Origin of the sequence: Gilvibacter sp. (genome assembly GCF_965601605.1) — a bacterium.
Classification (GTDB): Bacteria; Bacteroidota; Bacteroidia; order Flavobacteriales; family Flavobacteriaceae; genus Gilvibacter.
Genome location: NZ_CBFCWJ010000043.1, coordinates 57,672 through 99,171, shown reverse-complemented (window position 1 = coordinate 99,171; position 41,500 = coordinate 57,672). Strand labels below are relative to the sequence as shown.

44 protein-coding genes (1 of these 44 running past the window's edge) are annotated in these 41,500 nt (G+C 42.6%); 14 read left to right on the top strand and 30 right to left on the bottom strand.

The annotated features are described in order from the left end of the window. From ACSLP7_RS12845 to ACSLP7_RS12750, 20 genes are all read right to left on the bottom strand, one after another. On the bottom strand, nt 1-815 hold an 815-nt coding region (locus tag ACSLP7_RS12845; RefSeq protein ID WP_435579669.1), incomplete at its 3' end, for a glycosyltransferase. Between the two features lie 12 nt (nt 816-827). Further along, nucleotides 828-1,535: a class I SAM-dependent methyltransferase gene (locus ACSLP7_RS12840; protein ID WP_435579668.1), complete on the bottom strand. Its 708-nt coding sequence runs from the start codon at nt 1,533-1,535 to the stop codon at nt 828-830. A 12-nt stretch (nt 1,536-1,547) separates the two neighbouring features. Further along, nucleotides 1,548-2,438 (bottom strand): hypothetical protein, encoded by an 891-nt coding sequence (locus ACSLP7_RS12835; protein WP_435579667.1) that lies wholly within the window; start codon nt 2,436-2,438, stop codon nt 1,548-1,550. A gap of 19 nt (nt 2,439-2,457) precedes the next feature. Then, nucleotides 2,458-3,396, bottom strand: a complete 939-nt coding sequence (locus ACSLP7_RS12830; protein WP_435579666.1) for a glycosyltransferase family 2 protein — start codon at nt 3,394-3,396, stop codon at nt 2,458-2,460. Nucleotides 3,397-3,402: 6 nt separating this feature from the next. Continuing rightward, on the bottom strand, nt 3,403-4,206 hold the full coding sequence (locus ACSLP7_RS12825) for a sulfotransferase (protein WP_435579665.1): 804 nt from the start codon (nt 4,204-4,206) through the stop codon (nt 3,403-3,405). Next, nucleotides 4,203-4,886, bottom strand: coding sequence for a class I SAM-dependent methyltransferase (locus tag ACSLP7_RS12820; RefSeq protein WP_435579664.1), 684 nt, complete (start codon nt 4,884-4,886; stop codon nt 4,203-4,205). The genes ACSLP7_RS12825 and ACSLP7_RS12820 overlap by 4 nt, the downstream gene beginning before the upstream one ends. Beyond that, on the bottom strand, nt 4,883-5,836 hold the full coding sequence (locus ACSLP7_RS12815) for a hypothetical protein (RefSeq protein ID WP_435579663.1): 954 nt from the start codon (nt 5,834-5,836) through the stop codon (nt 4,883-4,885). Before ACSLP7_RS12815 ends, ACSLP7_RS12820 begins: the two co-directional genes overlap by 4 nt. A gap of 13 nt (nt 5,837-5,849) precedes the next feature. Continuing rightward, nucleotides 5,850-6,560 carry a WbqC family protein gene (locus ACSLP7_RS12810; protein WP_435579662.1) on the bottom strand — a complete coding sequence of 237 codons (711 nt, stop codon included), beginning with the start codon at nt 6,558-6,560 and terminating at the stop codon, nt 5,850-5,852. Continuing rightward, nucleotides 6,557-7,624, bottom strand: a complete 1,068-nt coding sequence (locus tag ACSLP7_RS12805; protein ID WP_435579661.1) for a DegT/DnrJ/EryC1/StrS family aminotransferase — start codon at nt 7,622-7,624, stop codon at nt 6,557-6,559. Before ACSLP7_RS12805 ends, ACSLP7_RS12810 begins: the two co-directional genes overlap by 4 nt. 44 nt (nt 7,625-7,668) lie before the next feature. Continuing rightward, on the bottom strand, nt 7,669-8,538 hold the full coding sequence (locus ACSLP7_RS12800; protein ID WP_435579660.1) for a hypothetical protein: 870 nt from the start codon (nt 8,536-8,538) through the stop codon (nt 7,669-7,671). Nucleotides 8,539-8,582: 44 nt separating this feature from the next. Continuing rightward, the gene (locus ACSLP7_RS12795; RefSeq protein WP_435579659.1) at nt 8,583-10,016 is read right to left on the bottom strand and encodes an MBOAT family O-acyltransferase; all 1,434 of its coding nucleotides are present in this window, start codon (nt 10,014-10,016) and stop codon (nt 8,583-8,585) included. A 15-nt stretch (nt 10,017-10,031) separates the two neighbouring features. After that, entirely contained in the window at nt 10,032-10,691 is a 660-nt protein-coding gene (locus ACSLP7_RS12790; RefSeq protein WP_435579658.1) for a sulfotransferase, read from the bottom strand. After that, entirely contained in the window at nt 10,675-11,880 is a 1,206-nt protein-coding gene (locus tag ACSLP7_RS12785) for an ABC transporter ATP-binding protein (RefSeq protein ID WP_435579657.1), read from the bottom strand. The genes ACSLP7_RS12790 and ACSLP7_RS12785 overlap by 17 nt, the downstream gene beginning before the upstream one ends. Before the next feature lie 2 nt (nt 11,881-11,882). Next, on the bottom strand, nt 11,883-12,731 hold the full coding sequence (locus ACSLP7_RS12780; protein ID WP_435579656.1) for an ABC transporter permease: 849 nt from the start codon (nt 12,729-12,731) through the stop codon (nt 11,883-11,885). A gap of 89 nt (nt 12,732-12,820) precedes the next feature. Then, the gene (locus ACSLP7_RS12775; RefSeq protein ID WP_435579655.1) at nt 12,821-13,690 is read right to left on the bottom strand and encodes a beta-1,6-N-acetylglucosaminyltransferase; all 870 of its coding nucleotides are present in this window, start codon (nt 13,688-13,690) and stop codon (nt 12,821-12,823) included. After that, nucleotides 13,690-14,457, bottom strand: coding sequence for a sulfotransferase family 2 domain-containing protein (locus tag ACSLP7_RS12770; protein ID WP_435579654.1), 768 nt, complete (start codon nt 14,455-14,457; stop codon nt 13,690-13,692). The genes ACSLP7_RS12775 and ACSLP7_RS12770 overlap by 1 nt, the downstream gene beginning before the upstream one ends. A 55-nt stretch (nt 14,458-14,512) precedes the next feature. Then, nucleotides 14,513-15,487: an SDR family oxidoreductase gene (locus ACSLP7_RS12765; RefSeq protein ID WP_435579653.1), complete on the bottom strand. Its 975-nt coding sequence runs from the start codon at nt 15,485-15,487 to the stop codon at nt 14,513-14,515. A 9-nt stretch (nt 15,488-15,496) separates the two neighbouring features. Continuing rightward, a complete protein-coding gene (locus ACSLP7_RS12760; protein ID WP_435579652.1) occupies nt 15,497-16,783 on the bottom strand; it encodes a nucleotide sugar dehydrogenase in 1,287 nt (428 codons plus the stop codon). Between the two features lie 20 nt (nt 16,784-16,803). Beyond that, a complete protein-coding gene (locus tag ACSLP7_RS12755) occupies nt 16,804-19,272 on the bottom strand; it encodes a polysaccharide biosynthesis tyrosine autokinase (RefSeq protein ID WP_435579651.1) in 2,469 nt (822 codons plus the stop codon). 1 nt (nt 19,273) lies between these two features. Then, nucleotides 19,274-20,071 carry a polysaccharide biosynthesis/export family protein gene (locus ACSLP7_RS12750; protein WP_291186795.1) on the bottom strand — a complete coding sequence of 266 codons (798 nt, stop codon included), beginning with the start codon at nt 20,069-20,071 and terminating at the stop codon, nt 19,274-19,276. Nucleotides 20,072-20,236: 165 nt separating this feature from the next. On the opposite strand from ACSLP7_RS12750, the gene ACSLP7_RS12745 reads away from it, so the two are divergent. The 7 genes from ACSLP7_RS12745 (at nt 20,237) to ACSLP7_RS12715 (ending at nt 28,971) form a co-directional block, all read left to right on the top strand. After that, entirely contained in the window at nt 20,237-22,096 is a 1,860-nt protein-coding gene (locus ACSLP7_RS12745; protein WP_435579650.1) for an ABC-F family ATP-binding cassette domain-containing protein, read from the top strand. Between the two features lies 1 nt (nt 22,097). Continuing rightward, complete coding sequence (locus ACSLP7_RS12740; protein ID WP_435579649.1) at nt 22,098-22,865, top strand: O-methyltransferase; 768 nt, start codon at nt 22,098-22,100, stop codon at nt 22,863-22,865. Nucleotides 22,866-22,937: 72 nt separating this feature from the next. Continuing rightward, nucleotides 22,938-23,624 carry an ABC transporter ATP-binding protein gene (locus ACSLP7_RS12735; protein ID WP_272833537.1) on the top strand — a complete coding sequence of 229 codons (687 nt, stop codon included), beginning with the start codon at nt 22,938-22,940 and terminating at the stop codon, nt 23,622-23,624. Nucleotides 23,625-23,782: 158 nt separating this feature from the next. Next, nucleotides 23,783-24,355 carry a cob(I)yrinic acid a,c-diamide adenosyltransferase gene (locus tag ACSLP7_RS12730; protein WP_435579648.1) on the top strand — a complete coding sequence of 191 codons (573 nt, stop codon included), beginning with the start codon at nt 23,783-23,785 and terminating at the stop codon, nt 24,353-24,355. A gap of 179 nt (nt 24,356-24,534) precedes the next feature. Then, a complete protein-coding gene (locus ACSLP7_RS12725) occupies nt 24,535-24,756 on the top strand; it encodes a DUF2795 domain-containing protein (RefSeq protein WP_008272287.1) in 222 nt (73 codons plus the stop codon). A 170-nt stretch (nt 24,757-24,926) separates the two neighbouring features. After that, nucleotides 24,927-28,283: a preprotein translocase subunit SecA gene (gene secA, locus ACSLP7_RS12720; protein ID WP_435579647.1), complete on the top strand. Its 3,357-nt coding sequence runs from the start codon at nt 24,927-24,929 to the stop codon at nt 28,281-28,283. 124 nt (nt 28,284-28,407) lie between these two features. Further along, entirely contained in the window at nt 28,408-28,971 is a 564-nt protein-coding gene (locus ACSLP7_RS12715; protein ID WP_435579646.1) for a DUF4377 domain-containing protein, read from the top strand. Here the strand turns inward: ACSLP7_RS12715 and ACSLP7_RS12710 are convergent. Continuing rightward, a complete protein-coding gene (locus ACSLP7_RS12710; RefSeq protein ID WP_435579645.1) occupies nt 28,968-29,357 on the bottom strand; it encodes a hypothetical protein in 390 nt (129 codons plus the stop codon). The genes ACSLP7_RS12715 and ACSLP7_RS12710 overlap by 4 nt on opposite strands. Then, complete coding sequence (locus ACSLP7_RS12705; RefSeq protein WP_435579644.1) at nt 29,344-29,928, bottom strand: RNA polymerase sigma factor; 585 nt, start codon at nt 29,926-29,928, stop codon at nt 29,344-29,346. Before ACSLP7_RS12705 ends, ACSLP7_RS12710 begins: the two co-directional genes overlap by 14 nt. A 162-nt stretch (nt 29,929-30,090) precedes the next feature. Here ACSLP7_RS12705 and ACSLP7_RS12700 point away from each other — a divergent pair, with 162 nt between their 5' ends. Continuing rightward, complete coding sequence (locus ACSLP7_RS12700) at nt 30,091-30,441, top strand: DUF6249 domain-containing protein (protein WP_435579643.1); 351 nt, start codon at nt 30,091-30,093, stop codon at nt 30,439-30,441. Between the two features lie 166 nt (nt 30,442-30,607). Next, nucleotides 30,608-31,153: a hypothetical protein gene (locus tag ACSLP7_RS12695; protein ID WP_435579642.1), complete on the top strand. Its 546-nt coding sequence runs from the start codon at nt 30,608-30,610 to the stop codon at nt 31,151-31,153. A 31-nt stretch (nt 31,154-31,184) separates the two neighbouring features. Here ACSLP7_RS12695 and ACSLP7_RS12690 read toward each other — a convergent pair whose 3' ends face one another. Genes ACSLP7_RS12690 through ACSLP7_RS12680 form a run of 3 tightly spaced genes read right to left on the bottom strand, consistent with a single transcriptional unit; the run spans nt 31,185 to nt 33,784 of the window. Beyond that, nucleotides 31,185-32,690, bottom strand: a complete 1,506-nt coding sequence (locus ACSLP7_RS12690) for a hypothetical protein (protein WP_435579641.1) — start codon at nt 32,688-32,690, stop codon at nt 31,185-31,187. Continuing rightward, nucleotides 32,668-33,258, bottom strand: a complete 591-nt coding sequence (locus ACSLP7_RS12685; RefSeq protein ID WP_291187756.1) for a hypothetical protein — start codon at nt 33,256-33,258, stop codon at nt 32,668-32,670. Before ACSLP7_RS12685 ends, ACSLP7_RS12690 begins: the two co-directional genes overlap by 23 nt. Then, a complete protein-coding gene (locus tag ACSLP7_RS12680; protein WP_291187753.1) occupies nt 33,242-33,784 on the bottom strand; it encodes an RNA polymerase sigma factor in 543 nt (180 codons plus the stop codon). The genes ACSLP7_RS12685 and ACSLP7_RS12680 overlap by 17 nt, the downstream gene beginning before the upstream one ends. 151 nt (nt 33,785-33,935) lie before the next feature. Between ACSLP7_RS12680 and ACSLP7_RS12675 the strand changes: the two genes are divergently transcribed. Both ACSLP7_RS12675 and meaB read left to right on the top strand, forming a co-directional pair. Then, on the top strand, nt 33,936-34,508 hold the full coding sequence (locus tag ACSLP7_RS12675) for a DUF2911 domain-containing protein (RefSeq protein ID WP_435579640.1): 573 nt from the start codon (nt 33,936-33,938) through the stop codon (nt 34,506-34,508). A gap of 5 nt (nt 34,509-34,513) precedes the next feature. Continuing rightward, nucleotides 34,514-35,596, top strand: a complete 1,083-nt coding sequence (gene meaB / locus ACSLP7_RS12670; protein ID WP_435579639.1) for a methylmalonyl Co-A mutase-associated GTPase MeaB — start codon at nt 34,514-34,516, stop codon at nt 35,594-35,596. A gap of 14 nt (nt 35,597-35,610) precedes the next feature. Here meaB and ACSLP7_RS12665 read toward each other — a convergent pair whose 3' ends face one another. Both ACSLP7_RS12665 and ACSLP7_RS12660 read right to left on the bottom strand, forming a co-directional pair. After that, nucleotides 35,611-36,282, bottom strand: coding sequence for a sulfotransferase family 2 domain-containing protein (locus ACSLP7_RS12665; RefSeq protein ID WP_435579638.1), 672 nt, complete (start codon nt 36,280-36,282; stop codon nt 35,611-35,613). Further along, nucleotides 36,272-37,219 carry an NAD-dependent epimerase/dehydratase family protein gene (locus ACSLP7_RS12660; protein WP_435579637.1) on the bottom strand — a complete coding sequence of 316 codons (948 nt, stop codon included), beginning with the start codon at nt 37,217-37,219 and terminating at the stop codon, nt 36,272-36,274. The genes ACSLP7_RS12665 and ACSLP7_RS12660 overlap by 11 nt, the downstream gene beginning before the upstream one ends. 89 nt (nt 37,220-37,308) lie before the next feature. Between ACSLP7_RS12660 and ACSLP7_RS12655 the strand changes: the two genes are divergently transcribed. Genes ACSLP7_RS12655 through ACSLP7_RS12645 form a run of 3 tightly spaced genes read left to right on the top strand, consistent with a single transcriptional unit; the run spans nt 37,309 to nt 40,266 of the window. Further along, a complete protein-coding gene (locus ACSLP7_RS12655; RefSeq protein WP_435579636.1) occupies nt 37,309-38,022 on the top strand; it encodes a glycosyltransferase family 2 protein in 714 nt (237 codons plus the stop codon). Next, nucleotides 38,019-38,648 (top strand): lipid-A-disaccharide synthase N-terminal domain-containing protein, encoded by a 630-nt coding sequence (locus ACSLP7_RS12650; protein ID WP_435579635.1) that lies wholly within the window; start codon nt 38,019-38,021, stop codon nt 38,646-38,648. The genes ACSLP7_RS12655 and ACSLP7_RS12650 overlap by 4 nt, the downstream gene beginning before the upstream one ends. Then, nucleotides 38,635-40,266, top strand: a complete 1,632-nt coding sequence (locus ACSLP7_RS12645) for an ArnT family glycosyltransferase (RefSeq protein WP_435579634.1) — start codon at nt 38,635-38,637, stop codon at nt 40,264-40,266. Before ACSLP7_RS12650 ends, ACSLP7_RS12645 begins: the two co-directional genes overlap by 14 nt. Here the strand turns inward: ACSLP7_RS12645 and ACSLP7_RS12640 are convergent. The 3 genes in view from ACSLP7_RS12640 to ACSLP7_RS12630 are tightly spaced (at most 25 nt apart) and all read right to left on the bottom strand, a layout consistent with a single transcriptional unit that may run on beyond the window. Next, entirely contained in the window at nt 40,253-40,825 is a 573-nt protein-coding gene (locus ACSLP7_RS12640; RefSeq protein WP_435579633.1) for a phosphatase PAP2 family protein, read from the bottom strand. The two genes, ACSLP7_RS12645 and ACSLP7_RS12640, sit on opposite strands and share 14 nt — an antisense overlap. Next, complete coding sequence (locus ACSLP7_RS12635) at nt 40,818-41,051, bottom strand: hypothetical protein (protein WP_272833555.1); 234 nt, start codon at nt 41,049-41,051, stop codon at nt 40,818-40,820. Before ACSLP7_RS12635 ends, ACSLP7_RS12640 begins: the two co-directional genes overlap by 8 nt. Before the next feature lie 25 nt (nt 41,052-41,076). Next, nucleotides 41,077-41,500 carry the 3' portion of an MATE family efflux transporter gene (locus ACSLP7_RS12630; RefSeq protein ID WP_435579632.1) on the bottom strand. Its footprint extends 980 nt past the window's final position, so 424 of the gene's 1,404 nt are visible here — the last part of the coding sequence; the start codon falls outside the window, past its right edge — the gene reads right to left on this strand; its stop codon occupies nt 41,077-41,079.

The window sequence follows — 41,500 nt, the reverse complement described above, 5'->3', positions numbered from 1 at the left end:
CCACTATCTGTGGTGATTGAATGCTGCACATAAGCGCGGGCATTAGTAAGTTCTTCCTTGAGTTGATCTGCGGTGGCTATACCCATAAAGCGTACCCGCGATTGCAAACCTAATTGCACGGCAGTATTTCTACAGGCTTCAAATAGCACTCCGTCTCCGGCATAGATCAGTTCTGCTTCTGGAAAGTCGTTGGCGATTTTTGAAAAGGCCAAAAGGGTGTAATAAGGCGCCTTCTTATTGGTGAAACGACCAACACTTAATAAGTTTTGTTGCTTGAAATTCGGGCTAACCTCATCAGCAAACTCCGGCCTGGGACCATAAACGTTGTAGACCAATTTCTCTCTGGGACATCCCAATTGATGCAAATGGTTCTCCATAAAACGAGAAACTGCAATTACTCGACCTGCAGCGGCAAACATCTTCGTATAATTCTGAGTGTTGTTCAAGATGTGATGCTCCGTGGCATCGTGCCCGTGAAAATGAGCAGCAAAAGGAATATTGGCACCCTTCAATACCGGCAATAGCCAATGCGCGTGATGCCCGTACTCTACCAAAGCCACATCGATTTTATTTGATAATAAAGAATCGATAAGATTTTGCTGTTGCATTTGCGTCACAGAGCCACCGCTAAGCTTCAATTTGAGTTTCTGAGCTACTGTGAGTTGATTGAATTTTTTATTGCCTTGCTCTAAGGTGATTCCAGCCCAAGTATTGCCGTAATAGTAAAAAATGTTCCCTGCCAGATGATTCTTATGCGCCTGAATGAAGGTCTCAGAATACGGGTTCTTATTGGGTGTGAATATGGCGATGTTCATAAAATGCAGAGACTATTTGACTAAAATACCATAAAAACCGGTGCTCATGGTGCTTTCTTTCCATTGGGTAGGCGCCACATCGCGTTTGAGTAACCATTTCATGCAAAACAGACCTACGCGTGTTAAGATGCGCTTTTTCCAGGAATCTCTTAAATGGCGCTTTAACCAAAGACCAATCATACTACCGAGTGCAGCATTGTATCCACCCAAGGACTTGATCTCAATTTCTGAAAAGCCTGTTTGGTCGAACATCCGTTCTAAGGTAAACGGAGTATACCGGTAAGCATCATGAGGTACTTCGTGTAGGGGCCACAAAAAAGGCACGGTAAAGAAGAACACGCCTCCAGGCTTTAATACACGGTAAACCTCGGCCAGATACTCCATAGGTTCTGGACAGTGCTCAAGAACCTCCGTAGCTATAACCGTATCATAACTGTTGTTTTCTATGGGCATCGTTTTGCCGTCCCAAAGCAGATCGGGCTTAATTTCAGAATCGTACTGCAGCGAGGTCTCTATGTCTAAACCGGTATAAGACTGTATTTCAGAATTCTCGCGTAGAAACTCCCGATAAGGCATCTTTCCGCAACCAGCATCTAGTAAATCTCCTTTGAAGCTGGGGCAAGCCGATTTAATGGCTTTGAAAATGCTCGTTCGCACCCAATACCTATCGAGGGTATTTTTATTAAGCGGTATGTCGATAAACTGATTATCCATCATCATTGAAATAATCGTTTAAATATAGAACCTTTGGGTTCCGCAGGAGCTGATGGCACAGGGGGTTTCATAAGCAAACTTAAAGTCAGCTTTATGCGCAACTAAATTCGCTCTATAGGTTGCTAAAAGTGGCTGAAGCAAGGTATCATCGCCTTTTGCAATTCGCTTTATTGTCCCGTTTGTAAAGTGAATAAATACTACGGGATAGGTGTTATTAATCAAAACCTTTCCGTCTTTTTCTGTACGAACACATTCAACAGTATTCCAATTGGAGACATTACAACCTCTGTGGTTTATTTGCTGGACATCCTCTGAGAAATAGATCGGCATCAGATTTAAAAATACTTGGTCTACATAGAATCCGCCCTCCTTGCTCATCTTGTAAGAGCAGGCTCTTAACCACCAATCTAAAACGTGAATGGCCTTGGAATTACACCCAAAAAATCCAGCGTTGTAAATTCCCCCAACAAACAGCAAGTCAAAATTTACTGGATCTATTTCTGGATTACTGGAACGCCAATGCGGCGTGAGTATAACATTCTTTTGATCCAGATGATCAAACAAAAAGCCAGGGTCTTGATAGAAGTATAAATCTGGATCTAAAAAAAGTGCCTTGTCACATTCTTTCTCCTCAAAGAGGTATTTGAGCAGTAAAGGTTTTAATGCCCAGCGCAGATTGCTTGCTTTGTCAACCTCGTATTTTTCAATGAGTTTGTAGTCTTCTGGGTATTTCTCTTTTATAGTATTGAGGGTGTGCACCTCAATACTTTTATATACCAAAGGAGTTTCAAAATCATCCACTACCAAAACGTGAAAACCTGCATCAGTTTCAAACTGCTCTAAGGAATCATAGAGTGCCTGGATATAGAAGAAATAGTTTGAGGTGATTATGGAGCAATACGTGTTCATAAATTATGCTTGATATCCGCTAGCGATCTTTTATTTTCTTTTTTGTCAAGTTAATAATATGCTTGAACTCCACAATATTACTGGTCAGTTTCAATTGCCAAAGCGAAATAAGTTCCTTTAAACTGAGTTTGGTTAGTTTACTGATGTAGCTATTTGCAGTCTCAACGATCAGGCCGCGATATGCTCCACGATAGTGTTTATCAATATGCTTGAGCAATAATATTCTATTGATGAGAATTGAATTGTGTCTGTGCGTTCTGGAGACCCCTTTTTCATGCCTCCTGTAAATACACATAATCTCATTCAAGAATTTGATCTTGAGATTACCGGTAATTAAAGCGTAAAGCGCCATATCTCCACTTTGAACCTCTTTAAACCACGTGGGTAAGCTCGGCAACAATTCCCTTCTGAAAACCACCGAAGCCGTGGCCATAAAAGATCCTTTTATGACGTCACTAATATCGTAGACGTCTTTTTCTGGCGACATTGCATTCCACGGAAAATCGCTATTTAAGACAATTTCATTATACTTTTTCTGCTGCGCCCATTCGATCTTTGCTTCGTGAAAGCAAATGGCATAATCTGGATTGGCTTCAAGAAAATCCACCTGTTTTTGGAGTTTGAGGGGATCCGTCCAATAGTCGTCACCTTCACATAAGGCCATGTATTTGCCTTTGCATTGCTTGAGGTTTTCAATAAAATTATAACGCCCCGTGGGGTTGCCGTTTATGTAAATGACATCTTCACGAGATCTTAAGAACAAACGAATTTTATCCGGATACTGTTGGGCATACTTCTGGCAAATCGCCCTTGTGTTGTCGGTACTATCATCTTCGCCCAAAATAATCTCATAATTGAAATCTACTTTTTGCATTAAAATACCTTCCAGACATTGCTCGATGTATTTTTCGTGATTGTAGGTAACAACTCCTACGGATATGGTGATCTCTCTACTCATAGAACATCATTGTAGAAATTGTTCCAAACGAGTTGCCTTGAGATCTTCATAAATCTCCTCAACGATTACACTTGGCAACTCAGACTTCCACTTATCCTTATTAACTCCGCCGGTATATACCGAGTAATAATTATCCCCGCGTCCAGCGGTAGATTCCGTCACGAACTTCGCGGTTTGCTCTGAATAATCAAGATCTAAGCGTTCAAACAACCCTTTAAATTTTTCTTCAGGAGCATTCAACAACTCTTCATAACTAAGAATACTGACCCGCTCAGGGAATTGTTGTTTTAAGTCTAAATAGAGATTAGCAACCTCCTTCCATTTATAATAGCCAAAGTAATCTTCCGGGCCCTTGTTCTTACAGGCTGCAAAACGCCATTCCTCCATAATATCAGACCCTTCCGGGAATTCGCTTTTATTCTTCGTCCATGACAACAGCACGGCGCAAGGGTTTCTTATAATTCCAACCAAATGCACGTCTTGCCTTTTCCGTAGCAAAGGAGGAATGACAGATTGAAACTTGTTTTCTTTAAATGACAAAATATTAGGATTATCCTTCTTGAAATCTGGATAGATCCCTTTGGCAACTTTATCCTTTTGGCCTAAAAATTCGGTGTCCGCCTGAAACAAATCTTTAAAAAAGGTACCGAACTCCTCAGGACTGGAATCCTCATTCACACTTCCTCTAAACTCATAGGAAAACAGCGGTTGAAATTGATAGCGAACCTTAGGGTGGCTATTAATTACTTGACCAATCCAACTGGTTCCGCTTCTTGCTACACCGGCGACTAAGATAACTTTGGAGATCATTTTGTCAGTTTTAAATCGAATCGATAATTAGCATTTAATAGACCTTCCGCTTGTGATAAAATCTCCGCATTTGAAAACTCAAAATGCTTTGCTGCGTTGAGCAACCATTCATCTTTAAACCAAGTTCCAACGACATCAGTCCCACTTAATAAGTTTTGAAAGTATACCGCTCGGCGTTCGGCGTTATTATAAAAGTCAAATTGTTTATCTAAATCCGGGATATCACCAATAAACACAGTGCCATTGGGCTTTAGCCAACGAAACAACTGCTCAAAAAGCAAAAAAGACTCTGCCAAGGTCAAATACTGAATACCCGCATAAATTAAAACGTGATCAAAAGAATCGGAGGCATAATCTAGATTTCTTACATCGGCTATCTCTGGTTCAATTCTGTCATATTCTTTTAGCCCTTCTAACAATCCTTCAGAAACATCAACAGCACGAACATAAGCGCCTTTATCGGCTAAATGTTTACTGATCAAACCGTTTCCGCAGCACAGATCCAAAACCTTATCACCCGGACGAATCTCAAAATGCCTGTCAATTTCCTTTAAAGTGAATTGCCATTGCTCCTCTGAGATTGGTTTTTTATTCAGCGTCCGCAGCACCTGAGAATGTTTGTCCATTCCTTGAGCATTTTCACCGTGCTTTTTCCAATACTTTATCCAGTATTCATTCATAGTAAGGTTCTTATAAGGGCTGCCATCTGGCGCATTTGATCTGGGGTATATCTATGATCTATAGGTAGTGGTAATAGATCTGAAGTTAATTTTTCCGCCACCGGATAAGACGCAATATCATCTCGTTCCAATACGTCGGGCCAAAGAGTTGGAATAAAGAGTTTCTCGCGGTGGAACGTCGCCTTCTCCACATGCTTTTCTAGTAATAAGGGATAACAAAAAGTAGAAATGCTGTCTGGCTCCCACGCTAGGGTATTCACGGCAGATAGTTCTCTTTCCAAAACCTCAAAATTCTCTTGACGCCTCTGAATTACTTGCTTGTAATCAACGAGTTTAAGCAGCATTTCAGAAACTTTTGAAATCCTCAATAGATCACTGCTCAGTGAAGCTTCATACTGTTGGAACAAGGCAAAGGATCTGTCCTGATTGCCCAATAATCTATGCAAGCTGTGTTCTAGTGAAGCTTCTGTAAATCGCTCCACATGGTTTAAGTCTGAGCTACTGCTGCCATAGAGAAAGGCTCCGTCCGGAACCCCAAAATACTTTCGGGCCGATGTAAAGGAATACCCTTCAACCTCCTGAAAAAAATAATCGTGGGTATTGTCTAAGATCAATTGAGCTCCATAAGTTGCTTTGAGCTGCTGTACATACTTTCTTTTTAGGCCAAAAAAGTTGATGTAAATCAAATATTCACCTTCCTGAACGGCGATATCCTCGTCGAGTTCTAAGCGTTCATTTATTTTGTAAAACTCAAAGTCAACCTTACATTCAAGTATCGGTTGAAAAAGTGCCTCACAGCTGTAATAAGGCAAATAGAGTTTCTTAGGTTGCGTTTCTTTGATAATTAAATTCAAGCAAGCCCGACCCGTAGAAAGGGCCACGGCATCATTGTGATATAAGGAATCCCCTTTCGGTAATTCTAATTCAAAAAATCCTCCAATTGGTTTCAAAATATCATCAGTATTAGTCGAGCAAGTTGATTTGCTCCATCATTTTATTGATCTCAGCAGGCGAATTAAACATCATGACATCTAAAACCGAAAGATACGGAACAAAAGGATTACCCAACTGCTCGTAATTGCTGGCTTTAAATTCTAAAAACTTCAGTTCAATGCCTTCATTTTGGTATTTCTCCCTGCTAAAAAACTCCATGCCGCCTGTAGGATTGTAATAGCTATTCGCGCCCAAAGCCTTACAGATGTTCAATGCCCATTCATCGGGTGCATTAACTTCAGCAACCTCTAATTCCATTTGAGAGAAGACCTGTATGGGTGTATCAATCTCTAAATAGCCGCAAATGACCTCTAACGATCTCTTATTAAGGGCGACAATACTCTGCGTTTCCAGGACAAAGATCTTCTCTAAAAGTTCGGTAACCATCTTAAAATAGGGAGCTCTTTTTTTATAGGGCCCTAATTGACTTAGTATAGTCTGCTGCCAATTCTGTTCCTCATTAATGACAACATCTTTTATTGCAGTTTCTCTGGAGTGCTTTTGCAAGGGAACTTTTATGTAAAGCTTTTCCCCGTTTTGCTTGAGGATTTGATTGCGCTCAATCCAGCCGTGACGTATAAATTGAGGGGTATCGAATAAAATAAAGGCATCTACCTGTTGGATCAAAGCGAAGTACCCAAGGTAAGGTAAAAAATAGGGTTGCATTATTCCAAGTCTCATTGGACACCGTTTATAATCGCGCAAATTTCCATTACTTCTGTTTCTAGAAGATCGTGATACAAAGGAAGACATAAAACACACTTTGCTATTTGCTCAGTGACAGGGCATGCACTGTATTCGATGTATGGAAGTGTGTTCAGACTCGGATAAAAATACCTTCTTGGAAATACTGATGCTGCATTCAACAGCTCGATGGTTTCTTTTAATTTTTCTTCTGATGGAAAAACAACTGGAAAATAAGAGTAGTTCCAATCAGTATCCTCTCGCAATTGCAACAGCTTTACGCCTTTGAGGTTATTTCTATATACCTCATCAATTCTCTGTCTTTTTTCGAGTATCTCACTCATATACGGCAGGACCGCGAGACCCATGGCTGCTTGTAATTCGCTCATTTTGCCGTTAATTCCAATACCCTGAAAGCTCTCTTTGGTTTTATGGCCGAAGTTGTGCAGGTAAACCGCCTTTTCAAATAAGTCCTTGTCATTGCAAAAGAAGGCACCTCCTTCTCCGGTGTGAAACAACTTGGTCGCATGAAAGCTGGAAGTACTTATATCTCCGTAGTTAAAGAGCGACTCCCCTTTATACTTTACACCAAAGCAATGTGCAGCATCATAAATTACTTTGAGGTTGTGTTTTTTTGCCATAGCGGCTATGGCTTCTACATTGCAAGGATTACCGTAAACATGGGTCGCTAAAATTGCCGAGGTATTTTCAGTAATTGCCGCTTCAATAAGATGCTCATCAATGGTAAGATACTCCGGATGAATATCTACAAAAACCGGTTTACAACCTTCCCAAAAAATACTCGATGTAGTAGCGACATAGCTAAAAGGCGTGGTAATGATCTCCCCGCTTAAATCCAAGGCTCTTATGGCTATCTGCATCGGAATAGTTCCATTGTTCATACAAATAAGATGCGCTACCCCGAGATATTGATGGAGTCGAGACTCCAATTCTTTGACCAATTCCCCACGGTTGGTGATCCAGTTATTCTCCCAAGCGCGACTTAAGATGGCCTGATATTCTGATTGCGGTGGTAGGAAGGTCTTGGTAACGTTGATCATAGTCAAAGCGAAGGTATTGATTTGGGAGGGCTTAAACAACTATTCTAAATACCATTAATTTCTTCTAAAATGGAATTCAATCGTTCTGTGAATTTTTGAGCTCCAGCGGCGTTCAAGTGGTCGCCATCTAAAAAATGTTTGTCCTGATAATCCTCAGAATCAAAGGATACAAATGCTTTGACATTGGAATAACGCTTTTGGACAGAATCTATATAATTCAGAAAGTCACGGGTTTGGTTTGGATCGAGGTGTTCTCTATATGCTTTATGCGTCGGAGGGCTAATGAGGACCACTTGAATATCTTGCGTTGCACAATACTCGAATAGATCCGTCAATTTTTCGAGCAATTCACTCCTGTATTCGGGATTTTCACCCGTATGACGTTTAGCAGCGGCTGGCCCTCGTTTTAAAAGATTACGATTTTCATTTAACGGCCCTGCTCCGAGTGCATTGCATTTAATCATATTCTGATCTAATCCATAGTAATTCCACCAAAGCTGTTTGTTGGTTTCAAACGAGTTGCTAAGGACTTCAGAATAATCAGCTAAAGTGTAAGTGAATGGAAGCTTGTAATAGAGATTATAATTCTTAAGTCTCCAGGACTCAGCAGCAGTCTTAAGGTTTTTAGCAAATGCTGGATAGGTGATGCCAAGGATGACGGTGTTGACGGATTTAAGATCGTCTTTATAATGATCAAACAAGGCTAAATCCAGGTCGAGCGTTTGGGAAACATAGGCAAGACTAAAGCTGTTTGGACCCAAATAGGTTGGATCCACGGCGCGATAAATGTGACTATTACCGAGCACCAAGGTCTCAATATTCGCGGAGTTTGTTTTAAGATAATCAGCTTTATATTTATAATCATTGGGAATATTTCGCAAAGAGAACTCAACACCGACAAAGAGTACTGCCAATGGTATTGTGAAAATAATACAACGCTTAACGAACCTCTTCATCCCTAGAATTGAAAATAAATAAACTGTTGATCCTTAATTCCAAAAACATATAACGAAATAATCACCACATAGTAAAAACACCAGCGAACAGGCCTTGAAAAAGGTCTTTCTATGCGTTCAATAGCATAAAGACCATGACGGCCAACCCATTCTACAACAATAAACAAAAGCAGCAATATGAGCAGATACCACGCATTAAATTCTGGAAAACTAAAGAGCGAGTAACTAAAAATTCCTTTCAGATAGGAAATAGCATCTCCAATAGAATCTGATCTAAAGAACACCCATGCCAAACAAGTCAATGAAAATGTAAATAGTATTTGTAACAGTGTTTTTATAAAACTTAGTTGATTTGAGCCTTGAACCTCATCGAGGTGCTGACGGTTCTTATCTAAAATAAAAAGTGGTATAAAATAGAGCGCATTGAGCAGTCCCCAGGCAATAAAGGTCCAATTTGCACCGTGCCAGAATCCACTCACCAGAAAAACTATGATGATATTGAGTATAGCTCTGGATTTCTTTACGCGGCTGCCACCCAACGGGATATAGACATAATCGCGAAACCAAGTAGAGAGCGATATGTGCCATCGCCTCCAAAATTCAGCGATATCCCTTGAAAAATATGGAAAAGCAAAGTTTTGCTTAAGCTTGAATCCAAAGAGGCGCGCTGTTCCTATAGCAATGTCACTGTAGCCAGAAAAATCACCGTAGATCTGAAATGCGAATAAAACAGCGCCTACGACTAAAGTACTGCCCGATGCATCGGAATAATTGTCAAAGATGCTGTTCACCACCAAGGCACAATTATCAGCAATCACTACCTTTTTAAATAATCCCCATAGGATTTGTCTGAGACCATCCTTTGCTTGAGCATAAGAAAATTTATGCCCGACATTGAATTGGGGAAGCAGATTTGCGGCGCGTTCTATGGGACCTGCGACTAGCTGTGGAAAAAAACAAACAAAAGCCGCAAACGACACTAAATTATTTGTCGGCTGGATCTTTTCTCGATACACATCAATGGTGTAACTCATGGTTTGAAAGGTATAGAAGCTAATGCCAACAGGAAGCACGAGATTCAGACTATCAATGCTTATTTCAAGGCCTAAAAAGTGGAAGGCTTCAGTAAAACTCTTCGCGAAGAAATCGTAGTACTTAAACAGTGCTAGAATCCCAACATTGATTATAATACTCGCCCAGAATAAGAGTTTTCGGCTTGAGCGTTTTACACGTGACAGGTTGTTTCCAATGGAAAAATCTACAAGGGTACTGACCAAAATAAGACTCAAAAAACGCCAATCCCACCATGCGTAAAAGATATAACTAGCAAGGACAATAACCCCATTACGCCAGTGTAATTTAGACGACGGAACTAGCCAATAAATAGCAAAGACAAGGGGTAAAAAAAGAGCAAAATCAATAGAATTGAACAGCATAACCCTTTCACTTACTTAGGATTTATTGGAATGGACGTCAAAATTATCTGGGACAGACACTCCAATGAACTTACCCAACTTGCTCCATTTCTCCGAATCATACAACGAACAAGTAAATAAACTGTCAGGTGCAAACTCTTTAAAGAATTGCTCTACCTCAAAATTTCTAGTGGTGTACAGATCTTCGTAATGTGCCTTTTTCCCTTCTAGACTCAAAAGATTATCGATGACATTTTTGTTGTACAAACTCAGATCGTCATCTCCAATGGTGTTGTAAAATTCAAACTCTCGTCGGTATACCTTTGAATGACGCAAGGTATTTCCAGGAGTTTTTCCATTAGAATGACTCTCCATGGATTGATACCAATCAGCAGCTGGACGGGTAAAAAGAATGAACTTTGAATTCGGGAAACGGTGAAAAAGGACTTTGTAAAACTCGGGTAGCCACCAAGGGTCGTCTTCAAAAACCTGATTATTCTTGAATTTTGGATCGTTGAAAATAGCTTCAAAGTCACCATTGTACCACTTATGGCTCCAAGACTGTCCAAAAGAACAGTGCCAATCAGCCACATTATAACCCAAATGTTTAAAAAAATCACCCACAGAGGTAGTTCCTGTGCGTTGACTGGAAATACAGAAGATCTTCTCGGACTTTTTTCTATTCAGAAATTTCATAGTCAATGGATGTATCCAACAAAAATGGTTGCCAAATGTCTAACTCATGGGTTATTTGAAACTTTAAAAAGTCGTTTACACGCAATAAGGTTCCTTTACCCAACTCCTCACTAAATGCCAGGTTTATCGAATACAAGCCCTTAGACAATTGCAATTTCTCATGCTTGATTGAGATCTTCACTGTTTTTCCGCTTGAGCTTGTCTTTTGAGCATCTGCATCATGTAGAAAAGCCACAGGTCTTTGTTCCTTATCAAAAATGATTAGGGATATCGCAGGTATATAATCGATATTGAGCAGCTCGACTTCTACTTCAATCAACAGATCATCTCCCCAAGTTAGTGTGGGATTGCCCTGCTCATTTTTATCAGACTTCACCGCCCCGCTGCGTATTGCAATGCTGCCGTCATTGAAGATCTCGCTTTGCTCATTGGATTCAAACCTGCCGTAATATTTGTCAATAGTTGCAGAGACACCAACTTCCTGTTCCGCCACGCCTCGTTCTAATAAAATAACTCTGTTGCAGATTCTAGAAACCATGGGCATGGAGTGAGACACAAAGATAATTGCGGTATTGGGTATAATGACGTCTATGGTTTTCAAACATTTGAGTACAAATCCAAGGTCACCTACGGCCAACACCTCATCAATCAACAAGATATCCGGCTCCATTTGCGCCGCCACGGCAAAGCCCAGGCGTACCTTCATCCCAGAACTGTAGTGCTGAACAGGCATATCAATAAACTCTTCCAGTTCTGCGAAAGCAATGATAGCCTCTAATTTTTTGTCAATCTCTTTTTTGGTAAACCCTAAAACAGCTCCGTTGTTGTAGATGTTTTCACGGCCAGTGAGTATGGGGTTAAATCCCGCGCCAAGTTCAATTAAGGCTCCTACTCTACCTTTCATGGTTATGCTCCCGATATCAGGACGAATCAAACCATTGAGCATTTTTAATAAGGTCGATTTACCCGCTCCATTATGTCCAATAAGGCCTAAGCATTCTCCTCGACGCAATTCAAAACTCACATCTTGAACCGCCCAAAACTCTTTAGGCCTGAGTTGTTCTGATTTGCTGTTGCCAAAAACATTAGTAAACAAATCGCTCAAACCGTATTTAAGACCTGTTTTTAGATCTTTACTGAACTTTTTGCTGGCGCCTTCAACTTTAACTAGTACTTCCTTCTCTTCCATACTTATGAGCTACTGCGTTCAACAATGATTGGAATTGAGATTCGGTAAAACACCAAGCCAATTAGTAAAATCGGGATGCAACAAAGCAAGACCAGAAAATAATAGCCTAAATGATCGCTAGGGGTTCCCACTAAAACCGATCGAGCCAAAAGAATCATTGGACTAAATGGATTCCACTCCATAATGGTTTTCATGATCCCATCAGCAGGAACCATATATACTACGGGTGTCAAGTACATCATAAACCTTAAGCCAGTCATGATGAGTTTAGAAATATCGTTATACAAAAGCCCAATTGGAGTCAGAAGCAATCCGAGGGTAAACCCAAAGAAGACAGCACCTAACATAACCAAGGGAAACAACCAAGCGGAGTGTTGATAATCCACGCCAAAGATCAATAACAAAATGATCAATAACAGGATCTTAGGAATCGCATTAAAGAGCAATTTATAAATCCCGGAAAGCAATAAAGCTTCCTTGGGAAAGTTGATCTTAGAAATTATACTCTTGGCAGAACTGGTACTCATTTGTGGAGCATTTATAGCTCCTGTGATTATAGACCAGATCAAAGTACCACTAAAAGCATAGACTGGATAAGGTATTCCTGTGTCTGTAAGTTGAACGGTTCCTGTGGACTGCAAAAACACCCAAACTAAAGCTGTAGTTAAGGGCGTAATAAAGGCCCAAAGGATTCCCAAATAGGACTGTCTGTATTGCGCTTTGATATCGCGAATGGCGATTTGTCTGGCCAAAAATCCAGAACTGAAAATATCAGAGATACTGGCCTTGAGTACTTTGAGAAAGCTCGTGTTTCCTTGATTGGTATAAACGGTTACCCGTTGTTGGCTCATGCTGGGTAGGTAATTTTGGGTTGTTCGCTTTTCAGGCTCAAAATAGTTCTTTTTTAGCGGGATTCCTTATTATTCTCCCGTCTTCTCTCTTATTTGATGCTTTCTACAATCCGCTCGATCAAGCTTGCGGAATGATTCCAGTCCATTTTTCGGGCAAAAAAGGCATCACTTTGCTCAATTTGAGGCCAATCTTCTATATCTAAGATTCCTGGTTTACTGCCGTGTTTTTCTTCCCAGAGTATGTAACGTTTGTTGTCGGTATCAAAACTTTCTTTCAGATCGGAATTCATCAAAATAGTCTGAAAATAAAACTCTTCGCTGCAAAAACTGTATTTCATCCGTTTGAGCAAGGCAGGCTTTTCAAGGGTATAGTCAACCACTTCTTTTACTGCGGATCGGTGCAGACTCCAGTAAGTTGATCCGCCGTGAAGTGGCGGAAGATCTTTAGAATAGCTTCGCTTAAAACCCAATCGCTTTTGAATGGACAAGAACTTCTGAATCCAATGCATATGCTTTTTGGCATTAAGGGAATCATATAAGTTATACAACAAGATCCGATCCCAACCTCCGTTGTTCCAACAAGCAGCAGGCATGGTGAAGTTTTCTAAATAGCTTTTACCGACTAAAATGGTGAAATGGGCAACAAATTCATCCGCAGATTTGATGGGTAAATCCTGACCTGTGATTAAATGAAAGTAGCTCAGAGATTGGTCTTTTATAGCCTCTTCACACAAAAGCAATATGGCTTTCAAGTGATTTACACCGCCCCAATTGACTTTGTACTTCTGACTGATAAACACCAAATTGTCCAGCCCTTGTAGCTTTTTGAGAATCTCTGGACTGACGGTCGTCTTTTTATCAATATGAACATACAGCGAAAACCTATCGTCAAAGCAAGACGAGATGGTCTCCAATTGCTGGAGGTCCTTAAAGGCGGTTATGAGAATTCCGTGTCGCATCAGCCCGTTATTCTTCGTTTAAATTTGCCCCATCGATGCGCCAAATACGGATACTTCAATCTAAAATGGAGTTTGCCGTTCTTGCTGAGGATCAACTGCAGATCATTTAAAAAATTAAACGTACTCGGTCTTTTATCTTCAAAACCATAGGCTAAAGTCTCGAAGTCTTTTTTATAAGTAAGATCGACCAGTTTCTTCCGTTTGGCCGTATAGAACCAGGAATAATGCGACAACTTCTTTTTGTTCACATTGGCCGAGGACTTAAAGAAACCTTTCGGCAAGTTTAAAGCCTCACAAAGCGTTGCAAATCCTTCTTTAGCGGATTCCAATCGAATCACTTGATCGTAGGCAACCGGTGCTCCTGCTAAAAGAAAATATTCCGATTGTGGCCGCAAATGCTCGCCCATATAATCGACAGTGCGTTTGGTTAATCGATCTGTAAAAGCACCTCTTGCATGGATAAAGTCTTGAAATGTTCCCCATACGTCACCGTTGAGCATGACCCAAGCGTAATCAGAGTAAGACCGCGAATAGGGGTTGCGCACTACAATGAACTTATAATAACTGTCCCATTGCTGCTGAGTAACCAAGCCAGAAGCCAAAAGCTCATCAGGAGTCGCATGTTGTAAATGGATCCCTAAAGATTCATTCCAACCATAGCCCATTTCAGCATCACCACTAGTATTTACTCCAAAAGCTTCTTCTACGGTAGTGCCCGCACATTTGGAGATATGAATGAAAATACACTGATGCTCGTGGGATACCATCCTCTTAGTTGCGTTTTAAATGCTCTTTGGCCTAATCAGCCGGCCCGAGCAAGGCTTAATGCGCTTTAAAATATTCCCAAGTTACGCCCAATCCTTGCTTTACAGAATACTGTGGATCATAACCGAGCAGCCTTTTCGCTTTTCCGATGTCAGCTAAAGAGTCCTTCACATCTCCTCTACGCGTCTCCCCGAAGGTTGGCTGGATATCAGTTGCAGATAGGTCGGCCAAATATTCCCACAGTTCAAGAATACTAATGCGTTGTCCAAAAGCAATGTTGTAGACTTCATTAACGGCCTCTTCACTGGCAAACATGCCACGAATATTGGCCTCAACTGCATTCTGCACAAAGGTGAAATCACGTGTTTGGCTTCCGTCTCCATGAACGGTAGGCGGCTCGTTGTTCTTCACCGCATTCATAAACAGCGGAATCACTGCTGCATAGGCGCCATTAGGGCTTTGTTTTGGCCCAAAGACGTTAAAATAACGCAGTCCGATAGTTTGAGTGCCATAGGTTTTATAAAAAACATCTGCATAAAGCTCATTGACGTATTTGGTCACCGCATAAGGTGATAAAGGCTTGCCAATGCGATCTTCTACTTTAGGTAATGATTTACTGTCTCCATAGGTGGAACTGCTCGCAGCGTACACCATCCGCTTTACAGTATCCGATTCATTCTGGGCCACCAACATATTTAGAAAGCCGGAAACATTTACAGAATTACTCGTGATGGGATCATTGATAGAACGCGGTACGGAACCCAAAGCTGCTTGATGAGAAACATAATCCATCCCTTCCATGGCATCTTTACAGGTCTGCAGATCGCGAATATCTCCTTCAATAAACTCAAAATTCGGAGCCGATAAAAAGGGCGTAATGTTTTCTTTGTAGCCGTTGGATAGATTGTCCAAAACACGCACTTGCCCGGCACCGTGATCCAATAAGTACTGCACCAGATTACTGCCAATAAAGCCAGCACCTCCAGTGATCAAAAATTTTAAGTCTGCTAAAGATTGGTTGTGATAGGTCATAAGTGTTGGCTATAGTCGTCCGTCAATTTGAGATTCGGGTAGAAAAGATTTTACGTCAAAAACCACTGAAGTATCCGCCTTAAGCGCGTCCAGATCAATTCCTTGAAACGCATCATGAGCAACGGCCAACACAATGCAGTTATAATCTGTGCCTAGATCATCAGCCTTGTTGATCACAGAGAGTCCATATTCCGCAGATACTTGTTCTTGTTTTGCCCAAGGATCGTAAATATCGACCTGTAAATGATAGTCGCTCAAGGCTTCGATCAGATCTACAACACGTGTGTTTCTGGTATCTGGACAATTCTCCTTAAAAGTAATTCCAAGCACTAGGGCCTTACCGCCCTTTATGGTCGCATCTTTAGCGATCATTAGCTTGATGACCTCTTGTGCCACATACTCTCCCATACTATCATTCATGCGTCTTCCCGCCAAAATGATCTCGGGGTTGTAACCGGAATCTATCGCCTTTTGAGCTAAATAATAAGGGTCCACACCTATACAATGTCCACCTACTAAACCTGGAGTGAACTTTAAAAAGTTCCATTTAGTACCTGCTGCTTCTAATACCGCTTGGGTATCAATATCTAATACTCTAAAGATCTTCGACAACTCGTTGACAAAGGCAATGTTGATGTCTCTTTGGGAATTTTCAATAACCTTTGCAGCTTCGGCTACTTTAATGCTCGGAGCCAAATGGGTTCCCGCTGTAATGACTGAGGCGTAAACAGCATCAATGAGCTCCGCGGATTCTGGAGTAGATCCGGAGGTCACTTTTAGAATTTTGGTGACCGTGTGCTTTTTATCCCCTGGATTGATGCGTTCTGGAGAATAGCCTGCGTAAAAATCTTGATTGAACTTCAGACCAGAATGCTTTTCCAATATGGGTACGCAAACCTCTTCTGTAACTCCTGGATATACCGTCGATTCATAAACTACTATATCTCCTTTTTTAAGCAATGGCCCTAGGGTTTCACTGGCTTTGATCAAAGGAGTTAGTTCCGGCTGATTGAATTCATCAATGGGCGTTGGAACGGTTACGATATAAAAATCAACATCGGCCAGATCTGAAGGAGTATCTGTCAAAACCAGACGCCCTTGGTCATTTCCTTCTAAAGCTGAATTTAACAGCTGATCAGCAACTTCTAAGGTGCTGTCATGACCTTGATTAAGACTCGCAATTCGATCTGAATTTATGTCAAATCCAACCACTTTGTACTGACTGGCAAAAGCAACAGCCAAAGGCAAGCCTACATAACCTAATCCAACAATTCCTATTTTCTCGGGTTTCTGCATATTACAAAGGCAAAAGCGCCTTATTTTTTTCTACTGAATATTTGGGTAATTCGCTTCCATAGCGATCGGCGTTCTGGTCCTTCATGATAGCCATTGCCATAGGCACCATAACCATATCCATAGCCGTAACCATAGCCATAACCATAGCCGTAACCGTAGCCGTAACCTCGGCGCTGTTTGAAGTAGTTCAACACAAAACTGATGTTGGATACCTCTCCGTTTTTATACTTCTCATTAATAAAGGACAGCATGCCTTTTTGTGTATAATTTTGACGAACCACGTAAATGTTTGCGTCGGAATACTTGACCAACTGAATCGCATCGGTAACCAGGCCTAGTGGTGGCGAGTCCAAAATTATATAATCGTACTCCTGTTTTAATCGCTCCATAAGCTCATCCATCTGCTCGTTCATAAGCAATTCGGATGGATTTGGAGGAACCGGACCTGAGGTGATTACCTGCAGGTTTGGAATCGAAGTATTCTGAACGATCTCCTCCAGACTAGCGTCTTTGATCAAATAATTGACAACTCCAATATCGTTTTGAATATCAAAATCACCAAAGATCTTAGGCTTACGCAAGTCCAAACCAAGAAGAATCGTCTTTTTATTACTCAGTGCAAACACAGAAGCGATATTAATGGAGCAGAACGTCTTTCCTTCTCCACTAATGGAACTCGTGATTAAAACGGTCTTGGCTCCACTTACTCCTTGTTTCTTGTACATGAATTGCAAGCTGGATCGCACCGCTCTAAAACTTTCTGCAATTGCAGACTTTGGGCGCTCCAACACTGCGAGATTTCCACTCACAGAGCTCTTTCCGATAACCCCTAAAACAGGTATGGCCGAAAGTCGTTTTATATCTTGCCCATGCTGGATCTTATTGTTCAGCAAGAAGCGGACAAATACAAACAGGAACGGCACAAAGAAACCGAGAATCCCCGCCAAGACATAGTTCAAACTCGTGTTTGGACCTATTTGTCCTCCACCTGTGTCCTTGGCTGCATCAATCATCAAGACATCACTGATGTTCGCCGCTTTGACCAAATTGGCTTCGCTGCGCTTCGCCAAAAACAGATTGTATGTTCCTAGGGTGAGGTTATATTTCCGCTCAATTTTGAGTAATTCCTGTTGCTCTTTAGGCAATTTTCGGATCGCAGATTCATTCTGAACGATCTTACTTCTGATGTCATCAACATCGCGATTCACGCGGTCTTTACTGCTCTCAATATTTTCCAGCAATACAGTCTTCACCGCATCGATATCTCGGTCTAACTCAAGAAAGGCCGGTGCGCCTTCTTGCATGGAGTACTGGTAACGGCTTCGTTTTTCAGCCAAAGAGATAATTCGAGCTACACCACTGCTGATTGCACCTTCTTCTATCCCAACGACAGACGGCGCAGGAACATCGATATAATTAGTCCGCGTAAGTAAATAATCTTCTAAGCGTTTGAAATACTTGAGCTGTTGCTCTAGTTTTTCAATTTCCAGATCATAGGCCCTTAGCTTTCGAGAAATTTCTGAACCTTCCTCGTTTAAGTTATAGATCCCTTTGGATTCTTTAAAGGTGTTGAGCTCGCTCTCCACAAAATTTAGAGAGTCTGATTGTTGATCCAGGCTTTCGTTTATAAAATCGATGGTCTTGGTGGCGAACAGATTTTTTCGGTCCAACAAATTATCCTCAAGAATTTGGGCAGAGGTATTTAAATAATCTACCAAACGCGCTTTGTTGTTTCCGTTCAAACGCATGACCAATACGGAAGACCCGTCAGATTCACTGAAGACGCTGATCTTTCGGTATCGATTGATCACTTGATAGTAACGTGAAAAACTGATGTAATAAGGTTTATTGAGCTTACCTCTGTACTTTTTGTATTCAAAAACTCCATTTAAAAATGGAAGCTTGACGGTGTCTCCAAAAAAGAAGTCTTCCTTATATGACAACTCTTTGGGCGTCCATCTTCTCGAATTCTTTTTACCGTAATGAGACAGACGATAATCCAAAGGCTCAAATTGAGCCTCAACCGTAAAAGTGGCTGTATCCTTCACCGTTATAGTGATAGGTACATTCATCACCTGGTAGCGCGAAGTATCTGCTATGAACTGAAAGGGCACTAATTTGTAAGCATCCGTACGCTGGTATTTCCCGTCTTGCAGGTAATTCGTATAAAACTGTAAACTGTCTACCACCGCCTCGTTATGAGTGCGGGATCGCAGCATAATCAAAGCTGTATTGACCTTATCTGTAGTTCCGCCCCAATTGAAGGTCAAACTGGTATTGGTGGTAAAGAAAGGGTTTTGATCGTCCTTGATGGAGATCATATTGCTCATGGTATAAACTGGCAACTTTCTAAGATTGACCAAATAGGCCGCAGCAAATCCAATACCCCACGCAATTAAGAACAAGGGCCAATGCTTCAACAAGGAGAGTAATAAACCCTTAAAGTCAAAGTTGTATTCAACGTCTTCTATCTCGAATTCTTTACTCATACTACAAACGTGTTGCCAAAAGAATTATAGAAGTGAGTCCCGTAATTACCGTAAGTATGGTCGTGAATGAGGACAAACCTGTTGTTCCCGTACCAATAGATTTCTGTGGTAACGGATTGACCAGGATCAGATCATTAGGTTGAATGTAATAGTACGGAGAATTCACCGCGTCAATGGTGGTGAGATCTATATGATGAACTTTTTGTCCCTGCGGATATTGCCGTACAATAATCACATCGGTTCGATCACCAGTGATACGAATGTCTCCATTGGTGGCGATGGCTTCCATAATACTCACCTGCTCTCTGTAGATTACGCTCGAGCCCGGTCTACCGATCTCTCCGTTGATCACATAACGTATCCCAGCGAGCTTAACGGTAACAAAGATGTTTGCGTCTTCCTTAAAATAATCTGAGAGCAACCGCTTTTCAATGGTCTCTCGAATCTCCTCCACCGTATACCCCAAAACGTTAACCTCGCCTAAAGTCGGCACGCGAATATTTCCGTGTTGATCCACGGTAAATCCATCATAGTACAAACGTTGTTCTCCAGTAGCATTCAAGTTGCTCTCCCCCACAGGGTTGAACATGGCAACCAATTCTTGATCCAAGGCTTTGATTCTGATACTCAACATATCGTTCACCTGAACGCGATACGGCGGCATCACTTTTCTCAAAGCGATCAAGGAATCATTGCTGGCTGCAAGGTCTTCCTGCAGATAGGAAATTCTTTTAGTGGGAATACACGAAGAAAAAGAAAGAAGGACAGCCACTAGGGCATATAAAACGGCGTACTTCATTAAGTGTTTAACTGGTTTAGTTAGCGGCAGTATTTTCATTTTCTACAAAACGGAAAATTGAAAAAAGTAGTGCCTCTTCAGCAAATATAACTTAACCAACCTAATAATAAAAAGAAATCCCAGCGATGCTTTATTTTCTGATTATTTTTGGGCAAAGTTTAGCGCTTGAATTACGTATCTGTAGAACATATTGCCAAGGCCTATGGGGAACGCGTGCTGTTTGACGACATTTCCTTTGGAATCAATCAAGGACAGAAGATCGGTTTTGTAGCCAAGAACGGTACCGGCAAAACGGCCATCCTGAATATTTTAGCCAAAACAGAAGCTCCTGACAGCGGACAGGTAGTCTTTAGAAAGGAGCTCAATATCGCTTATCTGCCTCAGGAGCCCAGCCTCAGAGATGATCTCACGGTAAAAGAAACCATCTATCACACCGACTCGCCCACCCTACAAATTATTGACAACTATCATTTGGCCTTAAAAAACCCAGAAGACAGCGAAGCGCTTCAAAAAGCCTTTGACGCTATGGAAGCTGCTCAGGCTTGGGATTTTGAGAACAGAATTGAAACGGTGCTCTCTAAATTTCAATTGACCAATTTAGATCAAAAAGTTTCTAATCTCTCCGGAGGGCAAAAGAAGCGTTTGGCTTTAGCACATGCCTTGATCAACATTCCAGATCTGCTGATCTTGGACGAACCCACCAACCATTTGGATCTTCAAATGATCGAATGGCTTGAGGGCTTTTTTACGCGAGAAAAGGTGAGCCTTTTCATGGTGACGCACGACCGTTATTTTCTAGATCGGGTTTGCAATGAGATTGTAGAATTAGACAACGGACAATGGTTTTCGTATAAAGGTAACTACGCCTATTATCTGGACAAGCGCCAAGCCCGAATGGAGCAATTTGAGGTAGAAACTGACAAGGCGGTACAACTCTACAAAAAGGAATTGGAATGGATGCGCAGACAACCCAAAGCGCGCACCACTAAGAGCAAGTCACGCATTGATGACTTTCACGAAATAAAAGCTCGCGCTCACCAAAGACGCAAGCAACACGAGCTGCAATTGGAACTCAATATGGAGCGCTTGGGGACAAAAATTGCCGAGTTTCACAAGGTCAGCAAAGCCTTTGGAGACAAGGTGATCACTCAAAATTTTGAGTATCGTTTTCAACGCGGAGAGCGGGTTGGGATCATCGGGAATAACGGTAGCGGAAAATCCAGTTTCTTAAATATGCTCACGGGAGTGAGTCAGCCAGATGGCGGAAAGATCATCATTGGAGAGACCGTCAAGTTCGGGTACTATTCACAGGCCGGAATTGAAGTTAAGCCAGGACAAAAAGTGATCGATGTGATTCGTGAGTTTGGAGATTATATTCCGCTTAAAAAAGGACGTCAACTCTCTGCCGGACAGTTGTTGGAGCGTTTTTTATTCGACCGTAAAAAGCAATACGACTATGTTGAAAAGCTCAGCGGTGGAGAACGCAAGCGTCTCTATCTGTGTACGGTATTGATTGGCAATCCGAATTTCTTGATTCTGGATGAACCGACCAATGACCTGGACATTGTCACTTTAAACGTCTTAGAGAGCTTTCTTTTGGATTATCCCGGATGTTTGATCGTAGTTTCTCACGACCGCTATTTTATGGATAAGGTGGTGGATCACCTTTTGGTGTTTAGGGGCGATGGGCTTATTGAAGATTTCCCGGGGAACTACAGCGACTTTAGAGCTTATGAGGACAGCAGCGATCCGGTTGCAAAAAGTCCGAAGAAAGAAAAAACAGACTGGAAAGATCCCAAAGCCAAGGCCAAACTCAGCTATAACGAACAAAAAGAGTACAAGGCCTTAGAACGCGATATTGCCAAATTAGAACGAGAAAAAGACGCCTTGGAAGCTGAATTTGCGACGGCAGACTGGGATGCCGAAAAGATCAATGAAGAGTCCTTAAAACTTCAAGAACTCATCAATTCTTTGGAACAGAAAACCGAGCGTTGGTTTGAACTTTCCATGAAGTTGGAAGAATAGCATGTATGAGTTTTTCAAATACCTCCAGTTTTTATGGCGTTCTAAAAACGAGCATGCCGTGCACTCTCCTTTTGTGTTTAAGCTGATTACCCAAGGAGTTAAAACTCGAATTCCATTGGAGTTAAGACAATTACTACCCAAACACTACAAATATCTAATTGGGCAAAAGCTCAAAATAAAGGTGGAGGATTTTGGAGCCGGGTCTCGTGTTTTTAAAAATGAAGAGCGTGGGATCGATCAGATTGCCAAAGTTGCTGGGATGTCACAAAAGACACAAGAACTTATGGCCAGTGTAACGGCTTACTTCAAACCGCAAAACATGCTGGAACTGGGAACCTCTTTGGGTAAAGGAACCGTAGCCATGCACATTGGGCATCCAGAAGGAAATATCACTACGGTAGAACGCTGTCCCAACACCTTAGCTGAAGCCATTAAAGGATTTGAGCGGTTTGGATTTAAAAACATCACCGCCGTGAACGCCTTATTCACTGACTTTCTCAATGAAGACGATCGAGTTTGGGATCTGATCTATTTGGACGGTGGCCATACCAAAGACTTCACTCTATTTACCTTTCAGCAGTTACTGCCCAAGCTCCACAACGATAGTCTACTCATTCTGGATGACATTTATTGGTCTAAAGAAATGACCGAAGCTTGGGAACAGATCAAAGCCCACCCTATGGTCACGGTGACCATAGATTCCTTTGATTGGGGTTGGGTGTTTTTTCGCAAAGAACAGACCAAACAACATTTTGTGTTAAGATTGTAACAATGCCCGCCTGTCTACGTCTTATGTGCGTAGAATGAAGTATCTTGCATACTATAAACCATCGGTGTTTTTATGAGTACAGTAATTAAGATCCGCGGTATTAAAAGGGATTTCCCGCTAGGACAAGAAGTCGTAAAGGTTTTAAAAGGAATCGATCTGGATATCAACCAGGGCGAGTACGTAGCTTTGATGGGACCATCGGGTTCCGGAAAATCTACTTTGATGAACCTTTTAGGCTGTCTGGATACCCCTACCGACGGCTCGTATATACTCAATGGACAAGACGTTAGTAACCTAACCGATGACGAACTGGCCGACATCCGCAACAAGGAGATCGGGTTTGTATTCCAAACCTTTAACCTCTTACCGCGAACAACAGCTTTAGAAAATGTGGCCTTGCCCATGATCTATGCTGGGGCTTCCAAAGGAGCGCGTTCCAAACGTGCCGAGGAAGTTTTGACCGATGTAGGCCTGGCCGATCGTATGGACCACAAGCCAAACCAACTTTCCGGAGGTCAACGCCAAAGGGTAGCTGTTGGGCGCGCCTTGGTCAACAAGCCTTCTATCATTCTCGCAGATGAGCCAACCGGAAACCTGGATTCTAAAACTTCTTTAGAGATCATGAATCTCTTTGATGAGATCCACGCCAGCGGTAATACGGTGATTCTGGTAACTCACGAAGAAGATATCGCGGCCCACGCGCATCGGGTGATTCGTCTTAAAGATGGTATGATCGAATCAGACACCCGAACCAAATAATTCCGTGGAGGCCTATCTTGAAAATCCTTATTTTGTAGTTGGCGGTCTTTTACTGCTGTTGGTGCTTATTCTTTTCTGGAATCAGCGCAACGCTAATATCACACGGAGTAGAAAAAGCCGATCGTTCCGCAATCGGTACTATGCAAAAAGAAAGGATCATGAAGATATACACCAAGACCGGAGATAAAGGGACCACTGCCCTATTTGGAGGAACACGCGTTCCCAAACACCATATAAGAATAGAAAGCTACGGCACCGTAGATGAACTCAATTCGCACATTGGGCTTATCCGTGATCAAGCTATAGAGACGCATCACAAAAAGTTCCTTGAGGTGCTTCAGAACAAACTGTTTACTGTTGGAGCTATTCTAGCGACAGACCCTGAAAAGGCGCTTCTAAAAAGTGGTAAAGAACGCTTGAACATCCCTAAGATCAATACCGAAGATATTGAGGCCTTAGAGCAAGAAATGGACCGTATGAATGAACTGTTGCCGCCTATGACGCACTTTGTTTTGCCCGGAGGACATCAAACGGTGTCATTCTGTCACATAGCCCGCTGTGTTTGCCGTCGTAGCGAGCGTTTAGCCGCCCAATTAAACGACTATGAGGCCGTGGATCCGGCGGTGTTGCAATACCTAAACCGACTTTCTGACTACCTTTTTGTGTTGGCACGGATGTTGACCAAAGAATTGCAAGCCGAGGAAATCAAGTGGATTCCGGAGAAGTATTAAATCGACTCCAAAATTCATCCTCAGCGAAGGAAAAATATTAATCGTTTTTAACCAACTGAATATCAGTCTTTTACATTGATATTCTTACGTTCTTTTTATTCACAGACAAATAATTTAGATTTTACTTGACTTTTTGATCTAAAAAATTATTTTTGCAAAAATTAAATGCAACAAGTGCTATGTACTGGACTTTAGAGCTAGCGTCATATTTGAGCGACGCACCCTGGCCTGCTACCAAAGATGAGTTGATCGATTACGCAATTCGCACGGGAGCCCCTCTTGAAGTTGTTGAGAATCTTCAAGCCATTGAGGATGAAGGTGACTCTTACGATTCTATCGAAGAGATCTGGCCGGATTATCCCACGGACGAAGATTACCTTTGGAACGAGGATGAATATTAATCCACTATAAATAAAAAAGTCTCGCAGGAGGCTTTTTTTTTGCGTACTATTGAACTGCTGTTCGGGGAAAAACCAAACGGATGAATTCCCTTGATTTACAGTTATTTGCATTTTTCAGTCTGAATAAAAAGAAGCCTGAGTTATACCGCTAAAAAAGAAACACACAAGACATGGGTCTTTTAGATAACGTATTAAAAGTATTTGTTGGCGACAAAGCCAAGAAAGATCTGGGCGAAATTCAACCGCTCGTAAACAAGATCAAAGCCAAAGAATCCGAGATGGCTCAACTCAGTTTGGATCAACTTCGCGGCAAATCTGATGCCTTTAGAGCACAATTGCGCGATGCCCAAGCAGAGACCAAAGCACAATTAGAAGCACTTTCCAAAGAAGCTGAAGACGTAAGCGATATCCAACGCAAGGAAGATATCTATGCAGAGATCGATCAGCTTAAAGACAGTCTTTATGAAATTGAAACGCAGGTATTGGATGAGATCCTGCCGGAGGCTTTTGCTGTGATCAAAGAAACAGCCAAGCGCTTTGCTGAGAACAGCAGCTTAGAAGTTACTGCCTCTGCTTTTGACCGCGAGCTTTCTGGAACCAAAGCTTATGTAACCTTAGACGGTGACAAGGCCGTTTGGGCCAACTCTTGGGATGCTGCGGGAAAAGAGGTGACCTGGGATATGATTCACTACGATGTACAGTTGGTGGGTGGTATTGCCCTGCACCAAGGAAAGGTTGCTGAAATGCAGACGGGTGAAGGTAAGACCCTTGTGGCTACCTTACCAGTTTACCTCAACGCACTTGCCGGGAACGGAGTGCACTTGGTGACTGTAAACGATTACCTGGCCAAGCGTGATAGCGCGTGGATGGCTCCTATTTTTGAATTCCACGGATTGAGTGTGGATTGTATTGATTACCACCGCCCAAACTCAGCCGAGCGTCGTGCGGCTTACAATGCAGACATCACTTACGGAACCAACAACGAGTTTGGTTTTGATTATCTGCGCGATAATATGTCTCATGCGCCTGGAGATCTGGTACAACGTCCGCATCATTATGCGATTGTGGATGAGGTGGATTCGGTTTTGATCGATGACGCCCGTACACCGTTGATCATCTCTGGACCGGTTCCACAGGGAGATCGTCATGAATTCAACGAACTCAAACCAAAGATCCAAGACATTGTAAACGTACAGCGCAAACTGCTTACGGGAGTTTTAGCCGAGGCTAAAAAGTTGATCGCCGCTGGTGACACCAAAGAAGGTGGATTACAACTCTTACGCGTTTACCGAGGACTTCCAAAGAATAAAGCTTTGATCAAATACCTATCTGAGGAAGGGATCAAGCAGTTGCTACAGAAGACGGAGAACTTCTATATGCAGGATAACAATCGCGAAATGCCTAAGGTAGATGCCGAGCTTTATTTTGTGATTGAAGAAAAGAACAATCAGATCGAACTTACCGACAAAGGAGTTGAATTCCTTTCTGGAAAAGACGATCCAAACTTTTTTGTGATGCCAGAAATGGGAACCGAGATCGCCAAGATCGAGGCCCAAGAGCTTTCCAAAGAAGAAGAGGCGGAACTCAAGGAAGACCTCTTTAGAGACTTCTCTGTAAAGAGTGAGCGTATTCACACTTTGAATCAGCTTTTAAAAGCATACACACTTTTTGAAAAGGACACCCAATACGTGGTGATGGACAACAAAGTGATGATCGTAGATGAGCAAACGGGGCGTATCATGGATGGCCGTCGATACAGCGACGGACTGCACCAAGCAATAGAAGCCAAGGAGAACGTAAAGATCGAAGCGGCTACCCAAACCTTTGCTACCATTACGCTACAAAACTACTTTAGAATGTATCGCAAGCTATCGGGAATGACCGGTACGGCGATCACAGAAGCAGGAGAACTTTGGGAGATCTACGAATTGGACGTGATGGAAATTCCAACCAACCGCCCAATTGCCCGTGACGATCGCGAAGACAAGATTTATAAAACTAAGCGTGAGAAATACAACGCGGTGATCGATGAAGTTACCGAACTCTCTGCCGCTGGAAGACCGGTACTTATCGGTACGACTTCTGTAGAGATCTCAGAACTTTTGAGCCGTATGTTGGGCATCCGCAATGTGGAGCACAACGTATTGAACGCAAAACTCCACAAAAAAGAAGCCGACATTGTTGCAGAAGCAGGTAAACCTGGACAGGTGACCATTGCAACCAACATGGCCGGTCGTGGTACAGATATTAAGCTTACTGAGCAGATCAAAGATGCCGGTGGTTTAGCGATCATCGGTACAGAACGTCACGATTCCAGACGTGTGGACCGCCAGCTACGCGGACGTGCTGGACGTCAAGGAGATCCGGGAAGTTCGCAATTCTATGTGTCTTTGGAAGACAATTTGATGCGTCTGTTTGGTAGCGAGCGAATCGCTAAAATGATGGACCGTTTAGGACTTAAGGAAGGAGAAGTGATCCAACACTCCATGATCTCTAAGTCTATTGAGCGTGCTCAGAAAAAGGTAGAAGAGAATAACTTTGGAGTTCGTAAGCGTCTTTTGGAATACGATGATGTAATGAACGCCCAGCGTGAGGTAGTTTATAAACGTCGTTACCACGCCTTGTTTGGAGAGCGTTTACGCGTTGATATCGCCAATATGATCTACGATACCGTGGAAAGTATTGTTGGAGCCAACAAACCGGTCAAAGACTTTAAAAACTTTGAATTTGAATTGATCCGCTACTTCTCGATGAGCTCTCCAGTGAGTGAGGAGGAATTTGACGCGGGTAATGAGAACGATATCATCGGAACCGTTTACACTGCAGCTTATGCACACTATCAAGATAAGATGGAACGCGCTGCGGCTCAGGCCTTCCCGGTGATCAAAAACGTTTACGAGAACCAAGGCGATAAATACAAGCGCATCTTGGTACCATTTACCGACGGTGTAAAGACCTTGAATGTAGCTACAGACTTGCAGCAGGCCTATGAGACTGAAGGAAAACGATTGGTTCAAGACTTTGAAAAGAACATCACTTTGGCCATTATTGACGACAGCTGGAAAACCCACCTGCGCAAAATGGACGAGTTGAAGCAATCCGTACAATTGGCTGTACACGAGCAAAAAGATCCGTTATTGATCTATAAGTTTGAAGCCTTTGAGCTCTTTAAAGAGATGATCGATAAGGTGAACAAAGAAGTACTTTCATTCTTGTATAAAGGAGAATTGCCTCAAGAGAATCAAAACATTCAAGAGGCACGTCAAGTGAAGTCTAACGACAAACTCACTACCCAAAAAGACGAGATCCCGAACATGGATGAGCGCGCTGCACAAGCTCGTGCTGCTGGAAACACACAAGGACAGCAACAGCAAGTAACAGAAACCATCACCAGAGAGCGTCCAAAGATCGGGCGTAACGAAAAGGTGACCATCAAACACGTGATGAGCGGTGAATCCAAAACCGTGAAGTACAAGCAAGCCATTCCTTTATTAGACAAAGGAGAATGGGTACTGACCGAGGATTAATCCCATCCGCAGTAAAAATGAAAACCGCCTTTTATTCGAGGCGGTTTTTTTATGCTTAATTTTAAAGTCAGACGCAACCCTTGTACTAAGTGACAGTCTTATAGTAAAACTTAAACCCTTCGTTATGAAATCAAAGCTTTTTGGATTGATGATGCTTGCAGCTGTAGCTTTTAGCTGTTCCTCTGACGACGGCAGTCAAGCCGAAGACACCATCAACCTTTTTGTCAACCACTTTAAGACCACCTCACTCACTTCATTGAATCTGGTATTGTTGATTCAAGAAGAAGACCGTATCGGAACCGATCAATACATTGAAGCTGCTTTTATTGAAGGTTTCGACTTTGAACCTGGATTCACTTACGAACTCACTGTAAATCGCATTGCGGTGCGCAATCCTGGAACGGAATTCATCAATACGCGCTATGAACTGATCAGTGTTGACAGCAAGAAAGAAGTACCTTTAGAGACTACGTTCACTGTACCACTCACGCGTATTTACCCTTCTTCCTTCTATTATAATTGGATTCGTGGAAATACAACTCTTGGCTTTACTATAGACGGGCAAATTCCAATTGATTGTTCAGGTTTATGTGGCCCATTAGATGCTGTAGGTAATGCTGCGGAGGAAGTTCGCGGCGTATTCCGCCATGGTGACGATGGCGTTTATGTCCTGGAGCAACTCTTCTAAGCTTTTTTAGAATCCAAAAGACGTTTGAGAAAGGGCAACTGTACTAAGAACAGCCCTAAGAAACCAATGGCATAAAGCGTGGTTGATGACATCTGGATTCCGCTTAAATACTCACTCAGGTTAAACGACGTCAATTCAGGCAGATTATTTAAGTAGAAGCGTTCTATCGGTAACCAAAAGATGCCGATGAGAAAGAGTACAAAACCACCGAAGATCAGCGCCCATCCTTTACGGCTGATCAAAGGCTTATAGGCCAATGAATACGTGTTCAGCGCAGTGATCTGATCCATTATTGCCATATAGGTATCCTCCGGAGCTGGATCTAAACCGGCTTCGTTCATATACTTTCTGGTCAATGCGTCTTTTGGATCTTTAAAGGGTTCCATAACTCTGTTGTATTTCCGGGAAGTTACTCTGCTGCAGTAAACTCAGCAGACGTTTACGTCCACGATGCAATTTAACTTTAATATTGTCTGCGGTCAAATCGGTGATGGCTTCAATCTCTTTGACCGACATTTCTTCGTAATAATAAAAAGTGATCAAGGCAGAGCTTACCGGATCTAAAGCCGCTATGGCTTGTTTGATCGCCTCGGATCGCTCTTGGGCCATCATGCGTTTTAGACCATGCGTTTCCACATCCTGATCCGCATCCGAGATCTGTTCTAAACCTTCATAAGCCACATAGCGTTTGTTCTTTTTTAGCCGATCTAAGGTCTTCCTATAAGCTATGGTATATAACCATGAAGAAAACTTGGATTCGCCTCTAAAGCTTTTTAAAGAACTGTACGCCTTAACAAAAGTGTCTTGGGTGATCTCTTGCGCCTCTTCCCTGTGCTGTACCATTCGATTAACCACCGTAAAGACATAGTCTTGGTAGCGCCTTACCAATTCCCCAAAAGCTTGAGGGTCTCCAGCAAGGGTTTGCTCGATATGGTGTTGGTCAGTGGTCTTGATCATTTTAAGGTAAGACGCCTCAAATTATAAATCGGTTACAAAAAGGTCCGAAAAAAAATAATTGAAAGTTTTTGTAACCGAACTGAAAAAGGGGTCGTCCTAATAGCAAATGATCAGATCATCTAAATTGAATCAAAACAAAAAACGAACATAATCTATACAACTATGGGATCAGAAGTAATTATAATTCCAATCATTTTCGGAGTCTTATTTGGCCTTTATTATCTATACATCAGCGCGAGAAACAAAGAACGTCTTGCCTTAATTGAAAAAGGCGCAGACGCCTCCATCTTCTTTAGCAACAAAAGAGGTAGTCACAACATTTTGAAGATCTTGATCTTGAATATTGCACTCTTATTAATGGGTATTGGCGCCGGGATCTTCTTTGGAGGTTTATTCCGAGATGTCATGGGAATGAGCGACGGAATCGCAATGCCTGGAACCATTTTCTTTATGGCCGGTGCAGGACTCTTAAGCGGGTTCTTTATGACCAAAAGGTTAGTAACCAAGGACTAATTCACATTCCTTGTTTTTAGTTGGTTGATCCGAAGGTTAGCAACGGATCAAAAACCGATAGCTGCTCAAGTGGCTGTCGGTTTTTTTGTGTTTTAAATTCAGGTAGATTCACCCGTTGACCTCAACGGAATGGTTTTGTAGCTTTTACCTAGTAAAACAATTAACTATGTCTGAAGAAGAAAACAAAGTCACTATAGAAGGCAGAACGCTCTACTGTCCAGACGGAGGTCCCGTAGCCTTGACCTGCTCAGAAACAGAAGCAGAAGACTACCAATGGTATCAGCGCATTTATGGAGAAAAGGACAGGCATCCCATACCTGGCGCAAATGAAGCACAACTGATCATTCCCCTAAACTTAGCGCGTGGAAATTATTACTCGGTTCATTTTAACAACGACCATCAACAAATATGGAGTGAGGAAGTTCAGGTAGACGAACTGACCTTTGCGGGATTGGTGGTAGAAACTTCTGGAGTTTACACCCACGACGGTGCCAGCATAATCATTAAAAACGATGGATACGTAGATCTGAGTTTGATGTTGCCCTACACCACTAACATAACCTGGTATAAAGACGAAAAGCCCATCAAGGGCCAAAATGACATCACATTACGAGTGACAGAAAGCGGAAGTTTTACGGTGCGCGCCTCACCTGAAGAATGCTCTAATTACCTGCAGTATCTGGGTACTGCCGTTATAGTCAGAAAACTGTAAAAAGCCTTAGCTCATAAAAATGAATTAAGGCTTAGTGTACTTTTATATTGCTATAGGCAGCTGTGATATTGATGAGTCTGTTGGAGTTTGAGTTGATATGATAGCCCTTCAACATAGAATTGCCGTTCATCTCATTAGAAGTCGCTTCCATGCCTGATGGCAGATCAATGCTGGACTTTCTTCCGTTAAAGAATAGATCCAAAGCCACTTGTGGCAAGAATATATTGGCATCTGTATTGTCCAAATTTAAAGCTACAGACTCAAAATCAGATCCGAAGTTATTGATCACTAAGGCTCCGTAAGACCCATTAAGCATGGCGTCTTTACTCAATACACCAAAGGTCACATTACTGGAATTGGCTTCCATAGTAATATTGTCTGCCTGATTGATCACACAGGTATCTACATAGTCAGCTCCCAAAGCGCCGTTCTTCCAATGCTTGACATAGATTGGCGCATAAGATACGTTGATGGAGGTTTCCCCTCCATCAACAGTATTAGCTACAAAAGTGCTGTAGTTCAGATTGGCTTTGATGTTGTTTACCGCACCCAACTTCACTTCTCCGTGACGTACGTTTAGGTCCAGTTTAGCATCTTTAGGCATCTTGATCTTGATCACACGACGCGCTCCTTTAAAGTCTACATCGTCTCCGTTAAGGATATATACCTTTCCGCCGTTCTGCTTTTCAAGCTCTTCAATTTCGGCTTCAAATTCTTCGGCCCATTTTTCCATGTCTTTTCCAAAGGCTTCTCCCCACTTTTCCATGTCTTCACCAAAACCTTCGGCCCATTTTTCCATGTTCTCGGCAAATTTCTCACCGAACTCTTCGCCCCAGTCTTCAAACTCTTTGGCCCATTTCTCACCAAATTCTTCACCCCAGGCTTCCCACTTTTCAGCGTACTCCTCGCCCCAAGCTTCCATTTTGATCTCAAAATCATCTCCAAAGCGCTCTTCCAATTCGGCTTCCCACTTCTTCATATAACCTTCCTTGTCGGCTTCATAGGCGTCGTAATCAAACTCAAGCCCTTCCAGTCCCTCTAGGAAATCTGGTGGTAATGGATTGGTTGACATATTAGCCATCATTGGTCCTAAAACATCCTGTAACATAGGCCCTAATTTCTCTAGGCCTTCTCCCAATCCTTCTAAATTGATCTCTAGATTTTCTAGCTCTTTAAGTGCTTCTAAAGATTCTAAGGCCTCCAAAGATTCTAGTGCGTCTCCATTCCAATCAATGGAGAAGTTCGTTCCACTGGTGATCACAATATTGTCGGCATTTCCACTTACGCTAAAGTCCCAAGCGTCTAAAAGCTCTTGCTTTTCTTCTGCAGTAAGATCGTCTCCGATCAACTCCGCAGTAACTTCTACCTTTCCTCTATTCCAGGTTTCAAAAACAAAGTCCACATAGGAACTGTTTACCTGAATACTAACATCCTTTTCAGTGTCAAAGGTCTTTTGCTCTTTAACCTGTCCAAAAAGTGCGGCTGTGCTCAAAAAGAGCAGCCCAAATATCCAATTAGACTTGATTGTTGTTCTCATTATTTGCTGATTTAAGTTCTCGTAATTTGTTTTTTAGTTTGAGTAGCAATTCCAAACGCAATTTCAAATTATCGATCAGAGCGTTCACGGTCAGGTCATTAGGACCTACATTGACCAATTCCGCATTCAGTCTCTTGTATTCTTTATCTAAGGTCGACAGGCGTCTCATATAGCCGTCGATCAATTCTTGATTCTCTGGGTTGACCTCTAATGAGGCAATTCCCATGGTGATGCTTCTGGTGTAATAGTCCTCCAGTTTTTTAAACTCCGGAGAGAAATCACTTAAGCCTTTGGTCGTTTCTTGATTGTCTTGGTTATCTGCAGGAACGGTTTCTTCTACAGCCATTTGCTCTTGGGGTTCCCCACTGCTGTTGGTCATTAAAATATATCCGATCCCTAAAAGCAAGATCCCTATGGCGGCTACTTTGAGCCACAAGAACATCGGCTTCTTCTTCTCAGGGAGACGCTCGTCCAACAAGCGGGCGAACTTGTCCTGATGGTCAGCCGAGAGTTGCGCTTGTTCGTTTTCGGCATCTCGCTGCAGTAAATCTCTAATATCCTGTGCCATGGTCTAAATGCTTTAGTTGTTTTTTAATCTGACTTTTTCCTCGGAACAAACTCGTTCGGGAAGCCGCCTCACTAATGTTCATGATCGATGCGATCTCGCTGTGGTCATAACCCTCTAAATAAAAGAGCTGGGTGACCAAGCGATACTTTTCAGGAAGCTGTGCAATTGCTTGCTTAACTTCTTGAACTGTAGCGTGATCGGGAACCGTATGGTCCTGGTCATCCACCACGCTCATCACTTCTTCATTGATACCTGTCCAAACTGCCTTCTGTGCTTTGATGGCGTCTAAACAAGTATTGATCACAATTCGCTTGAGCCAGGCTCCAAAGGTGACGTCCCCTTTGAACTGTGCCAATTTTTGAAAGGCCTTGATAAAACCTTCCTGCATGGCATCCTCGGCTAAAGCCGTGTCTTTCATATACCTTTTTGCGATGATCAACATGCCCTCACAGTATTTGTTGTATACCGCCATTTGGGCTTTTCTATCGTTTTGCTTGCATCGCTCTATAAGTAGCAGATCGGACACTTGATGGTTTTTTTGGATTGCTATTCGGTCTAAAGACGAGACAATTTTCTCAGCGTTTCAAAAAATTTAAAAAAAGTTTGATCGCGGTGCATAAAATTGCTTCCCTGTAAATTTACTACCTTTATTCTTTTGAGCAGAAAGACGAGAATTTATGGGGAAATCCAAAGGAATTTTAATGCGAATCTTGGGCGGTGTACTGCTTCTGATCGCATTGTTTTATTTTGTCATTGGACCAATTATGCGGTCTCAAACCAAGAAATACAGCCCGGAGCAGACCATCACTTTTAACCAAGGCAACCTGCATGTAGATGTATTCTATTGCAGCCCCGCCAAAAAAGGTAGAGAGATCTTTGGCAGCTTGGTACCTTACGGCGAGGTTTGGCGCACGGGCGCTAATGAGGCCACAACATTTGAGGCCGACGAAGACATTCGGATCAACGGTCAAACCTTGCCTGCTGGCAAATACAGTCTTTGGACCATTCCCAATGAAGATAAGTGGACCATCATCTTCAACTCCAAAATGTACGGTTGGGGTGTGAAATTTTTAAATGCCAAGGCTTCGCGAAATCCCAACTACGATGTTTTGGTCACCGAGGTTCCCATTTCCAAAAGCATCACCGCCATGGAACAATTCACTATAAATTTTTCAGAAAATGGGCCAAATTCTTTGGTCATGATCCTGGCTTGGGATGATGTGGTAGTTCCTGTTAAAATGAGTCATTAGATCCTATGAGCGCCAAAAAAAAACTCGACTCTGCCTTGAGCGAGACCCCGGGAATCGAGCGCCCGGAGAGTCTGAGCCAAGCCTCGGCGCAATCCATAAAAAAACATCGCCTTAAAAAGCAGACCCAAGAGCAACTGCTCCAAGGTATACTCAGCGGGCAAACTGCAGCGCTTTCCAAAGGGATCACCCTAATTGAGTCCAAAGCCAAAAAACATCAAGAGCAGGCGCAAAAATTGATCATGACTTGCTTGCCACATACAGTAAAAAGCATTCGAATAGGCATCACTGGTGTTCCTGGTGTGGGCAAGAGTACATTTATTGAACAGTTTGGACAACTGTTGCTCGCCCAAGGTCACAAGGTTGCCGTCTTGGCGGTTGATCCTTCCAGCAGTATTAGTCACGGAAGCATTCTGGGAGACAAAACACGAATGGAATCCTTGGTAAAAGCAGACAACGCCTTTATTAGACCTTCAGCTTCTGGGGATTCTTTAGGCGGAGTTGCTCGTAAAACTCGGGAAGCCATTGTGCTGTGTGAAGCCGCCGGTTATGATGTGATCCTTATTGAAACTGTGGGTGTAGGGCAAAGTGAGACAGCAGTTCATTCCATGACTGATTTCTTTTTACTGCTGAAATTGGCGGGAGCCGGAGACGAACTTCAAGGCATCAAACGCGGAATCATTGAAATGGCAGATGCCATTGTGATCAATAAGGCCGATGGAGAAAATGAAAAGGCCGCGCGCTTGGCTAAAGCGGAATTCAATCGGGCTTTACACCTTTACCCAGAAAAAGAGAACGGCTGGACTCCAAAGACGCTAACCTGCAGCGCAATTGAGAACAAGGGAATAGATGCTATTTATGAGTTGATCCAAGGCTTTACCAGACAAACTCAAGACAGTGGTGCTTTTGAGCATAACAGACAGCAGCAGGAACACTACTGGTTTAAAGAGACCATTAGTAATACCGTGCTCGATGATTTCTACAACAGACCAGAGATCATTAAGGAGATCAAAGCTCAAAAATCGCTTTTGGATGCGCAAAAGACTACCCCTTTTGAGGCCGCCTTCGCTGTTCTGAATAAACTCAAGTAAGGGAATCCTAAAGCCTAGGCCCCAAATTCAAAACCGAAATAATTTATTTCTTCTCGGTAGTTCTCGTAGACAAAATCCTTGGCAGATTCACTGTAGTGTTTCACGTAAGAGTCGTGATTTTTCACCAGCAATTTGGGTAGCTCAGTATCTTCAATACCCAAGCGCTTCCCGACAATATCAAAATCAGCTTGTAGGTTTTCAAATCGGCCGATGAAATCCATATTTACCTCCCCGCTCAGATCGATGATGTGATTGTATTGGGAGAATTTTTGATGATTCATATGATTTTCCAAAAAGCATTCAAAAGACAGTTCGCTATCTGTTATTCCGTATTTGGTGCGCATCCGCGAGTCGCGCATGATGTTTCGATACCAAGAAAATACCTGCGCCCATGTGTTTCTCACAAAAGTGAATTTGTAAAAGCTGTTGAACTCCGCAGCGGTCAATTCCGGAGCAATTGATTGGCCCATATAATGCACAAACCGACGAGGTTTACCACGTTTAAGACTGTAAAGCCCCAGTTTTAAAAAGTAATTGCGCTGCGTGAGCCTTTGGATCTCAGACAAGGACCGATGGTCTTGCACATCGTTCTCCAATTCGTTGAACAGACCTAGTTTCTGAGAAATACTCGTTCCCCCAGTTTTAAAGTTGTGGATGAAGATGAATTTTCGCTCTTTAGATACCACCGGAAATTTTTTTAACCCAAGCCACTTGCTTTTCCAAACCAGCTCTTAGCGTGGTTTGTGGGTTATAATTCAGCAAGAGTTTCGCCTTTTCAATATTGGCCTTGGTCCGGGATTGATCTCCGGGACGTGCCGGACGCATATCCATAGGGATACGCATGCCTAAAAGTTCTTCCACGGTTGTTATACCTTCTGCGGTGGTGCTCTCCGTCTCTGTTCCGAGATTGATTACTTCTCCGCTGCAAGATGTTTCTCTGCCCATCACAGCCACGATACCGTCTACAATATCATCTACGTAAGTAAAACTGCGCAAATGTTGCTGACTGCCTTCAAATAAAGGAAAAGAAGTGCCCTCCAATCCGCAGAGGATCAATTTGGTATAAAGCTTATCGGGACGCTCTCTAGGCCCATAAACCGAATACAACCTTAAGGAGCAGCCCTGCAACAGACCATCTCGCTCATAGGCCAACACCAATTGCTCCGCAGCCAATTTGGTCACTCCGTAATACGAAGCTGGTTTTGGAGCTTCTGCTTCTGGATAGGTTGCTACCAAACCATAAATGGAAGAAGTCGCAATATTCACAAAGAATTTAAAGTTGGGACAATGCTGGGTGTATTGGAGCAACCGTTGGGTTGCAATGATATTATTGGTCAGGTAGTCGTCAAAAGTACTTTTTTGAGAGATACCAGGCTGTGCCGCAAAATGAAAGATATACTCAATATCAGTAGGTAGTTTAGTCTCTAAATTCCCATCTCTCAAGTCAACAGATTGCACCACAATTCCCTTTTCAGCCAGCTCCTTAGCATTGCGCTCCTTGAGACTCACATCGTAATATGGTGAGAAATTATCTACGGCAACCACCTCATGGCTTAAAGCCTGGAGACGCTCCGCAGTATGGGATCCTATAAATCCGGCAGCACCGGTTACTAATACTTTCATTCGACCCAAAAATAACAAGAATAAACAGACCGCTGCCAAACCAATTTCAATTCTTTAAAAAAGAATACTTTTGTAGCAAACTAACAAAGATGTCTTACGCCCTTACTGTCGTAATCCCTGTATATAATGAAGAAGACAATTTGGCTCGAGTTGAGGCAGAAATGACCGCCTTCTTTAAAGTGGCTAAAAGGCCCACTCGCGCTTTATTTGTCAACGATGGTTCCAAGGACAGTTCGCAACAAATGATCGAGGATATCTGCTCGAGAAACGAGGCATTCAGTTTTATCAATTTTGCAGAGAATAAAGGCCTAAGTGCTGCGATTAAGGCAGGCTTTGATCATACAGAAACTCCTTTGGTGGGATATATTGATTCTGATCTGCAAACAGCACCCGAAGACTTCAATCTTTTGTTTGATCATATTGATGATCACGAACTGGTCACTGGTGTAAGAGCGAATCGCAAAGACAAATTTGTAAAGCGCATGTCTTCAAAGATCGCCAACGGTATTCGCAGAGCCTTTACCAAGGACGGCATGGATGATACCGGTTGTCCGTTAAAGATCATCAAAACGGATTACGCAAAACGCATCCCCATGTTCAAAGGTTTGCACCGCTTTTTACCCGCAATGATCCTGCTTCAAGAAGGTCGGATCAAACAGATCCCGGTTCAGCATTTTCCAAGAATTGCGGGTACGGCCAAATACGGTTTATGGAACCGCCTTTTGGGTCCGCTAATGGATTGTTTTGCCTATTTGTGGATGAAGAAAAAGTACATCAACTACCGCATTGCCTCTAAAGGATGAGCGCCTGGCTGATCTATACCATAGGCTTTGTAGCCCAGATTTTATTTTCAGCGCGACTGCTGTTGCAGTGGTTCCTCTCTGAGAAGAACAAAAAGGTCATGACTCCATCGCTGTTTTGGAAAATCAGCCTTTTAGCGAGCTTTTTGTTATTTGTATACGGCTACCTGCGCGAGGATTTTGCCATCATGCTGGGGCAGTCTTTGACCTATTTCATTTACATCAGAAACCTACACCTGCAAGGCCATTGGCAAAAGGCACATTGGGCTTTTAGAACCTTTTTAATTGCCTTCCCCATTGGTATTGTGGCCTACGCTTACAACAACGGGAAATACGATATTGACCTCTTGTTAAACAATGAAGCTATTCCGCAATGGTTGTTGTGGTTAGGTATTGTCTCCCAAGTGCTTTTTACACTGCGTTTTGTCTATCAATGGTTGTATTCTGAAAAGAAAAAAGAGTCGCAATTGCCTATGGGCTTTTGGGTACTCAGTGTGACCGGAGCTTCCTTGATCTTGCTCTATGCCGTGTTTAGAAGAGATCCGGTTTTACTTTTTGGGCACGGAGCGGGTTTATTAGTTTATTTGCGCAACATCATCATTTTAAGAAAGCAAGATGCAGTGGCTTAAAGACAGACCCCTTACCCTACTGCTTTTGAGTTGTATCCCTTTATTTCTGATACATCTTGGAGAGTTGGCCGTAAACATCATGGAAGCGCGAAATTTCATTACTGCGCGAGAGATGTTGGTGGATGACAATTGGCTTTTGACCACCATTAACGGGGAGCCTCGTTATCAAAAACCACCACTACCCACTTGGCTCACGGCTTTTTCAGGTGCTGTCTTCGGCTTAAAAGTTTGGGCCTTGAGATTACCTGCTGTGCTCAGTGCGGTATTGCTGATGGTCTTTGGTTTTAAACTCCACGGCGAACTGCTCAGCAATCGCAGACAGCACTTTTGGGGGGCACTTGTACTGATCACCTCTTTCTATATCATTTTTGCGGGACGCAACGGGCAATGGGACATTTTTACCCACGCCTTTATGATGGTAGCAATCTATGCCATTCATAAATTATTCAGTCAAACGAAAAAATTACTGTTTTACGGCTTGCTAGCTGGGCTGGCCTTAGCTGCCTCATGGATGAGTAAAGGGCCGGTATCTTTGTATGCGCTTTTGCTCCCTTTCCTAATCGCCTACGGCATTGTTTATAAATATCGCTGGCACAAAGGGCTTGTTCTGCCTTTGCTGCTTATGCTTGTAGTGGCGATAGTTGGTTCTGGCTGGTGGTTTTGGTATACCTATACCTATGATGGTGAAACACTTCGCGCCATAACCGAGCGCGAGGCCAACAATTGGACCAGTTATAACGTACGTCCGTTTTACTATTATTGGAGCTTCTTTACCCAAAGCGGCTTGTGGACCCTGCCTGCCTTTGTAGCCTTGTTGTATCCCTATTTAAAAAAGCGTGTCAGTGACCCAAAAGGATATTTATTCAGTTTGCTTTGGACGCTGTTGAGCGTGGTACTGCTCTCTATCATCCCAGAAAAGAAGTCACGCTATTTGCTGCCTGTATTGATCCCAATGGCATGGAACACCTCTTTCTATTTGGAATACCTCATTGAAAAATTCAAGGAATTGACCGATTGGAAAGAAAAAGTAGGGCCTTATCTGCACTTTGGTATTTTAGGTACGGTTGGTCTATTGTTTCCTTTAGGAGGATACTATCTGCTCCAAGATCACCTCAATGGTTATTGGGTTTGGTTTGTACTGCTCAGTTTGAGTTTAGTGGTGATTGGCTTTTTTATCTGGCGCAGTTTGATCAGAAAGCAGATTCAAAAGGCTTTAGTCTTTTCTGTAGCCTTAGTTATGGCGGTTATTTGCTTCGGATTGCCTTTAGCAGAGACCTTGAGTTACAATCCAAAATACCAAGCTTTGTCTTCATTGCATCAGTTGGAAGAGCAAGAAGAGCTTCCTGTTTTTGAGTACGACTTTTTTACTCCGGAGCTGATCTGGGACTACCAAGGGATTATACCAGTGATCAAAAATCAAGGTGAATTCTTTTGGCCTGAGCAAGATGCCTTTGGAGTTTTAGTCGCCGAGGATCACTTGGAAGAGTTTCTAGAGGATTTTAAAGACTTCAATTACGCTCCTGCTGGATTTTACGATATGAATCCACAGGCCAAAGGAGAAAGCGGATACAAGACGCGTTTAGCGCGAATGCTATTTAAAGTCTCTAAGCGGAAGTAGCAAAACGCTTTTGCAAATAGCGCTCGAGCTTATAAAAACTCAATCCTGCCAGCGCTCCTACAATCATTCCGGTAAAGATATCAAGCGGATAATGCACGCCTACATAAACGCGGCTGTAGCTGACCAAAAAGGCCCAAAACAGCATTAAAAACGGCAAATACTTATAACGACTGCGCAAGATTAGACTAATGAAAACAGCGCCTGCCATGGTGCTGGTAGCATGTCCAGAAAAGAAACTGAACTTCCCACAACGCGGAGCCACATAACGGATGATGCCTTCTAAACTGGCTTCTTGACATGGCCTTGGACGCTCAAAAAAGTCTTTGGCCAAGTTGGTGAGTTGATCAGTAAAGGTGATCATTAAGGCTGTGGTCACAACGACTACAGCGGTAAACTTCCATCCGAAGTTCTTATAAACCAAATACAACAGTATGGCATAGATAGGAATGGAGGCGAACTTATTGGTGATCACGAGCCACAAATTGTCCCAGGTAGTAGATCCCAAACTGTTCAGGTAAATGAACAGTTCACTGTCATATTGGAGTAATTGATCAATCATTTTGCTCGTATCGGGCGATCTCACGATCGTAAAATTCCGTAGCTGCAGCGATCATATTCTGAGTCTCTGTCTCTACTTCTTTTTGGTCGTGCTGATCAAATTCTTCCAGCCATTCGATCTCATCTTTGCTCAGATCGATCACAAAACGTGGGAATTCTGTATGAATCACAAAAATATTATCCGGATGATCGGTATTGTCTCCTAGTAAGAATTTTGGAAGTTCCATGACGGTTGAATTATGGGCAAAAATACTAATTATCTTCAGAGTCCAACGCTTGCTGCTCTTTTTGAACTATAAGGCGCTTGCTCAGCTGATTGAATCGCAGGTACAAAAGCACACCACTCACAGTCAACCCAGCCAGTAATCCAATCCAAATCCCGGCGCTTTTATAGGCGGTGTGCAGTCCCAAATAATAAGAGATCGGAAAGCCAACTACCCAATAAGCAACAAAAGTGATCAGTGTGGGAATCTTTACGTCTTGCATCCCTCTTAAAGCGCCTAACACAACCACTTGTACTCCGTCAGAGATCTGGAATACGGCCGCGACCAATAAAAGTCTTGCTGCAATTTGAACCACTTCAAAGTTGTCTGCGAAGTTTTGAGCATCGTCAAAATCAACATAAAGTTTAGGCAAAACTTGATGAAGACTAAAGAACAGAATCGCAAATCCACAA

Bases quoted from the DNA above. Each gene is read 5' to 3' on its own strand.
- meaB (WP_435579639.1), top strand. From the start codon at position 34,514: ATGAGCGCCAAAAAAAAACTCGACTCTGCCTTGAGCGAGACCCCGGGA.
- ACSLP7_RS12655 (WP_435579636.1), top strand. From the start codon at position 37,309: ATGTCTTACGCCCTTACTGTCGTAATCCCTGTATATAATGAAGAAGAC.
- ACSLP7_RS12690 (WP_435579641.1), bottom strand. From the start codon at position 32,690: ATGAGAACAACAATCAAGTCTAATTGGATATTTGGGCTGCTCTTTTTG.
- ACSLP7_RS12730 (WP_435579648.1), top strand. From the start codon at position 23,783: ATGAAGATATACACCAAGACCGGAGATAAAGGGACCACTGCCCTATTT.
- ACSLP7_RS12805 (WP_435579661.1), bottom strand. From the start codon at position 7,624: ATGATCAACGTTACCAAGACCTTCCTACCACCGCAATCAGAATATCAG.
- ACSLP7_RS12825 (WP_435579665.1), bottom strand. From the start codon at position 4,206: ATGATCTCCAAAGTTATCTTAGTCGCCGGTGTAGCAAGAAGCGGAACC.
- ACSLP7_RS12740 (WP_435579649.1), top strand. From the start codon at position 22,098: ATGTATGAGTTTTTCAAATACCTCCAGTTTTTATGGCGTTCTAAAAAC.
- ACSLP7_RS12790 (WP_435579658.1), bottom strand. From the start codon at position 10,691: ATGAAATTTCTGAATAGAAAAAAGTCCGAGAAGATCTTCTGTATTTCC.
- ACSLP7_RS12765 (WP_435579653.1), bottom strand. From the start codon at position 15,487: ATGACCTATCACAACCAATCTTTAGCAGACTTAAAATTTTTGATCACT.
- ACSLP7_RS12645 (WP_435579634.1), top strand. From the start codon at position 38,635: ATGCAGTGGCTTAAAGACAGACCCCTTACCCTACTGCTTTTGAGTTGT.
- ACSLP7_RS12735 (WP_272833537.1), top strand. From the start codon at position 22,938: ATGAGTACAGTAATTAAGATCCGCGGTATTAAAAGGGATTTCCCGCTA.
- ACSLP7_RS12705 (WP_435579644.1), bottom strand. From the start codon at position 29,928: ATGATCAAGACCACTGACCAACACCATATCGAGCAAACCCTTGCTGGA.
- ACSLP7_RS12755 (WP_435579651.1), bottom strand. From the start codon at position 19,272: ATGAGTAAAGAATTCGAGATAGAAGACGTTGAATACAACTTTGACTTT.
- ACSLP7_RS12835 (WP_435579667.1), bottom strand. From the start codon at position 2,438: ATGAACACGTATTGCTCCATAATCACCTCAAACTATTTCTTCTATATC.
- ACSLP7_RS12780 (WP_435579656.1), bottom strand. From the start codon at position 12,731: ATGAGCCAACAACGGGTAACCGTTTATACCAATCAAGGAAACACGAGC.
- ACSLP7_RS12695 (WP_435579642.1), top strand. From the start codon at position 30,608: ATGTCTGAAGAAGAAAACAAAGTCACTATAGAAGGCAGAACGCTCTAC.
- ACSLP7_RS12830 (WP_435579666.1), bottom strand. From the start codon at position 3,396: ATGAGTAGAGAGATCACCATATCCGTAGGAGTTGTTACCTACAATCAC.
- secA (WP_435579647.1), top strand. From the start codon at position 24,927: ATGGGTCTTTTAGATAACGTATTAAAAGTATTTGTTGGCGACAAAGCC.
- ACSLP7_RS12640 (WP_435579633.1), bottom strand. From the start codon at position 40,825: ATGATTGATCAATTACTCCAATATGACAGTGAACTGTTCATTTACCTG.
- ACSLP7_RS12820 (WP_435579664.1), bottom strand. From the start codon at position 4,886: ATGAATGAATACTGGATAAAGTATTGGAAAAAGCACGGTGAAAATGCT.
- ACSLP7_RS12725 (WP_008272287.1), top strand. From the start codon at position 24,535: ATGTACTGGACTTTAGAGCTAGCGTCATATTTGAGCGACGCACCCTGG.
- ACSLP7_RS12710 (WP_435579645.1), bottom strand. From the start codon at position 29,357: ATGGAACCCTTTAAAGATCCAAAAGACGCATTGACCAGAAAGTATATG.
- ACSLP7_RS12770 (WP_435579654.1), bottom strand. From the start codon at position 14,457: ATGGTATCCCACGAGCATCAGTGTATTTTCATTCATATCTCCAAATGT.
- ACSLP7_RS12635 (WP_272833555.1), bottom strand. From the start codon at position 41,051: ATGGAACTTCCAAAATTCTTACTAGGAGACAATACCGATCATCCGGAT.
- ACSLP7_RS12750 (WP_291186795.1), bottom strand. From the start codon at position 20,071: ATGAAGTACGCCGTTTTATATGCCCTAGTGGCTGTCCTTCTTTCTTTT.
- ACSLP7_RS12675 (WP_435579640.1), top strand. From the start codon at position 33,936: ATGGGGAAATCCAAAGGAATTTTAATGCGAATCTTGGGCGGTGTACTG.
- ACSLP7_RS12760 (WP_435579652.1), bottom strand. From the start codon at position 16,783: ATGCAGAAACCCGAGAAAATAGGAATTGTTGGATTAGGTTATGTAGGC.
- ACSLP7_RS12785 (WP_435579657.1), bottom strand. From the start codon at position 11,880: ATGGAAGAGAAGGAAGTACTAGTTAAAGTTGAAGGCGCCAGCAAAAAG.
- ACSLP7_RS12775 (WP_435579655.1), bottom strand. From the start codon at position 13,690: ATGCGACACGGAATTCTCATAACCGCCTTTAAGGACCTCCAGCAATTG.
- ACSLP7_RS12810 (WP_435579662.1), bottom strand. From the start codon at position 6,560: ATGAGACTTGGAATAATGCAACCCTATTTTTTACCTTACCTTGGGTAC.
- ACSLP7_RS12660 (WP_435579637.1), bottom strand. From the start codon at position 37,219: ATGAAAGTATTAGTAACCGGTGCTGCCGGATTTATAGGATCCCATACT.
- ACSLP7_RS12795 (WP_435579659.1), bottom strand. From the start codon at position 10,016: ATGCTGTTCAATTCTATTGATTTTGCTCTTTTTTTACCCCTTGTCTTT.
- ACSLP7_RS12685 (WP_291187756.1), bottom strand. From the start codon at position 33,258: ATGGCACAGGATATTAGAGATTTACTGCAGCGAGATGCCGAAAACGAA.
- ACSLP7_RS12715 (WP_435579646.1), top strand. From the start codon at position 28,408: ATGAAATCAAAGCTTTTTGGATTGATGATGCTTGCAGCTGTAGCTTTT.
- ACSLP7_RS12650 (WP_435579635.1), top strand. From the start codon at position 38,019: ATGAGCGCCTGGCTGATCTATACCATAGGCTTTGTAGCCCAGATTTTA.
- ACSLP7_RS12840 (WP_435579668.1), bottom strand. From the start codon at position 1,535: ATGATGATGGATAATCAGTTTATCGACATACCGCTTAATAAAAATACC.
- ACSLP7_RS12700 (WP_435579643.1), top strand. From the start codon at position 30,091: ATGGGATCAGAAGTAATTATAATTCCAATCATTTTCGGAGTCTTATTT.